Origin of the sequence: Phocaeicola coprophilus DSM 18228 = JCM 13818 (assembly GCF_000157915.1) — a bacterium.
Lineage (GTDB): Bacteria > Bacteroidota > Bacteroidia > Bacteroidales > Bacteroidaceae > Phocaeicola > Phocaeicola coprophilus.
This window is the reverse complement of the sequence record NZ_EQ973631.1, coordinates 119,241-176,911: the sequence shown is the minus strand read 5'-3', so window position 1 is coordinate 176,911 and position 57,671 is coordinate 119,241. Positions and strand designations below refer to the sequence as shown.

Sequence of the window (57,671 nt, the reverse complement as noted above, 5' to 3'; positions counted from 1 at the left end):
GCTTGAAGACCGTAATGGCTACCGTTATATTCTGACCGGTGACGATCCCACCAAAGACCAGTCATATTTCCTCTGGAAGTTGCCGCAGGAAATTCTGCGCCGTATGATCTTCCCCTTAGGCGGAATGACCAAACAAGAGGTACGGGCTTACCTGGCAGAGAAAGGATTTGAGGCCAAAGCCCGCGGAGGTGAAAGTATGGAGATCTGCTTTATCGACAAAGATTACCGCGACTTTCTCCGGGAGCATTGTCCGGACATTGACGAACGCATCGGCCCGGGATGGTTTGTTGACAGCAAGGGACTCAAACTGGGACAGCACAAAGGATTCGCCTATTACACCATCGGACAACGGCGGGGACTGGACATTGCACTGGGCAAACCTGCTTACGTACTCAAGATCAATCCGGCCAAGAATACAGTAATGCTGGGTGACGCAGAACAGCTGAATGCCGAGTATATGCTCGTAGAGGATGTCAACGTAGCCAATCTGGAAGAATTGCTCACCTGCCCCAGTCTGTCTGTTCGCATCCGTTACCGCAGCCGGGCCATTCCCTGTCGTGTCATTACGCTTGACGACAATCGTCTGCTGGTGAAGTTCGAAGGACCGGCTTCAGCCATCACCCCCGGCCAGTCAGCAGTTTTCTATGACGGCAATCGCGTACTGGGCGGAGGCTTTATTGCTTTCCAGCAGGCAATCCGCAAAATAGCGGCAGAGAATCAGGAACGTTTCAGCAAATAATCCGGATTCCCTCTTTAGCGGCTGGGAAAAAGAAAGGAGACAGACGGCCACTCTTCCGAAAAAGAAATGACTATCTGTCTCCTTGTTTTTCTACAACGGAAAGACTACTTGCTCAATTCACGTGAACGTTCGCCCAGGTAACCGCCATGATGACGCTTACTATATTCCTCAATAGTGAAGCCTGTACGCCGCATGGTCTCAACGACCAGAATGTCTCCGATAACCGTCATCACCGTAGTGGAAGTAGTCGGTGTCATACCCAGCAGGCAAACTTCATCAGGATGACCGGTTGCCAGGCAAATATCTGCTGCCTGTGCCAGCGGACTGTCAGGATTTCCCGTAATGACAATCTTCTTCATATCCGGATTCAGTTTTCGGGCCAGTTCCGTCAATTCTACAATCTCACGGGTCTTTCCCGAATTGGAAATCAGCAGCATCAGATCATTTTCCTGCAGAATTCCCAGGTCACCATGCTGTGCCTCGCTAGGATGCAGGAACACAGCCGGGATGCCGGTTGAACAGAATGTAGTGGCAATGTTCATGGCAATCTGCCCTGCCTTTCCCATGCCGCTGGTCACCAGCTTACCTTTCTTTTCATGTACCTGCTCCACAATCAGAGCCACGGCTTTCTCATACGCATCCGTCACCGGAATGTTCAATACAGCCTGGGCTTCGCGCTTCAGCAATTCATTAATAGATGAAATCATATCAGGTTGTTTTTTAGTGAATATTCATTTCAGCAAGGCAGTCAGTTCCTCAAAGGTATTGGCTACCTGATAAAAGTTGTTCAGCGGACGGTGGGCAAAGTTCGCAGCTTCCAGTCCGCTCAGGAAATCCAGCAGCCCGTTCCAGAATCCTTCCACATTATAGAAGATGACTTGTTTGGAATGATAGCCGATAGTTGCCCCTGCCATCACATGGAACACCTCGTCGAGTGTCCCCACTCCTCCCGGCAAAGCCACCATCACATCCGCTTCCTGAAGCATGATATCCTTACGGTCACTCAGATTTACGGTATGGAACGTCACATCAAGCAGATTGCTCACCCGCCCCCGTTCTTCAAGTTTGTCGGGCACCACGCCCATGATCATAGCCCCCTGCTCCTTGGCTGCACGGGCCACTTCTTCCATCAGTCCGGTGTCCGATCCTCCGTACACCAGCCATTTCCGGTTCTGCCCCATCCAGGCTCCCAGTTCACGCGCTTTTTCCACATAAACCGGAGCAATATGGTCCGAAGCAGAACAAAATATAGCTATCTTATCCATATCTTCACCTCTTCTAAAGCGATTCTGTTTTGCAAATATCTGCATTTTACGTTGAATAGCAATAAGTATTTATGTAATTTTGCCGCCGGAAACCGTTTATCATGCAAAAGATCATGTCATATAGTACTTTTACCTTGCCTAACGGACTTCGTGTCATTCATGCACCCAGCCCGACAAATGTTGCTTACTGCGGTTATACCGTTGATGCCGGCACACGCGATGAACAGCCGCACGAGCAAGGTATGGCCCACTTTGTGGAACACCTTATCTTCAAGGGAACCCATAAGCGGAAGGCCTGGCATATCCTGAACCGCATGGAAAATGTAGGAGGCGATCTGAACGCCTACACCAATAAGGAAGAGACTGTAGTCTACAGTGCTTTTCTGAAAGAACATTTCTCACGCGCAGCAGAATTGCTGACGGACATCGTATTTCACAGCACCTACCCCCAACAGGAAATAGACAAGGAAGTGGAAGTCATCATCGATGAAATCCAAAGCTATGAAGACAGTCCGGCTGAACTGATCTTTGACGACTTTGAAGAACTGATTTTTCCCAACCATCCCCTGGGCAGAAACATTTTGGGAAAGCCAGACCTGCTCCGGAACTTCACCAGCCAGGATGCCCTGAATTTTACAAGAAGATTTTACCGTTCCACCAACATGGTATTCTTTATTCTGGGGGATATTGACTTCCGCAAGGCTTTGCGTACACTGGAGAAAGTCACAGCTGATATTCCCTGTTCGGCTTTCGAAGGCTATCACCGCCAGTCTCCGCTGCCTTATCGTCCGCAGCACCTCACGACACACAAGGATACCCATCAGGCACACGTCATGATCGGGGGCCGCGGCTATCATGCCTACGATGAACGACGTACCGGTCTTTATCTGTTGAACAACATTCTGGGAGGGCCCGGAATGAACAGCCGCCTCAACGTATCCCTGCGCGAACGCCGGGGGCTGGTGTATAATGTAGAATCAAATCTTACCTCCTATACCGACACCGGAACGTTCTGTATCTACTTCGGCTGCGATCCGGAAGACGTCGACTCATGTATCAGTCTGGTGCGGAAAGAGTTGAAACAACTGCGTGACCGTGCACTGACCACCGCCCAGCTTCATGCTGCCAAGAAGCAGATCATCGGGCAAATCGGAGTGGCAAGTGACAATTTTGAGAACAATGCCCTCGACATGGGCAAATGCTTTCTTCACTACGGCAAATACGACAGCCGGGAAGAAGTGTACCGCCGCATCGAAGAACTTACCGCTTCCCAACTGCTGGAGATTGCCAATGAAGTACTGACAGAAGAATACCTGTCCCAATTGATCTATCAGTAATTTTTTCGACTGAATAGTTACGAATATCCATCGGATAAGCATACATTTCCTCTCCATAGTACAAATAGACAAGAAATCCCGTTTCTGCAATATTTATCAATTTGCTACATTTACCCTTAGCGAAAAGAAAAATATTGCCTTTATCATACTCCTTCAAAAGTATGTTTTATAGCTATAAGACAAGATTTTTTACGATTTGACAAAGGCTTAGTTTGACAATTCGCTACTTTTAACGCAAAATCAACAAGCCATGGAAAGAATCTTTTTCACTATGGAGACATTCTCCGGCGTCAGCAGCCTGATACTGGCTCTTTTCCTCCACTTCTCAGAAGTGCCGAAAGGAGAAATGTGCAGGCGCAACAAACACAGCCGGATTTATGTGGAAGCCGCCTACATTCTGGTTGGCCTCGCATCACTGGGCATCGCATTCTCCACGGAAAGTTATCATGAAACCTTGAAAGCTTTCTTTATCCAGAGCCTGGCACCCATACAAACCCTGTTATTCCTCTGGTCTATCACCTATCCTATATATATAGGGCACAAACTGGAAGGGTTCATGTGGCGGCAGTTGATCTATACATTTCTGCTGGCGGCCGCAAATCTGATATACTATTTCGGCCTGGACGGACAGACGGGTACTCTTCTCTACTATGTCCTCATGGCCTGCTATGCCCTCCTGCTGATCCTCTATATACGCGTTTATCTCCGTATCTCCAGACGCTGGACACAGGTACATCCCGAGCGTGCGCCTTATCTGCAAAAGCGCATCCACCCTCTGTGTATCGGCCTGTGCATCATGTTCGGACTGTCTGTTGTTGTAAACATTTACCCATACTTCATCAGCCAGCTTATATTCACAGGAATTTACACAATTTTCTACATAGTTTTTGCCCTGCAGTTCCATAACTATGGCATATACATCGCCAATTATCCCCTGATCGAAGAAAATGAGACACCGGATCAGACTCCGGCCTCACCAACCATAACGCTAACCATAGATAACACAACGGTCATGAAAAAAACCAACGAATTGAACTACGAGAAAATAGAAGAGAAAATTAAAGAATGGACTTCCGGAAAAGGTTATCTCCATTCCGGACTTACCATTCAGGAAATGAGTAAGGAAATAGGTATCAACCGCACATACCTCTCTAATTTCATCAATGATACCTATCAGACAAACTTCAACGGGTGGGTTAACGGCTTAAGAATCGAAGAAGCCAAAGAGCGGATGATCAACAATCCGGACATAAGCCTGGCCGAAGTCGCTGAACAAGTGGGGTTCGCCGATCTTGCCCACTTCAGCAAACAGTTCAAAGCAAAGGAAGGACAGTCCCCTTCTACATGGCGAAAGGAAATCCGGAAGGCCGTTGTATGAATTTCCATCCCCTGTTAACCGGTAAATAAAGGGGGCAAAATGATCAATACCTGATTTTACCCCCTAAGATGTCAGATACTATCCCCTCGTTCTCAGAACTTTGTCGTAATATTGCAGTATGATGATTCACCAAGATCATCTGCATTAATTATTTAAAAATGAAAATTATGAGAACTGAGAGTTTTACCCGCGACCTGATAAATGTACAAAACGACCTGCTGCGCTTTGCCTATAAGTTAACAGCCAACCACGAAGATGCCAACGACCTTCTTCAGGAAACTTCCCTGAAAGCGCTGGACAACGAAGAAAAATATGCAGCAGAAACCAATTTCAAAGGATGGATGTACACCATCATGCGCAACCTTTTTATCAACAATTACCGCAAGGCTGTACGCGACCAGACCTACGTGGACCAGACCGACAACCTGTTCTATCTGAATCAAAGCATCGATCTGGCTGACGAAAGCACTGAAAGCAGCCATGATCTGAAAGAAATCCGCCGGGTAGTAAACGCTCTGCCCAAGGAATACCGCATCCCGTTCGCCATGTATGTTTCCGGATTCAAGTACCGCGAGATTGCTGAAAAACTGGGTCTCCCTCTGGGAACCGTCAAAAGCCGCATTTACTTTACCCGTCAGAAACTCCAGCAGGAACTGAAGGATTTCCGCTGATCCTGCCGTCCTGTTCCGGACTCTCTGCTAACGGTAACTCTTGTTTCACCCCATAAACCGTGCTCATCCCGAGCATGTCTTCCAGTCTTCCCGCCCCGTATGTCTCACCGAGACCTGCCAGGCGGGAAGACTTTTTTCCTTTCCCCCTCAGACAATCCCTTTTCGACCCTCCGGAAACGTGCGGTCGATCCTGCAGAAACGTGCAGTCGTTGCAGCCCAATCGTGCGGTCGTTGCGGGCTAATCGTTATACTCGATGAAGGAGAATCGTCCAGTCGATTTTTCCGGTCAGTCCAGAAAGTACTTTTGCATCATTCAAACCATTTATTTCAATCAAAAAAAGCCCTTCGGGATTTTAAAAAAACGCTTCGACGTTTTACAACATTGAATTCGGGCTTTTAAGGTAAATGACGAAACGTTTTTCAGACCTCTCTATAAATATATGGAACAACAGACTGAGTGCAGCAAGCTGGTGAAATAAGTCACTGCAAATTTGGGGAAACGCCCTGTCGGAAGAACAAAATAAATTCACTATCTTTGCGCCATTGAACGGATTATCATAAAACTACATACACGCATGAAAATTGAAGATAAACTGACGGCGTCCGTAATCAACGGCGTGAAAGAGTTGTACGGGCAGGAAGTTCCCGCCAAGATGGTACAGCTGCAAAAGACTAAAAAGGAATTTGAAGGCCACCTGACTCTCGTGGTTTTCCCGTTCCTGAAGATGTCGAAGAAGGGTCCTGAACAGACAGCACAGGAAATCGGTGAATACCTGAAACAGCATGAACCGGCCATTGCCAGCTATAACGTCATCAAGGGATTCCTGAACCTGACTATTGCTTCCGACGTGTGGGTGGAACTGCTGAACCGTATCCACGCCGATGCAGAATGGGGCATCCGCAAAGCCGATGAGAATGCGCCGCTGGTCATGATTGAATATTCTTCACCGAATACCAACAAACCGTTGCATCTGGGACACGTGCGCAACAACCTGCTGGGTAACGCACTGGCAAACATCATGGCGGCAAACGGCAACAAGGTAGTGAAGACCAACATCGTAAACGACCGTGGTATTCACATCTGCAAGTCCATGCTGGCCTGGCTGAAATACGGTAACGGTGAAACTCCGGAGTCATCAGGCAAGAAAGGTGACCACCTGATCGGAGACTATTACGTAGCTTTCGACAAACATTACAAGGCAGAAGTCAAGGAACTGATGGCTAAGTTCCAGGCAGAAGGAATGAACGAAGAAGAAGCAAAGGCCAAGGCTGAAGCTGAATCTCCGCTGATGCTGGAAGCCCGGGAAATGCTCCGCAAATGGGAAGCCAACGATCCGGAAGTACGCAGCCTGTGGAAAATGATGAACGACTGGGTATATGCCGGATTTGACGAGACCTACAAAATGATGGGTGTCAGCTTCGACAAGATATACTACGAATCACAAACTTATCTGGAAGGTAAGGAAAAGGTAATGGAAGGCCTCGAAAAAGGTTTCTTCTTCCGCAAAGAAGATGGTTCCGTATGGGCTGACCTGACCGCTGAAGGTCTGGATCACAAGCTGCTGCTCCGTGCTGACGGTACTTCCGTATACATGACTCAGGATATCGGTACAGCCAAGCTGCGTTTCCAGGATTATCCGATCAACAAGATGATTTACGTAGTAGGTAACGAACAGAACTATCACTTCCAGGTTCTGTCTATCCTGCTTGACAAACTGGGATTCGAATGGGGTAAAGATCTGGTTCACTTCTCTTACGGAATGGTGGAACTGCCGGAAGGTAAGATGAAGAGCCGTGAAGGTACCGTGGTAGATGCTGACGACCTGATGGAAGCAATGATCGAAACGGCCAAGGAAACCAGCAACGAACTGGGTAAACTGGATGGTCTGACCAAGGAAGAGGCTGATGACATTGCACGTATCGTAGGTCTGGGTGCTCTGAAATATTTCATCCTGAAAGTAGATGCCCGCAAGAATATGACCTTCAACCCGAAAGAATCCATCGACTTCAACGGTAATACGGGTCCTTTCATTCAATATACTTATGCACGTATCCAGTCTATTCTCCGCAAGGCTGCAGAAGCTGGAATTACAGTACCTGCCGTTATCCCAGCCGGCATCGAGCTGAGCACGAAGGAAGAAGGACTGATCCAGATGCTGGCAGACTTCGGCAATGTAGTGAAACAGGCTGGTACGGACTACAACCCGTCAATCCTGGCTAACTATGCATACGATCTGGTGAAAGAATACAATCAGTTCTATCACGACTTCAGCATCCTGCGCGAAGAGAACGAAGCTCTCAAGGTATTCCGTCTGGCACTGAGTCAGAACGTGGGCAAGGTTGTGAAGCTGGCTATGGGCTTGCTGGGTATTGAAGTTCCGGAAAGAATGTAATGCCGAAGCAAAAGTTTTACGTGGTCTGGAAAGGGGTCGCGCCAGGTATCTACACTTCATGGACGGAATGTCAACTGCAAATCAAGAATTATAAAGGGGCCCTTTATAAATCATTTGACACCCGTGAGGAAGCAGAACAGGCGCTGGTCTCAGCCGCTCACAAGTATGTGGGAGCCGGTAAAGAGAAAGTGAAAACGGCCGTAGCACTGCCGGAAGGATTCGATCTGAACTGCCTGGCCGTAGATGCAGCATGCAGCGGAAACCCGGGACCGATGGAATATCGGGGAGTATATCTCCTGACGGGTGAAGAGATCTTTCACTTCGGACCTGTGTATGGAACCAATAATATCGGTGAATTCCTGGCCATTGTACACGGACTGGCATTGCTCAAACAGAAGAACCTGCACATGCCTATTTATTCGGACAGCCGCAATGCGCTGAACTGGGTAAAACAGAAAAAATGCAAAACAAAGCTGGAACGGAATGATCGTACAGAGGAACTTTTCAGGCTGATTGAACGGGCTGAGAAGTGGCTGCACGAAAATGGATGCCCGACTCCATTACTTAAATGGGAAACAGAAAAATGGGGAGAGGTACCGGCTGACTTTGGAAGAAAATAAACATAACGGCTGCTACTGACGGAGAAATTCCGGACATGAGCAGCCGTTTATAATTAACTGGATGATAAAGCAACTGACATTATGAAGAAAAGAATAGCTTACCTGATTGCTTTTTTCGCAATGGTACTGGGGTGTTTTCTTATACAGAAACCATTGTTCATGCTGTATAACGACGCAGTGGAAAAAGGTGTTTCTCCAGCAGATTTCGGACGGGTGATCTTACACGGATTCACACTTGATGCCACTACTGCCGGGTATCTGACGGTAATCCCATGGCTTGTAGTCCTGATCAGTATCTGGTTCAGACAATTCCCGTTGCGGAAGATTCTGACAGGCTATTATGTGCTGATCAGCTTTCTGGTCATGCTGATCTTCATTGTAGACATGGCTTTATATCCGTTCTGGGGATTTAAGCTGGATGCTTCCATCTTCCTGTATATGGATTCACCGAAAAATGCACTGGCAAGCGTTTCTACGGGATTCATTATCTTACGCATCTTTATCATGCTGCTTTTATCAGCTCTGATGATGGCCGGTTTATACAAACTGACTCCTCAAAGACTAGCTGGTACTAGCCGTCGGGTGACGGGAAGTGCCGGCATGATTCTACTTGGCGGACTGTTGTTTGTCGTCATCCGGGGAGGTGTGACGGAATCAACAGCCAATATCGGACAGGTATATTTCTGTAATAATGAATTCCTGAATCATTCAGCCGTAAATCCGGCCTTCAGCCTACTGGCTTCCGCCGGAAAGACTGAGAATTATGCGTCAGAATTCGATTTCTTCGACGAGGAGAAGCGTAAAGAGTTGTTTGAAGGACTTTATCCGACAGAAGGAGAAAATGCGGTAGAACTGCTCAATACACGCCGCCCAAACATTCTGATCATTCTGGTGGAAGGTTATGGAGGGGTGTTCATTGAATCGCTTGGAGGAGTACCAGGGGTAAGTCCGAACTGGGAACGCCTGTCGAAGGAAGGAGTGTTCTTCACCAACTGTTATGCCAACAGCTTCCGTACGGACAGAGGAACCATCTGTACGTTTAGCGGTTATCAGGGCTTCCCTACTCTTTCTGTCATGAAAATACCGGCAAAAAGCCGTACACTTCCTTCCATTGCAGGCAAACTGGTGAAGGAAGGATATGTTACAGACTTCCTGTACGGAGGGGATATCAACTTTACAAACATGAAAAGTTATCTGCTCGGAAGCGGATACCAGAAACTTACCGCAGATGTGGATTTCAGTCTGAAAGAACGGCAAAATCCGTGGGGAGTGAACGATGATATCACTTTTGAATACTTGTATAATGAAATCAAGAAACGGCCTCTCTCACAACGATGGCACACAGCTTTCCTGACTCTGAGCAGCCATGAGCCTTTTGAGGTACCTTATCACCGGCTGGAAGAAAAGATTCCCAATGCTTTCGCCTTTACAGACGAATGTCTCGGGAAGTTTATCGATAAATTAAAACAGTTGCCACAATGGAAAGACTTGCTGGTTATTTGTCTACCGGATCACGGTTTCCATTATCCGATCAACGAGCCGAACAACACGCCGCGTATTCATCATATTCCTATGCTCTGGCTGGGAGGTGCAATTAAGCAGCCGGCTGTTGTTGACAAACTGATGAATCAGACAGATATGGCTGCTACCCTGCTGGGACAGCTGGGCATCAATCACCGGGAATTTAACTTCAGCAGAAATGTATTGGGGAAAGAATATACTTATCCTTTTGCCTATTACACCTATAACAACGGCTTTGCTTTCCGTGACAGTACGGGAGTAACACAGGTGGACAACAATTCAGGAAAAACACTGGTGGATGAACCTGCCCCCAGCCTGCGCCGTATGGAACTCGGTAAGGCGATCCTGCAAAGTTCATACGACGATCTGGGAGAAAGACAATAGAGTCAGATTACTCTATAAACTTGATTTTCTGGGCATCACGCGGCTTGGCTGCCGGACTTTCATCCGGATAGCCGAATGCTATACAATACAAGAGCTGGTAACCTTCAGGAAAATCCAGCTTTTTCAGGTAATCAGTTGCTTCAGGTTGCGTGTTCATAAAACGGACAGGACTTCCCAGGCAACAGGAACCTACTCCCATAGACCAGGCTGAAAGAATCATGTTCTCACCCAACAGTCCACAATCAATCTGAGACATGTCATAGGAAGTGTCATGGGCAATGAATACAACTGTAGGGGCATTGCGGAACATATTCTTGAAATTCGGATCTTTTGCTGCCTGAGGATTGGCCTTTTTATAGATTTCCGTCAGGCCATTGATATAATCAGGATTATCCACTACCCGAATAGCCCATGATTGCTTGTTCTGTCCGTTAGGAGCATTAATGCCACAATTCAGAATCGTCTGCATTGTATCACGATTAACCGGCTGTGGTTTGTATTTACGCACACTACGGCGCTCCATTATGGTCTTAATCACCGCATCAGACTGAGTCATTCCTTCGGTAACAGCTACATTCTCCTGCTGTGAAGCGGGAGAGGTACATCCTGCTGCGAGGCAAAGGCATAAACAGCCTGCCATCGTCTTCAATTGTTTCATAGTTTATTGTTATTAGATAAATATTACTCTAACTCCTGACTCTCAATCATTCCTTTCTCGAAACCTTCTTCCAGACTATCCAATGCAACTCCAGCTTTTTGCATCTGCTCCATAATACTCTTTCCACTGTTCTTAAAAACAGTAGCAGCATACTGCCCTTGCAATTTAGCCATCTCTTCCAATTCCTCCTTGGTCAAATCTTCGTAGGAATTAATTTTATCCAGCAATTTCTGGAAACGTTCGTTAGCTTCTTTCCACTGGTCGAGAGTATAATCCTTCCCTTCCTCCTGAATCTTTTCCACAAAGTCCTTTAAATCGTCCATACGGCCTTTTTGAGAATGGCAGGAGGAGAAACACATGATTGCCACTGCAAACAATGGAAATAAAATATACATTTTCATAAGCGTTTATAATTAGTATGGTAAAGTCTCTATCTACAAAGGTAACAGGATTAGGAAAAGGAACAAAAAAAGGAGCCCCGAAAATCGGGACTCCTTCTAATTATTTAGTCTTATGTAATTCTTATAATTACAATTTCGGACCAGCAGCAACCAAAGCTTTACCTGCTTCGTTTCCAGTGAACTTAGAGAAGTTCTTGATGAAACGACCAGCCAAATCCTTAGCTTTTTCTTCCCACTGACAAGCACATTCGTAAGTGTCACGCGGATCCAGGATCTTCGGATCAACACCCGGCAATTCAGTCGGAACGACGAAGTCAAAGTAAGGAATAGTCTTAGTAGGAGCTTTTTCGATTGAACCATCCAGGATAGCATCGATAATACCACGAGTATCACGGATAGAAATACGCTTACCGGTACCGTTCCAACCAGTGTTAACCAAGTATGCCTTAGCACCAGTCATCTTCATCTTCTTAACCAGTTCTTCTGCATATTTAGTAGGATGCAAGCTCAAGAAAGCAGCACCGAAGCAAGCAGAGAATGTCGGAGTCGGTTCAGTGATACCACGTTCTGTACCAGCCAACTTAGCAGTAAATCCTGACAGGAAGTAGTACTGAGCCTGTTCTTCGTTCAAGATAGATACAGGAGGCAATACACCGAATGCATCAGCAGACAAGAAGATAACCTGCTTAGCGTGAGGACCTTTAGAAACCGGTTTAACGATGTTGTTGATGTGATAGATAGGATAAGAAACACGAGTGTTTTCTGTTACGCTCTTATCAGCGAAGTTGATCTTACCTTCAGCATCAACAGTAACGTTTTCCAACAAAGCGTCACGTTTGATAGCGTTGTAGATATCCGGTTCTGATTCTTTATCCAGGTTGATAACCTTAGCATAGCAACCACCTTCGTAGTTGAATACACCTTCGTTATCCCATCCGTGTTCGTCATCACCGATCAACTTACGTTTCGGGTCAGTAGACAAAGTTGTCTTACCTGTACCAGACAAACCGAAGAAGATAGCTGATTCAGTTTCGTCCATGTTAGTGTTAGCAGAGCAGTGCATAGAAGCGATACCACGCAACGGGTTGAAGTAGTTCATCATAGAGAACATACCTTTCTTCATTTCACCACCGTACCAAGTGTTCAGGATAACCTGTTCCTTAGTAGTCAAGTTGAATACAACTGCAGTTTCTGAGTTCAGACCCAGTTCTTTGTAGTTTTCAACTTTAGCCTTAGAAGCGTTGTAAACAACGAAGTCAGGTTCGAATGATTCCAATTCTTCTTTAGAAGGACGGATGAACATGTTAGTTACGAAGTGAGCCTGCCATGCAACTTCCATGATGAAACGAACTTTCAAACGAGTAGCTTCGTTAGCACCGCAATAACCGTCAACAACGAACAATTTCTTGTTTGACAATTCTTTTGCAGCCAAGTCTTTCAATACATTCCAAGTTTCTGTAGTTACAGGCTTGTTATCGTTTTTATATTCTTCAGAAGTCCACCATACAGTGTTTTCACTTGTAGCGTCTTTTACCAAGAATTTATCTTTAGGAGAACGACCAGTGTAGATACCAGTCATTACGTTTACTGCACCCAGTTCAGTTTCCTGACCTTTTTCGAAGCCTTCCAAACCAGCTTTTGTTTCTTCTGCGAACAAAACTTCGTAAGAAGGATTGTGTACGATTTCTACGGTTCCAGTGATACCGTACTTAGTAAGATCTAAATTTGCCATTGTTCAAATGATTAATTTGGTTATTTATATCAAATGTTTAATTCCTAAATTCTTAATAACCATCAAAAGAATGTTTTTCAACATCCCCTTGTTTTAGGCGCTACAAAAATAGTGGTTTTCTTTGAATCCAAGAATTTATTAGAGAAAAAAATCCGTAATCATGAAAAGATTTATACTTGTGTAACAAATATGCAATTCAGACATTACAACTACATTCCATGAGAGCTGAAATACAGAGTCAATCCTTCATTTCCAGCCTTCCTGCCAAGCTTTATCAGGCAAAAACAAAAGTTATCCAGGAGTTCAGAAAAATCAAAGATATAGAACTGAAAGAAATTTCAAACAAGATATTTACGTATAAATCTCATTACATTTATATGCATCTTTTAAACAGAAACACTCTTATAGACTTGGAGCCTACAAAATATTATTCATACCTTTGCAAGGATAAACTTATTTTGAACAATCAAACCCCTTGATCATTTATGAAGATTGTCACTTTCAATCAGGCAAACTCAATCCTGAATCAGTATCTGGCAGAAGTACGTAACATCAACATACAGGGAGACAGCCTGAGGTTTCGAAGAAATATTGAACGCATCGGTGAAATCATGGCTTATGAGATCAGCCGGGATCTCCCTTATCATCCAATAGAAATTCAAACCCCTCTAGCAAAGACTTGTGAAAACGTACCGGCGGTACAACCGGTACTGGCTACCATCCTTCGTGCGGGTCTGCCTTTGCACCAGGGTTTCCTGAACTACTTTGATCATGCGGAAAATGCTTTCGTTTCAGCTTATCGTAAATACATTGACATTGAACATTTCGACATTCACATTGAATACATTGCTTCTCCACGCCTTGACAATAAGATTCTGATCATTACAGATCCGATGCTGGCAACCGGAGGTTCTATGGAACTGGCATATAAAGCCTTACTTACAAAAGGTGAACCTTCACATATACACATCGTTTCTGTACTGGCCAGCCAACAAGCTATTGAGTATTTACAAAAGACATTACCTGATGCCAAAACCACCATTTGGTGTGGCGCCATAGATCCAGAGTTAAATGAACATTCATACATTGTGCCTGGATTAGGAGATGCAGGAGATTTATGTTTCGGAGAGAAAGAATAGTTTATTTATCTGATTCTATAAAAAAATTGGCGTATGAAGGATTGTCAACCCAATCCGACATACGCCAATTCTATTTTGATATTATTTCACTTCCCAGGTATCATTTGTTGCCAGCAGTTCTGCAAAATTATGATAAGGTTTCTTAGCTGAAATTTCTTCTATCTGAGCTTCTACCGACTCATCATACGTAGGAGCTTCCACATCACGTATCACTCCCAAAGCAATCGGGAAATCAGGCCCTTCCATCAGAGCCAGTTTCAATTGTAGAGTATGATCTTCACAATGTGCATCATGCACTAGAATATCTTTTTCTGAAATACCATTCTCACCCAGTTTCACGACTTTCAGGCCGAATCCTTCCTGCATCAGACCAAATTCCTTGTTAGGTCCAAACAACATCGGTTTACCATGCTCCAGATAAATGGCATTACGTTCACGGTCTTCCTTCTTGGCTACGGCGTTATGTGTTCCATCATTAAAAATCACACAATTCTGCAAGACCTCTACAACGGAAGTTCCTTTATGACGTGCTGCCGCTTTCAGAACTTCTACAGAAGGGCCACCATCTACAGCTGCACAACGGGCAAAGAAACGGCCTCTCGCTCCAAAACAAAGTTCGGCAGGCCGGAACGGATCTTCCACAGTTCCATAAGGTGAAGACTTACTCACAAAACCACGAGCAGAGGTCGGTGAATATTGTCCTTTTGTCAAACCGTAAATCCGATTATTCAACAAAACAATATTAATATCTACATTGCGGCGAATCGCATGAATAAAATGGTTTCCACCGATAGCCAGTCCGTCTCCATCCCCAGAAATTTGCCAGATCGTAAGTTGAGGATTAGCAACTTTCGCACCAGTTGCAATAGCTGCTGCACGCCCATGAATGGTATGCATCCCATACGTATTCATATAATAGGGCAAACGTGAAGAACATCCGATTCCTGAAATAACTGCTATTTCATGAGGCGGAACACCCAATTCAGCCAAAGCTTTATGAAAAGAGTTCAAAAAGGCATGATCGCCACATCCCGGGCACCAGCGAGGTTGACCAGCCTTATAATCTGCTGCTGTATATTTTGTTTCATCCATGGCTTATTCCTCCAATATTTTTGTGAACGCATCAACCAATTCTTGTACAACAAAAGGCTGACCCTTTACTTGATTAAACTGATACAAATGAATTCCTTCGATTTTCATGCGCAAATAACCGGCCAGTTGTCCCATATTCTGTTCGGCAACCACAATCTTCGGATAGCGGCGCAATACTGCCTCTGTATTACGGGGCAACGGATTGATAAAGCGGAAATGAGCCAAGGCAGCTTTTTTGCCTTGCTTTCTCAATGTATCCATCGCAGAGTGCAAATGTCCATAAGTCCCGCCAAAACCCACAATCAATAAGTCTGCATCCAAATCACCTTCGACCTGCAAATCCGGAAGCGAATCTGCAATACGCGCAACTTTCTCTGCACGAAGCTGTACCATCCGGTGATGATTTTCGGGATCTGTAGAAATGGCTCCTGTTTCATTGCTCTTTTCCAAACCGCCAATACGATGCATAAAACCTTCAGTTCCTGGAATAGCCCAGTACCGTACGCCAGTCTTCGGGTCACGCTGGAACGGAGTCCATGTACCAGCCATCTCCGGTTTTACATAAGGCGGACAAATCGAAGGATATTCGTTTAAGTCCGGTAAATGCCATGCAGCTGAACCATTGGCAATATAAGCATCGGTCAATAAAACAACCGGAGTCATATGCTCCAAGGCTATTTTACATGCCATAAAAGCCGCGTCAAAACAATCTGTTGGCGATGAAGCTGCAATAACCGGCATGGGACTTTCTCCGTTACGTCCATAAAGAACCTGAAGTAAATCAGTCTGCTCGGATTTTGTCGGTAATCCCGTAGAAGGTCCTCCTCGTTGCACATCCACAATTACCAAAGGCAATTCCGTAATCACTGCCAGATTCATCGCTTCACTTTTCAGACAGATACCCGGTCCTGAAGTCGTTGTAACTGCCAAAGCTCCGGCAAAAGCAGCACCTACGGCAGAAGCGCATCCAGCGATTTCATCTTCACACTGAACAGTCTTTACTCCTAATGACTTATGTTTGGCCAGCTCATGAAGAATATCTGTTGCCGGGGTAATGGGATAAGAGCCCAAATAAAGTTCCAGACCAGCCTTCTCCGCAGCAGCAATCAAGCCATATGCAGTAGCCTTATTGCCATTTATATCCATATACAGGCCTTTCTTCTTCTGTTCCTTACTTGGAACAGTATAGCTAATGGATACGGAAGCATGCGTATTCTCACCAAAATGATAACCGTCATACAAGACTTTCACATTTGCCTCTGCAATTTCCGGTTTCTTCGCAAACTTTTCTCTCAAGATTTTCTCACCTACATGGATATCCCGATGGAACAACCAGCAAACAAGCCCCAGTGCAAACATATTTTTGGTTCGCATAATCGTCTTATTATCCAAACCACTATCCTTCAGGCTTTCCTTACACATGGTCGTTATGGCTGCCTCCACCACTTCATTCTTGATTCCTAATTCAGAGAATGGATTTTCAAGAACAAATTGGGCTTTCTCCAAATCACGCTTGGTAAACGAATCTGTATCGATAATAATAACAGACTGGGGGTTACAAAATTTATACTGTGTTTTCAAGGCGGCAGGGTTCATAGCAACCAGCACATCACATTTATCACCCGGAGTATACACCTTGCCCGAGCCTATATGAACCTGGAAGCCTGAAACTCCGGTTAATGTTCCTTGCGGGGCACGAATATCAGCCGGATAATCCGGAAAAGTACTGATGTCGTTTCCTTCAGTAGCCGAAATATTGGAAAACATATTACCAGCCAACTGCATTCCATCACCTGAGTCGCCTGAAAAGCGGACTACAACATCGTCCAGCTCTTTGACAATCATATCTTCTGCCATAACGTATTATTTAAAGTTCACAAAATCAATGGTTGCAAAAATGGCGAAGTTACTTGAGAAAAGCAAGATAAATCAAAAAATATTTAGCAAGGAGAAGGATAATAAAGTTTTTTATCAAAGAACACATGGGGAAATCAAGAAAAAGCCGTACTTTTGCAAAAGTTGCCCTTGTAGTTCAACGGATAGAATAGAAGTTTCCTAAACTTTAGATAGGGGTTCGATTCCCCTCGGGGGTACAATTTCCCGCCCAATTAGAAATAAAAAAGGGGCTTATCCTGTATTTCACAGGCCTCGCCCCAATTAAAAAATGAAGAATTTTATTCTTTATTTGATAACTCCTAACTCTTTACCAACTTTGATGAAGGCTGCAATTGCTTTGTCCAGGTGTTCACGTTCATGACCGGCAGACAGCTGTACGCGGATACGAGCCTGTCCTTTCGGAACAACCGGATAATAGAATCCTGTTACATAAATACCTTCTTCCTGCATCTTGGCTGCAAAATCCTGAGACAATTTCGCATCATACAGCATCACTGCACAGATAGCACTCTGAGTCGGTTTGATATCAAATCCGGCAGCCAACATCTTATCACGGAAATAAGTTACATTATCCATCAATTTGTCATGCAATGCATTGCTTTCTTTCAGCATCTTGAACATTTCCAAGCTAGCACCGACAATAGCAGGAGCAACTGAGTTAGAGAACAGATACGGACGAGAACGCTGACGCAACATGTCGATAATTTCCTTTCTACCGGTAGTAAATCCACCCATAGCACCTCCGAAAGCCTTGCCCAGAGTTCCTGTAAAGATATCTACACGTCCATATACATTATATTGTTCTGCAACACCATGACCAGTAGGACCAACAACACCTGCAGAGTGAGATTCATCTACCATAACCAATGCATCATATTTCTCTGCCAGTTCACAGATCTTATCCATCGGAGCTACATTTCCATCCATTGAGAAGACACCATCGGTAGCAATGATACGATGACGCTGAGCCTGAGCTTCCTGCAAGCAACGTTCCAAATCAGCCATATCTGCATTAGCGTAACGGTAACGTTTTGCCTTACACAGACGAACACCATCAATGATAGAAGCATGATTCAGAGAGTCAGAAATGATAGCATCTTCATCTGTAAACAATGGTTCAAACAAGCCACCGTTAGCATCAAAGCAAGCAGCATACAAAATTGTATCTTCTGTCTTGAAATAATCAGAAATAGCAGCTTCCAATTGTTTGTGCAAATCCTGAGTTCCACAAATGAAACGAACAGAAGACATTCCATAACCATGAGAATCCATAGCAGCTTTAGCAGCTTCAATCAGACGCTTGTTGTCTGACAAGCCCAAATAGTTGTTGGCACAGAAGTTCAGTACACCTTCTCCTGCATTTACTTGAATATCCGCACGCTGAGGTGTTGTAATGATACGTTCTTTTTTATACAAGCCGGCAGCTTCAATGTTTGCCAGTTCCTGAGACAAGAAATCTTTAAATTTTCCGTACATAAGATTTATATTTTAAGGTTAAGGCACAAAGTTCACATTTTTTCTTGAATCTGTGTATGAATAATCTGTCTTTTTTTGAAAAAAATTTTATTTTATAGCTATCTTTGCATCGGTATCAAACTTAAAAACTAGATTATGAAAAATGTATTGATCATCGGTTCGACCGGACAGATCGGTTCAGAGCTGACAATGAAACTGAGAAAACTGTATAACGGTAACATCGTAGCCGGTTATATTCCCGGAGCAGAACCTAAAGGAGAACTGAAGGAATCCGGTCCGTCGGCTATCGTTGATATTACCAACGAACAGCAGATTGCTGAAACTGTATCAAAATATAAAATTGATACGATCTACAATCTCGCCGCTTTGCTTTCAGCCGTAGCTGAAGCAAAACCTCAGCTTGCATGGAAGATCGGTATGGGTGGTTTGTTCAACGTTCTTGAAGTAGCACGTACCATGAATTGTGCCGTGTTTACTCCGAGCTCAATCGGCGTATTTGGAAACAATACTCCGAAAGACAAGACTCCTCAGGACACTATCCGTAACCCACGTACCATGTATGGAGTAACTAAGGTTTCCGGTGAATTGCTGAGCGATTATTACAACATCCGTTTCGGTGTCGACACTCGTTCTGTTCGTTTCCCTGGACTGATTTCGTACGTAACTCCTCCGGGTGGCGGTACAACCGACTACGCCGTAGATATTTATTATTCAGCTGCTAAAGGGGAAAAATTTGAATGTCCGATCGCAGCAGGTACATACATGGACATGATGTACATGCCGGATGCATTGCGTGCTGCTATCGAAATCATGGAAGCTGATCCGAGCAAATTCGTTCATCGTAACTCGTTCAACATCGCTTCTATGAGCTTTGATCCGGAAATCATCTACAACAAGATCAAGGAATATGTTCCTGATTTCCAAATGGAATACAAAGTTGATCCTTTGCGCCAGGCTATTGCTGATTCTTGGCCTAATTCACTGGATGATACTTGCGCCCGTGAAGAATGGGGATGGAAACCGGAATACGATTTGGATTCAATGACTAAAGATATGTTGGCTAAGCTGACAGAACGCTTCCAGAAGAAGTAATCCAGTCTTCCTGACAAACAAAAAAGAAGGTGTATCAAAAATGTATGTCCATATACAGATTGATACACCTTCTTCATTTTATGAAAGAAGCTGAACTATCTTTATTATAAAGCGGCCTCTTTTCCTATATCAATCAGGGTTCCCTATATACTGCAAAAAAAGGTTACTAAAAAAGGAACGCTGAAATCTACAACAAAACCGTGAAAGATCGATACAACAACAAACTCCTGTCCTGCTGTCTGCAAAATCACAGGAAGCGTCGTATCCATTGTTGTAGCTCCACCTGCAGAAATAGAAGCCAAGCGCCCAAACCAACGGACTAATAATGGAGCAGCCAATAATGTCAATATTTCTCTGCTGATATTGGCCAACAAAGCTACTGTACCCAATTCCCCACCCCTATATTCCGTAATAAAGATACTGGACAAAGAATAGTAACCAAAACCGGAGCCTACCGCCAAACAGTCAGTCAGACTACGATGACTCAGAAAAATACTGACTACAGCTGTTCCTGCCAGAGTTCCCAAAATGGTCATGAGCGGCAGAAACATCAATCGGGGATTCAGACTCCGGAAACTCTTCAACGTCTGTGAATCATTCCCGACACTGATTCCTACACTAAACATCAACAGGCACAAAGCGTAAAAACTAATCTTACTCCCCCAATGCCCGGGAAGCCATCCCCACAAGCCGCAACATACTCCGATCACAAAAAAAGCAACAATTACCAGACTGCCTTTAAGAGCATGCAATATATTCCCCGAGGCCACAGAGGATTCATGTACTGTTTCCGTTGTCTTTTTCCATCCTGTCAGGATATTCCATAACAAAGAAGCAGCCAGCACGCTTCCCAATGTTCCTCCCAGAGTAAGAACAAGCGCTTCGATTCCAATCGTATGCAATCCGCGAAGTATGGCATCATTATCCCCTACTTCCACTCCAAGCAGGAAAAGCAATAACCAGATAAACACAGGTATAATCTGTTGCAGAAATTTCAAACAATGCTTACGCGTCACCCAACCAATCAAAACGCCTGTAAGCATAAGTCCAATAACAACGAACATTTCAAAAATATGTTTTTAAGAATTATAAAAGCAATAAACGCTGAATGTCTTATTTTTCGTTTTCAGTCTTACTATAAGCATAAAGCCCTGACTTACAAATAAGCCAGGGCTTTATCAGAAACAGAGTAAACTAAAATACTCTGATTATATCAGAATCGGATGTATCAAGCTTTAGCTTCTTCTCCTTTAGGCATCTTATTTCCCATTGTCAGATAAGCAACAGGAGCTGCGATGAACAGAGAAGACAACGTACCGATTACTGCACCCAGAATCATTGCGAAAGCAAAACTACGGATACTGTCACCGCCCAGGATGAAGATACTCAACAATACGATCAATGTACTCAATGAGGTATTGATGGTACGACACAATGTTGTATTCAGTGAATCATTGAACAATTGTACACGGTCACGCTTCGGATACAGTCCCAGGAACTCACGTACACGGTCAAAGATTACCACCTTATCGTTGATAGAATAACCGATTGCTGTCAGGATTGCACCGATGAATGTCTGGTCAATTTCCAAAGAGAATGGCATCCATCCATGGCAAAGTGAATAAGCTCCGATAATCAACAAAGTATCAACAGTCAGCGCTACCGTAGCACCGATACTGAAAGCAATATTGCTGAATCGGATCAGGATATACAAACCGATTGCGATCAAAGCCAGCACAACTGACCAGATTGCAGAAGTCTTGATGTCGTCTGCAATACTCGGACCTACTTTCTGTGAACTGATGATAGAACCTCCTACACGGTTATCGCGGTCGATAAAGATTTCCAGAGTAGTACCTTCACCCAACAGATTACCATCTTTCAAAGCCTGATACAGGAACTCTTCAATTTCAGCATCAATTGTCGGAGAATCTTCTTCAATGCGATAGTTGGTAGTTACACGAACAGTTCTTCCGTCTGTTCCCAGTGCAATTGCCTGAACGTTTGCATCACCTACTTTCGGCTGCAACAATTCACGTACGGTTTCCGGAGCAACCTTCTGTTCAAACTGAACAACAAAGTTACGTCCACCCGTAAAGTCAATACTCTGCGCCAGACCACGGACAAAGAATGATACAATGCAGATAATAATGATGGTACCCCAAACCGTAAAGGAACGTTTGGTAGAACCAATGAAATTATAATGTACATTCTGCATCAGGTTCTTTGAGATTCCTGTTGTGAAAGTCAGGTTCATCCATTTATCCTTATTCATGAAGTGTTCGTAAACCAGACGAGTCAAGAACACTGCAGAGAAGAATGAACAGAGGATACCGATAATCAACGTTGTAGCAAAACCACGGATAGGTCCTGTACCAAAGTTGAACAGGATAATACCTGTAATGATAGAAGTCAAGTTAGAGTCAAAGATTGCAGAAAAAGCGTTTACATAACCTTCTGACAAAGCCTGACGAGTACCCTTACCTGCTTTCAGTTCTTCTTTCGTACGTTCATAGATCAAAACGTTAGCATCCACAGCCATACCCAAAGACAACACCATACCGGCAATACCGGACATTGTCAGTGCAGCCTGGAAGGAAGAAAGGATACCCAATGTAAAGAAGAAGTTGATAAACAAAGCTGCATTAGCGACCATACCCGGAATAAATCCGTACATGACGCACATGTAAGCCATCAATACAACCAAAGCAACAATGAATGAAACAATACCCTGGTTAATTGATTCCTGACCCAAAGACGGACCTACGATATCTTCCTGTACGATACGTGCAGGTGCAGGCATCTTACCGGATTTCAACACATTGGCCAAGTCTTTTGTCTGTTCAGGAGTGAAGCTACCTGTGATTTCAGAATTACCTCCGGCAATTTCACCGTTAGAACGCGGAGCACTGTATACATATCCATCCAGAACGATAGCGATTTCACGGCCAGTGTTCTGCTTGGTCAGCTGTGCCCAGCGACGAGCACCTTCTGTATTCATAGCCATCGTTACGCAAGGTCTGTTGTACTGGTCGTATGAGTCACGTGCATCTGTAATCACATCACCTTCCAGCGGCGCACGTCCGTTGCGCTGGGTAGATTTGATTGCATACAATTCGAAAATACGTCCGGTCTTATCCATATCAGAAGCTCTTACACCCCACATCAGCTTCAGATCACGAGGCAAAACTTCTTTTACTTCCTTCATATTCAGGATACGATTGATATCAGCCGTATCTTTGTAATCAGCATAACCGACAATTGCTCCTACACCACTCTGATTCAATTGTAGAACAGACAGCAGAGGATAGTTCTTACGGTTTTGTTCTCCTGCTTCAGCCGGAGCTTCACCCTTCAAGGCTGCAGCCAGACTGTCTTTAGCAGAAACAGCAGCTTCTTCTTTCACTGCAACAGAGTCAGAAGAAACAGTTTCGCTGGCAAGAATAGCACGTGCACGGCTGTCAGCAGAAGCCAGAACCGGAGTGATATCCTTTGCTTCATAAGTTTCCCAGAATTCCAGGTTAGCAGATCCCTGCAACAACTTTCTCACACGTTCAGGTTCCTTAATACCCGGCAATTCCACCATGATACGTCCCATGCGTCCTTCCAGAGTCTGGATGTTCGGCTGAGCTACACCGAAACGGTCGATACGGGTACGCAATACATTATATGAGTTTTCAACGGCAGCTTTCACTTCTTCACGCAACACAGCTTCTACTTCCGCATCTGTACTACGGGTAGTCACTTTGTCTTTCAGCTGTTGAGTAGCGAACAGTTCTGCCAACTTTCCTTCCGGAGCCAGTTTCTTATACTCTCTGATAAATAAGGTAATGAAATCGTCCTGGCTAGTCACCTGTTGTTTGGCTGCCTCAGCTACGGCTTTGTTGAAAGCTTCATCGGGTTTGTTATCCGCAAGTGTTTTAACCACATCGGGTACAGACACTTCCAGAATCACGTTCATACCACCTTTCAGGTCAAGACCCAGACCAATCTCCATTTCACGACATTGTTTCAGCGTGTAAACTCCCAGCCAAACCTTCTGATTCTGCATGGAATCCAGATAATGTGCAGCACCTCTCGGATCTTCGGCCGCCTTGTTCATCTGATAACGCGTCACGAATGAGAATGAAAGGTAAAAAGCACAGGCAAGGGTCAGTAATACCGCAAAAACTTTTACGAATCCTTTGTTTTGCATGTTACTTTAATTATTATATTTACTTTTTTTAATTATATACGTTTATTCAAGGTTGCAAATATAGTTTTTTTTTCACTTATACGCGGAAAGGTTTGTAAATATTTAAGGCATAGAGGATAAAAAAGCCTATTTATCCCTTACTTTAGTCCTCTGTTTTTCAGCAAAGGCTCCAGACTCGGGTCTGCACCGCGGAATGTATGATAGAGTTTCATCGGATCATCCGAACCACCCTTTTCAAGAATGTTCTTGCGGAAAGCCGTTGCAGTTGCCGGATCAAAGATTCCGTGTTCCTTGAATGCTTCAAAAGCATCTGCATCCAGACGTTCAGCCCACAGATAGCTGTAATATCCGGCTTCATAACCACCCATGATGTGATTGAAATAAGTAGCCCGGTAACGAGGTGCAATCTGCGGGATCAGTCCGAGGCGGTCCATCACCTGTTTCTCATAAGCTACAACATCCAGGTTATCCGTAGAAGTCAGTGTATGGAATTCCATATCCAGCAAGGCCGCAGCCAGCAGCTCTGTTGTCATAAAGCCCTGATTAAACAAAGCCTGGTTCTCAATCTTGGCAATCAGAGAATCCGGCAACACCTCACGGGTCTTATAATGCTTGGCATACACTTTCATTACTTCCGGTTCGATGGCCCAATGCTCCATAATCTGAGAAGGAAGTTCCACAAAGTCCTGTGCAACTGATGTTCCGGAAACACCTTTATAAGTACACTGGCTTAACATTCCGTGGAGTGCATGTCCAAACTCATGGAACATCGTACGGGCTTCATCAATAGTCAGCAATGAAGGGATATCTCCACTGGGCTTGGTAAAGCTGGCCACATTATAAATCAACGGGCGGACTCCCTGCCATTGTTCGCGGAAATTACTCATCCAGGCTCCGCTTCGCTTGCTTGCACGCGGCATATAATCGCTGTAGAAAATACCCAGGAACGATCCGTCGGCATCATTCACCAGATAGGTTTTCACATCCTTATTATATACAGAAATAGAGTCTACTGCCGTCAATGTAATGCCATACAGCTTATTTACGACATAGAACAATCCGTTACGGACATCCTCTTCACTGAAGTAAGGACGGATTTCATCTTCATTCAGATCATACTTTTCCTTACGCAGTTTTTCTGCATAATACCACCAGTCCCATGCTTCAAGCTTTTCACCTTTGCCTTCACGATCCATGATCTGTTGCAGTTCGGCAGCCTCTTTCTTTGCATTCTCGATAGAATATCCCCACAAGTTATGCAAGAAGTCCATTACATTCTGCGGAGTCTTGGCCATATTGTCAGCCAACACATATTCTGCATAGTTCGTATATCCCATCAGCTGGGCCTTCTCCAGACGCAAGGTCAGAATCCGTTTCAGGATTTCCTTGTTATCATTGGCATCTCCATGATTGCCCATGCTGGTATAAGCCTGATAGATATTCTTACGCATCTCACGGTTCTGCGCATATTGCAAAACAGGCAGACGGCTTGATTCCTGAAGAGTGAACACCCATTTGCCTTCCAGACCTTCAGCCTTAGCTTCATCGGCAGCAATGGCAATGGCAGATTCCGGCAGACCGGCCAGGTCTTCCTTCTTGTCGACAATCAGTTTGTAGGCATTGTTTTCAGCCAGTACGTGATTGCCAAATTCAATGGTCAGGGTAGACAATTCTTTATTGATGGCACGCAGACGCTCCTGCTTGGCAGCATCCAGTCCGGCTCCGGAACGGATGAAACCTTTATAATATTTGTCCAGCAGGTAATGTTGTTCCGTAGTCAGCTTCAAGGTTCCTGCTTCTTCCTGATCGTGCAGCGCAGCAACACGCTTGTACAGATCTGCATTCAGGTAAATATTGTCACTGTGTTCTGACAACATCGGAGCAATCTTTGCTTCCAGTGCCATCAGTTCATCATTCGTATCGGCTTCTGCCAGGGCAAAGAAAACACCGCTTACCCGGTTCAGGATTTCCCCGCTGTTATCCAAGGCAACAATGGTATTCTCAAAAGTCGGAGCTTCCGGATTTTCCACGATGGCCTTGATTTCCTTATTCTGCTGTTCCATACCTTGCAGGAAGGCTGGTTCATAATGTTCCGGCTTGATCCGGTTGAAATCAGGAGTACCATAAGGAGTCTGGAACTCCGTCAAAAAAGGATTGGAGGCATTTTCTGCCTTCTGACTGCACCCAAAGGTTATACAACTCATGGCTAATGCAATTGCTAAATGTTTCATATTAAAATAGATATAATGTTTATTCTTTCTTCTCTAACAGACACCACACCGGATAATGGTCGGACGTACGGATGGAACGATCCACCTCACAGTGCAGAATCCGGAAATCAGTTCCGGCCAGGATATGGTCAATCCGGAAATAAAGCAGATTCTGATTATAGGAAAATCCCGGACCGTTTCCCCTTTCCACGTAGGCATCCTGCAATCCCCTGGCAATCACTCGGCGGGCATACGACAAGGGAGAATCATTGAAATCTCCACACACCAGCATGCGGTCATAACCGTACTCAGCAATGACCTTTGCCACCGAATCAGCCTGAGCGGCACGAATTGCGACGGCATCTGCCAGTTTGTGCCACAGATACTTTCCGCTCGTCTTCACCTTTTCCTCATCGGGCGACTTCAGCAGCTCCTTGTACAAGGCCTTGTCTCCGGCATCCAGCTTGTTCGACTCCAGATGATTGTTGATCAGTGTCACCGTATCTTTTCCTATTTTCAGACGGAACAGGGCACTTCCGTTAAATGCACTGGCATATTCTATTCTCTTTGCTGACAGAATGGGATATTTTGACAGACAAGCCACACCGTTGGCCGTAGCAAAACCGATCCGCCGTACATACGGATACATCGGAAAAGCCTTACGGAGCTGCTTTTCCGAAGAGGTGATTTCCTGCAGACAGATAATATCAGCTTCCGACTGTTCCAGATATGTCACGATGTTCCCCTCCTCTGCTCCTTCTTCCGGACGGGATAAGTTCGTATTCATTACATTATAGGTAAGCAGCTTCACCAGGGTTCCTCCCTGAGGATCCTGAGAACGGTTGAAAGGAATATATGCACGAACCAGTCCCCACCCCACAACAAAAACCAGTATCGGAAGCCACACAAACTTGCGGCGGCACACCAGCCAGAAAAAAAGGAAAAAGAGATTCAACAGCAGAAAAAAAGGAAATCCCAATCCCAGACAAGCCCATATCGGATGGGTAACAGGCTGGATATATGAACTGTAACCACAAAGAAGAAACCCGGCCGCTACGACCAGATTTCCCGTCAGTGCGAGTCCTCGCACTGCATGTCCCAATATTTTCATTGAATTGAATTATTTTTTGCTGGCATCAAACAGACTTTTCTTCTCCTCTTCAGTCAGACTGCCATATCCCGATTTGCGCAACTTATCCAGAATGCGGTCTATCTCGTCCGAACGCTGCTTCTTACGGGCATTATAATCATAATCTTTTTGCTTGTCACTGTAATGTACGTTCATTTTCGGTTTCCGGGGAGCCGGTTTCCATTTCCCGCCCAGAAAATCGAATACGGCATTGATCCACTTCGTTACATCGTGTCCGCAGCTCAGACCGGAAGCAAACCACCATCCGGCCAGTGCGCCTCCCAGATGAGCAATATGTCCGCCGGCGTTTTCAGAGGTCATGAAAAGCAGATCAAGGGCCACCATAAACAAAGCCACATACTTCAAACGAACGGCACCAATAAACATAAACTGTACCGTATATTCAGGTTCACGGACAGCCGTCGCCACAACTATGGCCAGCACCGAAGCCGATGCACCCAGCAGGTAGGAAGAATATACGGCATCCGAGAAATAAGGAAATACATTATATGCCAGAATATACAGCAGTCCGCCGCACAATCCGCCCAGAATATACAGTCCCCGCAGATGACGGGCCGAAAAGAAATTCAGGAACAAACGGCCGAACCAGTACAGCCACAACATGTTGAACAGGAGATGAAATACACCTGCATGCATGAACATATAGGTCAGCAGCGACCAGGGCTGGCGGATAAATGCCTCAATCCATGCCGGCAGTTCCAGCCAGTTCAGCCAGGGAACAGGCGGCAGACGGAAAAGTATCAGTACAATGCCCGTCAGTGCAGTCAGGATAAACATTCCGACATTGATGTACAGCAACTGCGTGACAATGTCTCCCCGACGGAAATTTTCTTTCAGATTAGCTATAAAACTGTTGATTGCCATTCTTTTTCCTCCAATAGATAATCAGGATCAGTCCAAAGAGCATACCGCCCAGATGAGCAAAGTGAGCAACTCCGTCACCTCCGCCCAGTCCCAGGAACAACTCCAGTACAGCATAACCGATCACAAAATACTTCGCCTTGATCGGGAACGGAAGCGGGAAAATAAACATCTGGCTGTTAGGGAACAACATTCCGAACGCCAGCAGAATACCGTAAACGGCTCCTGAAGCTCCCACCGTCGTCATCATATTCAGGTATTCTTCCATCGGTATAATTCCTCCGGCAATTCCCAGATTGACGCTGTCATAATTGGACAAGGTAAAGGCGTATTCCAGATATTGCACCAGCTCCTGAATCAGACCGGCACCAATTCCGCAAATCAAATAATAAGTAAGAAACCGCTTGGGGCCCCATACCTGCTCCAGCACACGCCCGAACATCCACACGGCAAACATATTGAAAAAGATGTGTTGGAAATTGGCGTGCATGAACATATATGAGATCAGCTGGCTCAGATTAAAGTCTGAAGCCAAAAAGAAGTGAAGTCCCAGCAGATTTTCGACATCGATGCCATATCGTTTTGCTACCAGCATTCCGAAGAAGCAAAGCACATTGATAATAAGCAAATTTTTAGTTACTGTAGGCAGATTATTCATTTTTTCCTCTATTAATCTTTGTATCAGACGCAAAAGTACAACTTTATTCCGGTTCTCCGATATATCTTAGTGTTTTTTATGAACCTGGCACACCCGGCAATCTGTAAAAATTTGTACATTTGTTTCCAAATATTAATATTAATCAATCTATATTCATGAAAAAAGACTTTTCTAACCTTTGTTTCTCACTGGCCGGACTGGCAACCATCGCTGTTCCCCAGACCGTCCAGGCAGATGAATCTCTTCCCTACTGGAAAGATATCCAGGTGGTTTCCGTTAACCGAGAAGAACCCCGTTCGGCTTTCATGACTTATGCCAACAAGACGCAGGCACTGACGGGAGATTACGAAAAAAGTCCTTACTACCAGCTGCTGAACGGAACCTGGAAGTTTTATTACACAGATTCCTACAAACAGCTTCCGGCTGACGTCACCGAAGCTTCTCCTTCTGAGCAGGGATGGCAGAACATCACGGTACCGGGAAACTGGGAAGTACAGGGTTTCGGAACGGCAATCTATACCAATCACGGTTATGAATTCCAGCCGCTCAATCCCAAACCGCCACAGCTGCCGGAAAATACACCGGTAGGTGTTTACCGCCGTACCATCACTGTTCCCGAAGACTGGAACGGACGCGACATCTATCTCCACATAGCCGGTGCAAAATCCGGATGCTATGTTTATCTGAACGGCAAGGAAGTGGGCTACAACGAAGATTCAAAGAATCCGGCCGAATACCTCGTCAACGACTGGCTGAAACCGGGAGAAAACGTACTGACACTGAAAATTTTCCGCTGGAGTACGGGATCTTACCTGGAATGTCAGGACTTCTGGCGCCTGAGTGGTATCGAACGTGATGTATTCCTGTATTCACAGCCGAAAGCTTCCGTACAGGATTTCCGCATCACTTCTACCCTGGATGATACATACAAAGACGGTATCTTCCGTCTGGCCATCGACCTGAAGAACCACCGTACGGCTACCGCCAATCTGGAAGTCAGCTATGAACTGCTGGATGCCGACGGTAAAACCGTAGCTACGGAAGAAAAGAAAGTGAACGTACAGAGCAACAAGCCTGCAACCGTTACTTTCGACAAGACGCTGCCGGCTGTCAAGACCTGGACTTCGGAAGCTCCTAACCTTTACAAGGTGCTGATGACGGTCCGCGAAAACGGTCAGGTCAGTGAAGTGATTCCTTATCATGTAGGTTTCCGCCGCATCGAAATCAAACAGATCGACCAGAAATCAGCAAACGGCAACAATTACACCGTTCTGATGGTCAACGGACAACCGATCAAACTGAAAGGAGTCAACATCCACGAGCACAACCCGCTGACGGGACACTATGTCAACGAAGAGCTGATGCGCAAGGATTTCGAACTGATGAAGCGCAACAACCTCAATACCGTACGTCTGTGCCATTATCCGCAGGACCGCCGCTTCTATGAACTGTGCGACGAATACGGACTGTATGTGTACGATGAAGCCAACATCGAAAGCCACGGTATGTACTACGACCTGAGAAAAGGCGGTACACTGGGCAACAATCCGGAATGGCTGAAACCGCACATGTATCGCACTCAGAATATGTTTGAACGTAACAAGAACTATCCTTGCCTCACTTTCTGGTCACTGGGTAACGAAGCCGGAAACGGATATAACTTCTATCAGACTTACCTGTGGCTGAAACAGGCAGACAAGGATGTCATGAACCGACCGGTCAACTACGAGCGTGCCCAGTGGGAATGGAACTCAGACATGTATGTTCCGCAATATCCGGATGCATCCTGGCTGGAAAAAATCGGACGTATCGGAAGTGACCGCCCGGTAGCTCCTTCTGAATATGCTCACGCTATGGGTAACTCTACAGGAAGTCTCTGGGATCAGTGGAAGGCTATCTACAAATATCCGAACCTGCAGGGCGGATACATCTGGGACTGGGTAGACCAGGGTATTCAGGTGAAAGATGAAAACGGACGCGAATACTGGGCATACGGCGGCGACTTCGGTACCAACATGCCGAGCGACGGAAACTTCTGTTGCAACGGTATCGTCAGCCCAGACCGTACTCCGCATCCGGCCATGAGCGAAGTGAAGTATGCACATCAGAATGTAGGCTTCGAAGCCATCGATGCGGCAACCGGAAAATTCCGGGTAACCAACCGTTTCTACTTCACCAATCTGAAGAAGTACATGATTACCTATACCGTGAAGGAGAACAATAAGGTGATCCGTACCCACAAAGTTTCTCTGGACATCGAACCGCAGGGCAGCCAGGAAGTAAACGTAAATGTAGACGGTCTGAAACCGAAAACAGGTACGGAATACTTTGTGGAATTCAGCGCAACAACCGTCGAACCGGAAATCCTGATTCCTGCCGGATGGGAAATCGCGCACGATCAGTTCCGCCTGCCGATTGATCCGCAACCCAGAACCTTTGCGGAAGGAGGCCCGAAACTGCAGTGTACAACAGAAGGCAATCTGCTGACTGCACACTCATCACGCGTCAACTTTACTTTCGACAAATCCAGCGGTCTGGTAACTTCCTACAAGGTAAAAGGTACGGAATATTTCAATGAAGGCTTCGGTATCCAGCCGAACTTCTGGCGCGCACCGAACGACAATGACTACGGAAGCCAGGAACCCAAACGCCTGCAGATCTGGAAAGAATCCAGCCGTAACTTCAAGGTAGTAGATGCCACGCTGACCATGGACGGAGAAGATGCCGTACTGAAGGCTTCTTATCTGCTGGCTGCCGGCAACCTCTACATTGCCACTTACCGCATCCATCCGTCGGGCGTTGTGAAAGCTGACTATACATTCACTTCTACCGAAATGGCTGCTGCTGAAACAGAAGTATCGGAAGCAACCCGTCTGGCTACCTTTACTCCGGGCAACGAAGCATTGCGCAAGGAAAGTTCCAAACTGGTGGTTCCGCGTATCGGCGTACGTTTCCGCCTGCCTGCCAATATGAACCAGGTAACTTATTTCGGACGCGGACCGGAAGAAAACTACATTGACCGCAACAACGGAACTCTGGTAGGGCTCTACAAGAACACGGCAGATGCCATGTACTTCCCTTACGTCCGTCCGCAGGAAAACGGTCATCACACCGATACCCGCTGGCTGACTCTCAGCCGCAAAGGTGGAAAAGGCCTGACTATCTATGCTGACAAGACTATCGGTTTCAATGCCCTGCGCAACTCGATAGAAGACTTCGACGGTGAAGAAGCTACTCACCGCGACTATCAGTGGCAGAACCGCAACGAAGAAGAACGGAAGCATGATGTGGCAACGGCCCGCAACATCAAACCGCGCCAGACGCACATCAACGACATCACTCCGCGCAATTTTGTGGAAGTATGCATCGACATGAAGCAGATGGGTGTGGGAGGTTACGACAGCTGGGGTGCCATTCCTGATCCTCAATACCTGATTCCTGCTAATCAGGAATACAAGTGGGGATTCACCATCGTACCGCAATAATCCGTCATCCTGACGTCAATTTATCATCCGCCTGAGCGCAATCCGCACTCAGGCGGATTTCTTTTTGCAAAAGATGTACGGAAACCCTGCTGGAAACGTCTGCACGAAGGGACCTATTCTTCGGCTCGTCCGGCAGAATTTGTTTCGACGAAACAGCAGTTTTCCCGAAAGGAAACAAGTGTTTCATGCAGAGAAAAAAAAAGTTCCACCTAGAGAAACTTTTTGTTCCACCCAGACGAAACAAAAGTTTCATGCAGAGAATACACTTGATTCGTCTGCATGAAACTCCAGAAACGAAAGGACAAACTCACCGGAATGTCCTTTTCATAATACAAAATCAACGGGAAGATTGGGATGAACCGACCGTACTATCACGCAACACCAGCAGGCTTTCGGGTCCCATATTAAACAATAAATCGACAATACTGAGATTAGGAAGAAAACCCAGCCGGGCATCGAATACCTGATAATAGGCTTTCGGAACAAAGTCCGGATCGGCTTCCTGCGGCAGCCGCTTGGGATGGATCCGTTCACGGAAATCATCGGCCGTTTCCGATACCGGCAGATAATCGTCCGTAGGGATAATCCGGGGCTGAAGATCAATCTGCTCACATACCCAGCTGCACAGCTCAGCATTGAAATCATACAGCCAGGTGTAACGCTCCTCAAAGAAACGGTGAAACTCATCGGCATAGTAATCAAAGAAAGGGCTGTGACGATAGGCTGCCACAAAGGCATTCCAGTGTACATGTCTCCAGTTGCCGTGATCGGAAATGCGGATATCCTTCATCAGACACTTGGCATCATCTCCCTTCTCCGTCGGAATGGTCAGCGCCAGCGGGCCGTCGGCCGAAGCAATGACACAACGGTTGCGATAGGTCTGCTTCATATAATGGTCATAACGCTCCACACGGACCGTATCGTAAGCAAAGAGTTTGGTATAATACTCCACCGGTCCCAGATAAGCGGACCCCAATATCACTTCTTTCTTCATAACTATTTCTTCCTTCAATTTAATGCCACAACTATTGCACCCGCTGCAGGAAACGTCCCTTTCTTGCCGGATACCATATCCGCAGGGCACGCCCGATCAGGTGATCTTCGGGCACAAAGCCAAACAAACGAGAATCGGAAAGATTGACCGGATCGTTGGAAGCCATCCAGTAATAGTCCTTGCTGAAGGTATATTCTCCCACCGGACGGCCTTCCACATAAAGTGTGTCTCCCTGCACACCGGCCTGCTTATGCTCATGACGTACAATGGTATTGCAGAGAAGCACAGCATTCCAGGGATAAACTTTTACCGGAACCTGCTTGCGGGGTACGACAAACGGATGTGTTTCCTGAGAGATACGGCTGTCGAGCGGAACAACAGGAATCCGGCCTTCCAACTTCTGGGAAACCAGATAGAACTCGTAATGGCTGAAACTGCGGACATAACCGCCATCAGACGTATAGCTCACCAGTGTATTGCCGGGCAGCAGTCCCAGAGTTTCCAGAACGGCCTGCATCAGATCTTCTGAAGAAGACGGATAGACATAGAGCGCCTTGCTGTCCGGGCTCAAGGCCTGATTTCCGGTGACGGTCAGTGCACGGTTGAGCGAAAGGGTATCTCCCGGCAGCCCGACACAACGGCTGATAAAAACCTCACGCCACTCAATTCCCGTTTCCGAATCGGCCGGGTTGGGATTATTGAACAGTACGATGTCTCCCCGCTCCACCGGAGAAGCTCCCAGGCGGTGATAACCCAGCAACGACGGGAAAGGCAGACGAAGACCGTAACTCCATTTGCCCACCAGCACGCCTTCCCCCTGATAGAGACTGTTCTCCATCCCGGAGGAAGGAATGAAACAAGAGGTGACAAACAGAGTCTTAACCAGCAATACGGCGACCAGTGCGCCGCCGATTGCTTTCAGCCAGACTAGCCAACGTCCGTTTCGCACAAGTTTATTTGATTGAATCTACAAATTTGAACAGACGGTTCCAGCGGATCTTTCCGTCAAACCATCCGCGGTCTTTATCCAGTGAAAGCCAAACAAAGATCGGTTTACCGACAATATGATCTTCAGGAACAAAACCCCAGAAACGGGAATCCGCAGAATTGTGGCGGTTATCGCCCATCATCCAGTAATAATCCATGCGGAAAGTATACTTCGTGGTTTCCTGTCCGTTGATATAAATGCGTCCGTCTTTCACATCCAGCTGATTGCCTTCATACACCCGGATCGGCCGTTCATAGACCGGCAGGTTGTCCAGCGTCAGATCGATGGTGGCTCCTTTCTTCGGGATCCATACCGGACCGTAGTTGTCTACAGTCCATCCCGTATTCTTGTTGACGGGATACAGTCCGCCGGCATCGTCATCAGGCACGTCATGAATGGCAGTCACCAGATCTTTCCGCGCCAGCAGAGCAGCCTTTGCCTTTTCCGTCAGCGGCATATTATAGGCGGATTCTTCGGAATAATAAATTTCACGGTCTTCTACGCTGATACCCAGCTCATGGCAGAGATCATCAGGCAGCATGCCCTTTGTATAAACCAGATAACGGTACTGGACATTGTCCGGCTCCTTATTCGGCTTTCCGTCCAGATAAATGATGCGGTCCTTGATCTGCAGGGTTTGTCCGGGAAGGCCCACACAGCGCTTCACGTAATTCTCCCGACGGTCCACCGGACGGGAAACGATCTTGCCATATATCTGCGGATTCTCATCAATGTATTTCCGCCCTGCGGCATAATAATAGTCATATACCTCACGTTCCTGTTCCAGAGTCAGCCGGGACATATCAACCGGTTGTGACAAGCCCTTTCCTGCCTGATAACTCAAGCGGTAAAGATCTTCTGCCGGTACACCGGTCGCTACGCTGTCGCCTGCGGGGAAGTTGAACACCACGATGTCGTTCAGCTGTACCTCACCCAGTCCGCTGACACGCTTGTAATCCCATTCGGGCCATTCCAGATAAGATTTGCATCCGAATATGGGCAGGGTATGCTGAGTCAAGGGCACATGGAGCGGAGTCTGCGGAATACGGGCACCGTAACTCATCTTGCTGACAAACAGATAATCGCCTACCAGCAAAGATTTCTCCAGTGAAGAAGACGGGATGACGTAGTTCTGGAAAAAATACAGATTGACAAAATAAACGGCAACCAGCGCAAATACAATGGCGTCTACCCATCCCATGACTGTTACCACCGTCTTGTTTTTCGACTTTTTCCACCAGGTCCATGGAATCTTCTTCGAGATATAAGCATCAAAGATAAACGGAACCACAATCAGTCCCAGCCAGCTCTGCAACCAAAGCAGGAAAATCAGATAAAGCACCAGAACGACGGCAAACTTTATCCATTGTCTACGTGAGGCCTGTATCATAATCAGAAAGGAAATAAATCGTTCATACCCAGAAAACCTGTATGTCCGGCTGTATATTCAGCCGCCAGTACGGCACCCAGCGCGAAGCCGCTGCGGTTCTTGGCATCGTGTGTAATGATGATAGAATCGGCATCCGACTCATATTTGATGGTATGAATGCCCGGAACCTCGCCTCTGCGGACAGCACTGACCGGCAACTCATCGGGAGCACAGTCGGTTGTTCCGCTGACCGTACCGTCAGGAGCGGTCAATGTTCCGGATACCCACTTCTGCTTACGGTCAAGATTTTCCAGAATGCCTTCGGCCAGTGTGATGGCTGTACCGCTCGGTGCATCCAGTTTATGAATATGATGGGTTTCCACCATCGAAACATCATAGTTGGGGAAATTATTCATAATCTTGGCCAGGTATTTGTTGACAGCCGAGAAAATGGCTACTCCCAGACTGAAGTTGGAGGACCAGAACAATGTCTTTCCTTCTTCCTGACACAGACGGCGCATTTCGTCACCGTGTTCTCCCATCCATCCTGTACTTCCGGAAACCACCTTTACACCATTCTTGAAAGCTTCCAGGCAATTGCCGTAAGCTACAGAAGGTGCCGTAAACTCAATGGCAACATCTGCCGAGCGAAAAGCTTCGGAAGAAAAATCCTGACGATTATTGATATCGATGATGCTCACAATCTCATGTCCGCGGGAAAGAGCAATTTTCTCAATCTCTTTACCCATCTTTCCATATCCAATCAATGCTATTTTCATAATTCTCTGATAATTTTCAACGCAAAGATAGTGTTTTTCAGTATTAATCATTACATTTAGGCAACATTTACACCTCGTTAACATGGAACAACTCTTACATTACGTATGGAAACACAAGCTTTTCCCGCTAAAACCTCTGCACACGACCACAGGACAGAAAGTGGAAATTATTGATCCCGGACTCTCCAATCCGGATGCCGGTCCTGACTTCTTCAATGCAAAAATCAAACTGGACGGAGTGATCTGGGTGGGAAATGTGGAAATTCATGAGCGTGCTTCCGACTGGAAACGCCATCACCACGACCAGGATCCGACTTACGATTCGGTCATTCTGCATGCGGCCTCCGACATTGATGCCGAAGTGAAGCGCACCAACGGAGAACCGATCCCCCAACTTGAACTGCATTATCCGCCCTACTTGCTTGAAAACTACCAGGAACTGATCCAGACAAGCCATTATCCGGCCTGCTACCGGCTGATCCCGCATTTGTCGCCCTTCCTCCTTCACAGTTGGCTCTCCAGTCTGCAGACGGAACGTTTCGAACAGAAAACCCAGCAGATTTTTCAACGGCTGGATTTTTGTGACCGCAGCTGGGAAGGCGCTTTCTTTGTGACACTGGCACGTAATTTCGGGTTTGGAGTAAACAGTGATGCATTTGAGCTTTGGGCCAAACATATCCCTCTGGCAGCCGTCAACAAGCATCGGGATGACCTTTTCCAGATTGAAGCAATCTTCTTCGGACAGGCCGGACTCTTACAGGAACTTCCTGCCGATGACTATACGGAAAAACTTATGAAGGAATATGCTTATCTGGCTCATAAGTTCGATCTGACTCCTGCCGAAGACTGCCGCTGGAAGTTTCTCCGCATGCGTCCGGGAAATTTTCCGCATGTACGCATCGCACAGCTGGCCTGTCTGTACCACCGTTCACAGGGGATGTTCTCACGGCTGATGGAACTGGAAACCTTGCAGGAGCTTCGGGAAATATTCAAAGGAGGAACATCTGTCTACTGGCTGACCCATTATGTCTTCGGACAGCCTTCGCCCTCCCACCCCAAAACGCTCAGTCAGAGTTCCATCGACCTGCTGATCATCAACACGGTGGTTCCTTTCCTCTATGCCTACGGAAAGCATAAAGGAGAAGAACAGCTCTGCAACCGGGCCAGCCAGCTGCTGGAAGATCTGAAACCGGAAAACAATTACATCACCCGCATGTGGGAAGAATGTGGACTGAAGGCTGCTCATGCAGGTGACAGTCAGGCTCTCATCCAACTGAAAAAGAATTACTGCGACTCCAAGAAATGTCTTTACTGCCGCATCGGATATGAATATTTCAAAAAGGAGCAGAAAGAATAAATTTCGGGATTTACAGGGCTTCACGGACAGCCCGGAGATAAGCATCCAGCTTATTGCTTTTCAGAATAGCCTTGCGGGCTTTTTTGTCCAGATCAGGAAGACAATACTCCCACATGGGCTTCAGTTTTTGCAGAATCTGCGCCTCTCCTCCTTCCAAAGTACGTGCATATTCTGCATAGATCAGCTGATGCATCTGCCCGATCTTCCGGTAAAGTTCTGAGACCGGCAGTGTATTCCCCTGTCTGAAACCGGCTGCCAGAGCCGGATTGGCCAGCAGTCCGCGTCCCAGCATCAGTCCTTCGAGCCGGGGATAAGCTAGCAAAAGTTCCTGCATCTCTTCCTGGGTTCGCAAGTCTCCGTTATATACCAGCGGTAACCGGCAGCTCTCATAAAAGGCAGTAAAGGCCTCTCTGTCTACCGTTCCTTTGTATTGCTGTCGGCCGATACGCGGATGCAAGGTTATCTGCCTGACACAGGATTCATTCAACAGGGGAAGAATCTCCCGCCATTCGTCTGCCCGCTCCCAGCCCAGACGCATCTTTACCGAGAAACGAATCTCCGGAAATGTTTCCATTTCATGGAGCAAGGCTGCAACCTTATCCGGAAAAGGTAAAATACCGGATCCCTTCCTGCGATTGACTATCAACGGAAACGGACAGCCCATATTGAGATCAATTTCCCGATAGCCCCAGCCGGAAATCTGCTCAACCAGCATCCGGAATTCATCGGGCTCAGCTGCAATAATCTGGGGAATCAGTCGGGATACTGTGTTTCCTGCAGGAAGCAGTTCGCGTTTGTCCTTGTTGCGTATCTCCCCTTTTTCAAGGCGTACAAAGGGAGTATAATAGGCATCTATACCGCCAAAAACCTGTGCATGAGCATTGCGCCAGGCAAGTTCCGTAAATCCCTGTAAGGGAGCTGCATAAAGAGTTATCATCCGTCAGGCTGTTAAAATGTAAATCAGGAAGCACAAAGTTACGGACTTTCCGGTAATTAACCAGTATTTAAAGAGTCACTTAGCACATAATTATGTATCTTTGTCCAAATAACCAAAACCTGTTCTCATCATGGAAAAGTACATCTATGAACTGAAAATGAAAGTCCGCGACTACGAATGCGACTTGCAAGGTATCGTCAACAATGCCAATTATCAGCACTACATCGAACATACGCGCCATGAATTTCTTCTATCGGCCGGAATCAGTTTCGCCCAGTTGCATGAACAAGGCATTGATGCCGTAGTAGCCCGTCTTTCCATTGCTTTCAAGACGCCTCTCCGGAGTGGTGACGAGTTTGTTTCCAAACTCTACCTGAAGAAAGAAGGCATCAAGTATATATTCTATCAGGATATCTTCCGCCTTCCTGACCTTAAACCGGTCATCAAAGCAACGGTGGATACCGTCTGTCTGATTAACGGACGCCTGGGCGAATCCCAGTTGCTGAATGAAACCTTTGCTCCTTATTTCACCGAATGAAAAACGAAGAACTGCTCTACACGCTTGCACTGACCCGTATTCCCGGCCTGGGACTGATTGGTGCCCGGCGCCTGCTGCTGGCCATCGGAGACCAGCTTACCGACCTGTTCAAGCATCCGCATGAGGTGCTGCAAAGCCTTCCGGAATCAACACACAAACTGGAAGCAGCCCTGAAATGTCCGGAAACCCTGCGGCTTTGTGAAGCAGAACTGGCCTTTGCCGAAAAGAATCAGATCCGCTGTCTCAGCATTCATGACGAAGAATACCCTTCACGCTTGCGCGACTGTGATGACGCACCGCTGGTGTTGTTCTACAAAGGAAATGCAGATCTCAACCGGCTGCATGTCATAAGCATGGTAGGAACACGCCATGCAACAGACTACGGGAAAGATCTCTGCACCCGTTTTGTCCGTGAACTGAAGGAGCTGGTTCCCGATGTATTGATTGTCAGCGGACTGGCATATGGCATTGATATTCATGCTCACCGGGCTGCGCTTCAGTATAAAGCCGATACGATCGGTGTGCTGGCACACGGACTGGACCGGATCTATCCGGCTGTACACCGGCTGACAGCGGCTGAGATGATCCATCACGGCGGCCTGCTGACGGAATATCCCAGTGGTACCAATCCCGACCGGCAGAACTTTATCCGGCGTAACCGCATCGTGGCAGGTATCAGCGATGCTACCATTGTTGTGGAATCAGCAGAAAAAGGAGGCGCCCTGATTACTGCGGATATCGCAGACAGTTATCATCGGGACTGTTTTGCTTTTCCGGGACGCGTAGGAGACACGTATTCCACCGGTTGCAACAATCTGATCAGAAATAACCGGGCAGCACTGCTGCAAAGCGCTGAAGATTTCGTCAAAGCCATGAACTGGAGTTGTGGGGAACACCGCCCCACTATTGTACAACGCCAGCTGTTCCCAGACTTGAATGAGGAGGAAAGTCTGATTTGTTCCCTGCTGGAGAAAAACCCGGACGGCATGCAGCTGAACAGTCTGATCGTTGCATCCAATATTCCTGTGAACCGGCTGGCCGGTATCATGCTGGAACTGGAATTAAAAGGAGTTGTAAGAGCGGCAGCAGGCGGCATGTACCGATTGCTGTAATCAGCATACATCTTACACAAAGAATGTCAGAACAACATCTCTTTGTGTCTTAAAACGACAAGAGGGTGCATCCCAAAGATGCACCCTCTCTTCATATTCTGATTAATCAGATGATTAGTCTTTCAGTTTTGCTTTGATGAAGTCGCGGTTCAAACGAGCAATGTTGCTGATTGAAACACATTTCGGACATTCAGCTTCACAAGCACGAGTGTTTGTACAGTTACCGAAGCCCAGTTCATCCATCTTAGCGATCATAGCTTTTGCACGACGCAAAGCTTCCGGTTTTCCCTGAGGCAACAGGTTCAACTGGCTAACCTTTGCAGATACGAACAACATCGCAGAACCGTTCTTACAAGCAGCTACACAAGCACCGCAACCGATACAAGTAGCAGCATCCATTGCTTCGTCAGCGATCGGTTTCGGGATCAGGATAGCGTTAGCATCCTGAGGAGCACCTGTACGTACGCTGATGAAACCACCAGCCTGCATGATCTTGTCGTATGCAGAACGGTCTACCATCAAGTCTTTGATAACCGGGAAACCGGCAGAACGCCACGGTTCAACAGTGATTACATCGCCATCTTTGAAACGACGCATGTAGATCTGGCAGGTAGTAGCACCGGTTGCAGGTCCATGAGGATGTCCGTTGATGTACAAAGAACACATACCGCAGATACCTTCACGACAGTCGTGATCGAATACTACCGGTTCCTTACCTTCTTCAACCAACTGTTCGTTCAAGATATCCAACATTTCCAGGAAGGAAGTATCACCCGGAATATCCTTCATCTGGAATGTATCGAAATGACCTTTATCTTTAGGTCCGTTCTGACGCCAAACTTTCAGCGTAAATGATATATTTTTATCCATTTTACTTAGATTCTTTAATTGTTTAACTTCACTGATTAGCTCTTGTAGTTACGAGTCTGAACTTTAATTGCTTCGTATACCAGCGGTTCTTTGTACAATACCGGAGCCTTGTCGTCGCTTCCCTGGTATTCCCAGCAAGCTACATAGAAGAAGTTTTCGTCATCACGTTTAGCTTCACCTTCTTCAGTCTGGTATTCTTCACGGAAGTGACCACCGCAAGATTCTTCACGGTTCAAAGCATCATAAGCGATCAGCTGACCCATTGTGATGAAGTCATCCAAACGGAATGCCTTATCCAATTCAATGTTCAAACCTTCCTTAGAACCCGGGATAAACAATTCAGTTTCGAATTCCTTACGGATTTCTTTCAGACGAGCCAAACCAGTCTTCAGACCTTCAGCAGTACGTCCCATACCTACATATTCCCACATTACGCGGCCCAGTTCCTTGTGAATTGAGTCAACAGACTTCTTACCCTTGATGTTCATCAGGTGATCGATCTTAGCCTGTACAGCCTTTTCTGCTTCAGCGAATTCAGGAAGATCTGTAGAGAAGCGAGGAACAGTGATCTGATCTGACAAGTAGTTCTGGATAGTGTAAGGCAATACGAAGTAACCATCAGCCAGACCCTGCATCAAAGCAGATGCACCCAGACGGTTAGCACCGTGGTCAGAGAAGTTACATTCACCGATTGCGAACAGACCCTTGATAGTTGTCTGCAGTTCGTAGTCAACCCAGATACCACCCATTGTATAGTGGATAGCCGGATAAATCATCATCGGGTTGTAGTATTTACGTCCGTTGATTTCTCTTGCAAGTTCACCCGGATTAACGTCAGTGATTTCTTCATACATATCGAACAAGTTACCATAACGCTGGCGAACTACATCGATACCCAGACGTTCGATACTTTCAGAGAAGTCCAGGAATACGGCCAGACCCGTGTTGTTTACACCGAAGCCATGGTCGCAACGTTCCTTGGCAGCACGTGAAGCAACGTCACGCGGAACCAGGTTACCGAATGCCGGATAACGGCGTTCCAGATAGTAGTCACGATCTTCTTCAGGAATATCGCTACCTTTCTTAGTTCCAGCCTGCAATGCTTTTGCATCTTCCAGTTTCTTCGGAACCCAGATACGACCATCGTTACGCAGAGATTCTGACATCAAAGTCAGTTTAGACTGCTTGTCACCGTGTACCGGAATACAAGTCGGGTGGATCTGTACGTAAGCAGGATTTGCAAACATAGCACCCTTACGGTAGCAAGACATAGCTGCAGTAACGTTACATGCCATAGCGTTAGTAGAAAGGAAGTAAGTGTTACCATATCCACCGGTTGCGATAACTACTGCATGTGCAGCGAAACGTTCCAGCTTACCAGTTACGAGGTTCTTGGCAATGATACCACGTGCACGGCCGTCAACCAGAACAACGTCAAGCATTTCATAACGAGTGTACAGCTTCACAGTTCCTGCACCTACCTGGCGGCTCAATGCAGAATATGCACCCAGCAACAGCTGCTGACCAGTCTGACCTTTTGCATAGAAAGTACGAGAAACCTGTGCACCACCGAATGAACGGTTAGCCAATGTTCCTCCGTATTCACGAGCAAAAGGAACACCCTGTGCAACGCACTGGTCGATAATGTTGTTTGATACTTCAGCCAGACGGTAAACGTTTGCTTCACGAGCACGGTAGTCACCACCCTTTACAGTATCATAGAACAGACGATATACAGAGTCACCATCGTTCTGATAGTTCTTAGCAGCATTGATACCACCCTGTGCAGCGATAGAGTGTGCACGGCGAGGAGAGTCCTGAATACAGAAGTTGAATACGCGGAATCCCATTTCACCCAGAGAAGCAGCAGCAGAAGCACCTGCCAAACCAGTACCAACTACGATGATATCCAGACGACGTTTGTTAGCCGGGTTCACCAGTTTCTGGTGAGCTTTATAATTAGTCCATTTCTCAGCTATCGGGCCTTCAGGAATCTTAGAATCAAGTATCTTAGTCATAATGTTTTTTCAATTTAATCAGTTACACTTAAATTAGCAAGCACCGCAACCCATCATGTTTTTCAGGAAGAACACAACGGCTACCAGCATGAAACCAAGAACAATGATGGTAGAATAGATGTTAGAGATGCATTTCCAACGGTTAATCCAGGTGGTATTGTTCCATCCCAGAGTCTGCATTGAGCTCCAGAAACCGTGAGTCAGGTGGAACCACAAAGCAATTAACCAAATGATATACAGTACAAAGAACAATGGGTTAGAGAAAGTCTGCATGATGTAACCATAACCATCAGCTGCATGAAGACCTCCCATCATCGGATTACCGATAATTTCAGCGAACTGCATTTTGTACCAAAAATTCACAAAGTGAAGAGCCAGACCCAGAATTACAATGATACCCAGTACCAACATGTTCTGAGATGCCCATTCCACATTTTTAGGTTTAGCTGTCACAGCATAACGTTCGTGACCACGTGCGGCACGGTTCTGCATAGTCAGCCAAAAAGCGTAGATGATGTGAATCACAAACAAGGCAGCCAATCCAACAGTTGCTACCAGGGCATACCAGTTAGCACCGAGGAATTCGCAAACCATGTTGTATGCCTCGCCTGAGAACAATGCAACAAGGTTCATCGCCATGTGAAATGTCAGAAACAGGACAAGGGCGATACCTGTTACGCTCATCACCACTTTCCTTCCAATAGATGAATTACTTAACCACATAAATGATTGAATTTAAATTATTTAATTGTTAGAACTAAAATTTCTTTTACAATATGTTATTTCTTGTTGCAAAATTAGAAGTTTTCCGCGAGATTACAAGGAATTATGGAAATAATTCTTTAATCTCGTTTAGGGAAATTCATTCCCGGCTTCTCCAGCAGTTCAAGAGCTTTTTTCATACTGTCACTCAAATCATTAATCACTCTGAAATATTCGTTCATATCCCACAGGTCACGGGCGATCAAGGCTTTGAGCTGTGTCTTGATCAACGGAAGAGCAGTCTGAAACTGTTCCTCATTATACTCTGCTCCCATCGTCTTGCCCAATTCGACCAGTTCATCCAGCATCTTGGAAGAAATCTCAAAGTCCTTATAGAAACGGTCAAAGTTCTTATACTTCTTCAACCATTCTGCCCGATGACGGTCAATCAGTTTAATATTCATCTGAACAATTGCTCCCTTATCCCGCAGAGCCAGATAATAGTCTGTGTAACGGGTTGTATCAAGCGGAACAAAATAATCCGGCATGATACCGCCGCCGCCATAGACGGTACGTCCCAGTTTATGGGTCTTATATTTTAAAGAATCCGGGAAATGAATACTGTCTGCACTTAACATTTCTCCCCGGTTATAGCGGTCTATCAGATCTTTGTTGTATTGTTCAATACTTTCATACGGCTTCTGAATACAACGGCCGGAGGGAGTATAATAACGGGCCACAGTCAGACGGATCATGGAACCGTCCGGCAAATCAATGGGTCTCTGGACCAATCCTTTACCAAAAGTCCGGCGTCCAACGATCATTCCACGGTCCCAATCCTGAACGGCACCAGAAACAATTTCACTGGCCGATGCAGAATATTCATCTACCAGGACAACCAGACGTCCGTTTAGGAAGGCTCCATTCCCTTTTGCAAAGAATTCACTCCGAGGATTGCGTCTTCCTTCCGTATAAACAATTAGTTCTTTCTTGCCCAGGAACTGGTCTGCCAGATCAATAGCCGCGTTCAGATAACCGCCACCATTCCCCTGAAGATCCAGAATCAGGTCTTGCATGCCTTGTTGCTTCAGCTTCTGCAAAGCCTCCATAAACTCTTTGCTGGTAGTAGCTGCAAACCGGTTGACACGAATGTATCCGATTCTGCGGTCTACCATATAGGCCGCATCCAGACTGTAAACCGGAATCTTATCACGCTTTACGGTAAATGAAAGCAAATCTTTCACTCCCTTACGCATAATCTTCAGATTGACAACCGTTCCTTTCGGTCCGCGCAAGCGGCGCATCACTTCGTCTGTGTTCATCTTCACTCCGGCAATAACCGTATCGTTGACCTGAATAATACGATCACCTGCAAGAATTCCTACTTTTTCAGAGGGGCCTCCGGAAACAGGCTGAATAACAAACAATGTATCCGTCGCCATATTAAACTGGATACCTATACCGTCAAAGTTTCCCTGCAACGGCTCATTCAGACGTTTCACTTCTTCCGGATCCGAATAAGTTGAATGCGGATCCAGCTTTTCCAACATGCTGACAATAGCAGCTTCGACCAGTTCCGGCTCGTCTACTTTATCCACATATAAATTGGCAATGGCAAATTCAGCCAACTGCAGCTTACGTGCCGGAGAATCCAACAATTTGTTTTGCGCCTGCATTCCTCCTGCGGACAAACAGGCCAGCATCACAATTAAACAAGTTCTTATCATGTCTTTCATTTTATTCAATCTTCATTCCTTCAGGCAAGAACGGAGTCACATCTTTGCCATATTGCAGCAGTTCACGAACAATTGTTGAACTGACAGAAGTGAGTTCCGGTTCCGTAAACAACAGGATAGTCTCGATACCGGAAAGTTTCCGATTGATATCAGCAATCGTTTCTTCATATTCAAAATCACGCACCGTACGAATGCCCCGGATAATGAACCCGGCACCACGTTCGCTGGCAAAATCAACCGTCAGGCCGGTATAAGCCTCTACACTAATACGCGGTTCATCCTTAAAAAGATCGCGTATCATCTGCACACGTTTTTCGGTAGGGAACCATGTACGTTTTCCGTCATTCACTCCGATACCGATGATTACCTCGTCCATAAATGTCAAGGCACGTTTCACCACTGAATAATGTCCGATCGTAAAGGGGTCGAACGTCCCCGGAAATATAGCTTTCAACACATCCAGAATTAAATGTTTCTACTCTCTTTCAACCGGCTTTCACACCTTATTATATATTATACGTTGTCCGTTATCAGATCTTCCTCCACTACCAGGTTATCGATAATAAAGTTCTGACGCTCCATTGTATTCTTTCCCATATAAAACTCCAGCAATTCCCGGACGGCGTCCGTCTTACGGAGAGTTACCTGCTCCAGCCGCATATCTTTTCCAATAAAGTTCCGGAACTCATCAGGAGAAATCTCTCCAAGTCCTTTAAATCGCGTAATCTCCGGATTGGGCCCTAACTTCTCAATCGCTGCCACACGTTCTTCATCCGTATAGCAGTAAATGGTTTCATAGACTCCTTTCTTCCGGTTGCGGACACGGAACAACGGCGTCTGAAGAATGTATACATGGCCTTTCTTGATCAGATCAGGGAAGAACTGAAGAAAGAAAGTCATCATCAGCAGACGAATATGCATACCGTCCACATCCGCATCGGTTGCTACAATCACCTTATTATAACGTAATCCGTCCAGTCCATCTTCAATATTCAAAGCGGCTTGCAAGAGGTTGAACTCTTCATTTTCGTACACAACCTTTTTCGTCAGTCCGAACGAGTTCAAAGGCTTACCCCGCAGACTGAATACCGCCTGCGTATTGACATCCCGGCTCTTTGTAATGGAACCGCTTGCTGAGTCTCCCTCTGTGATAAAGATAGAACTTTCTGCCCGTGGATCATCTTCATCATCCTTCTTGCCGGTTTTAACGTCATTCAGATGAATACGGCAATCCCGAAGCTTGCGATTATGCAAGTTTGCTTTCTTGGCCCGTTCACGTGCAATCTTTGTCACACCGGCAATCGCTTTCCGTTCCTTCTCCGATTCCTGAATCTTCTGAAGCAGGACTTCTGCTACATCCGCATGCTTATGGAGATAATTATCAACATTTTCTTTGACAAAGTCCCCAACAAACTTATTGACACTTACTCCCGACAACGGATATGGATTTCCGTCCGAATCCTTCTCCGGCGCCATGGTAAGCGAACCCAGTTTGATCTTGGTCTGACTCTCAAAAGTCGGTTCAATCACATTAATGGCAACGGCAGCTACCAGTCCGTTACGGATATCCTGGAACTCCATGTTCTTGCCGAAAAATTCCTTGATCGTCCGGGCCAGATGTTCCTTGAAAGCACTCTGATGCGTTCCACCCTGAGTGGTATGCTGCCCGTTGACAAAGGAATAATATTCTTCACCGTACTGCGGACTGTGCGTAAAAGCAATCTCAATATCCTCTCCTTTCAGATGGATAATCGGATACAATCCCTGTGAAGTCATGTTATCATTCAGCAGGTCTTCCAGCCCGTTCCGGCTGATAATGCGATGTCCGTTGTAATAAATAGCCAGTCCGGTATTCAGATACGTATAATTACGCAACATGGTTTCGATGAACTCCGGACGGAAATGATAATTCAGGAACAAAGTATTGTCCGGCTCAAAGAAGATATAAGTACCGTTCTCTTCGTCGGTGGAAGAAGTTGTGTCACTTATCAGATTTCCCTGTGTAAATATGGCCTCACGCATCTGACCGTCACGAACACTCCGTGCCACAAAACGAGAACTCAGGGCGTTGACCGCCTTGGCTCCCACACCATTCAGACCGACACTTTTCTTGAAGGCCTTTGTGTCATACTTACCTCCCGTATTCAGCATCGAAACAGCATCCACCAAACTTCCCAACGGAATACCACGACCATAGTCACGCACGGAAACACGCAGGTTATCCTCCATCTGGATATCAATGCGCTTTCCCGCTCCCATTTTAAATTCGTCGATACAGTTGTCCACCACCTCCTTCAACAGGACATAGATTCCGTCTTCAGCTTGTGAGCCGTCTCCCAAACGTCCGATGTACATACCCGGACGGGTACGCACATGTTCCATGTCACTCAGATGGCGAATGTTCTCCTCTGTATAGGAAACAGGGGTATTCTGTTGTTCATTTATTTCTTCCATGCTCATGTCGGTAATCAGACTTAAAATACTTTCTTATAAGCACGACGACGCTTGTGCTGTACCGATTCAAAGGCACTCCACTGCGCCTGTACTTTCTTGTTTACTTCCAGTTCCGGATTGCTCTCACCATACTGAAATCCCATCTGCTGATAAATTGGAACCAGATCATAGAAAAGCAAAGCATTCACGCCCTTACTTTGATACTCCGGCTTCACTCCCACAAGCAGCAGGTCGAGCACTTTAGGTTTCTTGAAGAACAGGGCTTTCAGCAAATGATACCATCCAAAAGGCAGCATCTTTCCTTTGGCTTTCTGCAATGCCTCTGAAAGCGAAGGCATCGAAATACCTACGGCTACCAGCTCGCCTGCTTCATCTTCCACCAGCGACACCATCCGCAGGTCAATTAACGGAAGATAAGTTTTAATATACTGATTGATCTGTCCCTGCGTCATCTTGGAATAACCGTACAGAGGCGCATAAGCTTCATTGATCAGATCAAAGATTTTCTGTCCGTAATTCTTTTCCTTAATCTCACTACGCTTCAGCTTCTTGATCTTCAGCTTATATTTCTGCAGAATAATTTCGGAGATGCGTACAAACTTCTCAGGAAGTTTATCGGGTACAGTCAATTTAAATTCCACCCAATCGGCCTCTTTCTCAAAGCCCAGACGCTCCATGTGTTGAGAATAATACGGATAATTGTAAATGGTGGACATCGTACTTAACTGGTCGAAGCCTTCAACCAGCATACCTTCTGCATCGAGATCCGTAAAGCCAAGAGGGCCTACCATTGCTTCCATCCCTCTTTCCTTTCCCCAGGCTTCCACCTGATCAAGCAAAGCTTTCGAAACCTCCGGATCGTCTACAAAGTCAATCCAGCCAAAACGAACTTCCTTTTTGTTCCATGTTTCATTGGCACGACGGTTAATGATGGCGGCCACTCGCCCTACCACCTTGTCGTCCTTATAAGCCAAAAAATAGTCCGCTTCACAAAATTCAAACGCCGCATTCTTCTGCGGGCTGAATGTTCCTAACATATCATCATACAAATCGGGTACAGAATAAGGATTATTCTTATACAACTCGTAATTGAAGCGGATAAATGTTTTCAGCTCTTTTTTATTGCTTACTTTCTTAATGATAATGGCCATCGATTCGTAATACTATGAAATTTCAGGGAGTAAAGATACGATTTTTTATTCGAAGAGCCTGCACTTCTTTTAATTTTCATAAAAACTTGCTGCTTTATACACCTTATATAATAAGAGGTTCATGTCAGGAGGTTATCTCTGGAAAATTTCTTCAAGTGAAAATGTCCAATAAGCCTTATCCAAAACTTTTTTCTTTATTTTTCTCCAGATTACACCGAGAGAAAGATATACAAGCAATATCAAAAAGACACTTAACACAGGTATATAGCAACAAAAAGAAACAATATAAAGCCAAATAAAAGAGAAGAGCACAATTTTAAAACAAGACAGAATCAAACAAGAAAGTATAGATTCTGTCAGAATCGGAAAATCAGGAATATTTCACCACCTCCCCGGGAATTTTTAATTCTCACCGATTTCAGAACCACTTGTCTTCCGGCAAAGAAAGAATCATTCCTATCACTTCAGCATAATTCCGCTGCCCCGACGAAATACGGTTTCCTTTTAAGTACCAGTTATAGATCACATGCTGTACTGATCCGATCCATGGACTATAACGCTCCGACCAATAACGCTGGCCGTCGGCCAGCTGACGAAGGATGGCCGGATGAATAGTTTCCAGCCAGGCTTTCCAGGTTTGTTCAGGAAGAGTCGCCGCCGCATTGGACAACACATACGACAAAAGTCCAAAATAACCGCTGTATCGCACGGCAGGTGATGTCGAACGAATGCAAATCTGGTAAGCCCAGAAATTAGCTTCGGCTTCGTTGCTTATGCCTAACAGATGAGACAGCTCATGGGCATAAGTAAACGGATATTGCAAAGGAAGAAGTTCATGGTTAAGATGAGACTCACCGAAAAAAGGTCCCATAAATCCCAAGACACCGACTCCGGAATAAAGAGAATTAAAGAATAAGTATTTTGGATGTTGGAAATCGCGAGGAAGTGCCAGTCCGTAATGTCCCGGAATCTGTGCATAGAGTTTCTTCACTTCAGCCTCCAGATTCATCCGGTCAGGAAACAACAATGCTCTTTCCGGTCTTTCTGAATCTGCCAGACAGGAATCATTAAGCGAAATGCCGGATGCGGCCGCATAGGAAGCATTCAACCGGTCGGCATAACTCTGTAAAAAACAACAGAACACCTCTTCTTCATACGGACGTGGTGCAACGTTGGCCCGGAGATAAAAACTGTCACGATAATAGTTCATTCCCCATCCCCAATAAAACCAGACATAAATCCAAAGCAAACACTCGGCCTCATATCCCAATATGCGTTTCCAGCGAAACTTCCGATGACGGGCCCAAAAAGGAAAAACCACCAGCAGCACCAGAGAGAGAACAACCACCCATTCGTCAAGAGAAAAAGGAACAAGCGAAGCTATTGCAGAAAGGAAAGTGGAAATGGCCGGATACATGCGGCATGCATAAAATTCGCCGGCATGAGGAATGAACCGGAATGCAAAGCTACCCACAACCAGGACAGCAAGCAAAGACCGGCGGATGACTTGAATTCTCTTCATAGAATATCTATTTATTGAAAGCAAAATTATCTTTTTCTGTTGAAAACACTTATTTTTGTCCGGATAAAGATTATTAACAACAGATAAAATATTATTCATCATGGTCTTGAACTATATCTGGCTTGCCTTTTTCCTGACAGCTTTTGCCGTGGCTTCCGTGCGTCTCATTTTCTTTGGCGACACTACTGTTTTTCCCGATATCATCAATTCAACCTTTGCTTCTTCAAAGACAGCCTTTGAGATTTCACTCGGACTTACCGGTGTTCTCTCCCTCTGGCTGGGCATCATGAAAATCGGCGAAATGGGCGGAGTGGTCAACTGGTTCGCACGAATTCTCAGTCCCCTGTTCAGTAAACTTTTTCCCGATATTCCGAAAGGACATCCTGTCACAGGAAGCATTTTCATGAACCTTGCCGCCAACATGCTGGGGCTGGATAATGCAGCCACCCCACTCGGTCTGAAGGCTATGGAAGGCCTGCAGGAACTCAATCCCCGAAAAGATACGGCAAGCAATCCGATGATCATGTTTTTAGTCCTGAATACATCCGGACTGACCATTATTCCCATCAGCATCATGGTCTACCGCGCACAGATGGGAGCAGCCCAGCCCACCGACGTATTTGTACCGATCCTGCTGGCAACTTTCTTTTCTACACTGGCAGGAATCATCACCGTCAGTCTTTATCAGCGCATCAATCTGCTGAACCGTACCATTCTTCTTTTCCTGGGTGGAGCCAGCCTGTTCATCGCCGGAATCATCTGGTTCTTCACCACACTCTCACGCCAACAAATTGACACGTATTCCACCACTACTGCCAATGTGTTCCTCTTTGTCATCATCATCGGATTCATCATAGCAGGCATGCGTAAGCGCATCAATGTATACGATGCATTTGTAGAAGGAGCCAAGGAGGGCTTTACCACAGCCGTACGGATCATCCCTTATCTTGTCGCCATCCTGGTGGGCATCGGAGTATTCCGAGCTTCCGGATGCATGGACTACCTGATCCGGGGTGTAGCGAAGTTAACAGAACTCTGTGGCATCAACAGTGATTTTGTCGGCGCACTTCCTACTGCTTTGATGAAGCCATTAAGCGGAAGCGGTGCCCGCGGACTGATGGTCGATGCAATGAGCACGTACGGAGCCGACTCGTTTATCGGACGTATGGCCTGTGTTTTCCAGGGATCCACAGATACGACGTTCTACATCCTGGCCGTCTATTTCGGAAGCGTGGGCATCACACGTACCCGTCATGCGGTTCCCTGTGGACTACTTGCCGATCTTGCAGGTGTCCTTGCCGCGATCTTCATCTGCTACCTCTTTTTCGGATAAACAAAGAAGATGCCGCCAAAAATGCGTAACTTTGCAACCACATTTAAATGTATAGACAATTATGATTACTTATCAAACGGAAGGCGTGGATATGCCCGCCATCAAGAAGCGTGAGACTTCGGCCTGGATAAAAGCCGTAGCTGAAACTTACGGAAAGAAGGTCGGTGAAATAGCTTATATCTTTTGCTCGGACGAAAAGATTCTGGAAGTAAACCGCCAGTATCTGCAACACGATTATTACACGGATATCATTACGTTCGACTATTGTGAAGGCAATCGGATTTCCGGTGATCTTTTCATCAGTCTCGACACCGTACGCACCAATGCTGAACAATTCGGTGCCACTTACGAAACAGAGTTGCACCGGGTGATCATTCATGGTATCCTTCACCTTTGCGGAATCAACGACAAAGGGCCAGGCGAGCGTGAAATCATGGAAGCTGCAGAGAACCGTGCCCTCGATATGCTGGCCGATTTCCAATAAAAGAAAATCCGTTCAATCCCGTTCCCTATTCTGTTTCCGTCTCCCGGACACTGGATTTTTGTCAGTGTCCGGGAGATGTTTTTTGAGAAAAATTCCCCTAAAAAAACGTCGAAGCGTTTTACCTTAAAGCCCAAAATCTTTTCACTGAAACGTCGAATTCTTTTTTAAAAAGCCCGAGGCCTTTTTTCAGGTTATTCCACCCCTTCCCGCATCCTCCCGGAAAACAAAATCTCCGGCACCGGTGTTCTAAATAAAAGCCCTATTCTTTTCAAGGTTACACCTTCCGGTAAGCCGCTAATTTTTCGTAACTTTGCAGACGACAATAAAACTAGAAACAGTATGAATTTCAATTACGACGTTATTGTAATAGGAGCCGGACACGCAGGTTGTGAGGCTGCAGCTGCAGCCGCTAATCTTGGCTCGAAAACATGTCTCATCACAATGGACATGAACAAGATTGGCCAGATGAGTTGCAACCCGGCCGTAGGAGGCATTGCCAAAGGACAGATCGTAAGGGAGATCGATGCACTGGGCGGTTACATGGGACTGGTAACAGACCGTACTGCCATTCAGTTCCGCATGCTCAACCGCTCGAAAGGTCCTGCCATGTGGAGTCCACGTGCACAATGCGACCGCGGTAAATTTATCTGGGCCTGGCGAGAGATTCTGGAGAACATACCGAACCTTCATATCTGGCAGGACACTGTTGAAGAACTTCTGGTCGAGAACGGAGAAGTAACGGGAGTGGTTACCTGCTGGGGCGTTACGTTCCATGCCAAATGCGTAGTTCTGACTGCAGGTACATTCCTGAACGGATTGATGCATATCGGCCGTAAAATGCTTGCCGGAGGACGGTGTGCAGAACCTGCATCCTATCATCTGACGGAATCCATCACCCGACACGGAATTACAGCGGGACGTATGAAAACCGGTACACCGGTTCGCATTGATGCACGCAGCGTCCATTTTGATTTAATGGAAACCCAGGACGGTGAAAACGATTTCCATCGTTTTTCTTATATCAGCGAGCCACGCAAGCTCAAACAACTTCAGTGCTGGACTTGCTACACGAATGAAGAAGTTCACGACACCCTGCGCAGCGGACTCGCAGACTCCCCGCTTTACAACGGACAGATTCAAAGTATTGGTCCACGCTACTGCCCCAGTATCGAAACCAAAATCGTGACATTCCCTGACAAGCCGCAGCATCAGCTGTTTCTTGAACCGGAAGGAGAAACAACACGCGAGCTTTATCTGAACGGATTCTCTTCATCCCTGCCGATGGAGATCCAGTTAGAAGCATTGAAGAAGATTCCGTGTTTCCGCGATCTGGTAGTTTATCGTCCGGGATATGCCATCGAATATGATTACTTCGACCCGACGCAACTGAAGCATACACTCGAATCAAAGATCGTAAAAAACCTGTTCTTCGCAGGACAAGTAAACGGAACAACCGGCTACGAAGAGGCGGGCGGACAAGGAATCATTGCCGGCATCAATGCACATATAAACTGTCAGGGTGGAGAACCATTCGTACTCGGACGTGATGAAGCCTACATCGGAGTGTTGATTGATGACCTCGTAACGAAAGGTGTGGACGAACCTTACCGCATGTTTACTTCGCGTGCCGAATACCGGATCCTGCTTCGTCAGGACGATGCGGACATGCGTCTCACCGAACGGGCCTACCGTCTGGGACTGGTGAAACAAGACCGGTATGACAAACTCTGCAGCAAGCGTGAAGAAATAGAACGAATCGTTGAGTTTGCAAAGACCTACTCCATCAAGGCAGATAAAATCAACGATGCTCTGGAATCACTCGGCACAGCAAGACTCACCCACGGATGTAAGCTGATTGATATCATCAGCCGTCCGCAAATCACCATCGACAACATTGCGCCACACGTCCCCGCTTTCCAGGCTTTACTTGACCGGATTGAAGACCGGAAGGAAGAGATTATCGAAGCGGCCGAAATACGCATCAAATACAAAGGCTACATCGACCGCGAGCGTACCATAGCCGATAAGATCCACCGGCTGGAATCCATCCGTATTAAAGGAAAGTTCGACTATGCAAGCCTTCAGTCTCTGTCAACCGAAGCTCGCCAGAAGCTGGTTAAGATAGATCCAGAAACCCTGGCACAAGCCAGCCGCATCCCTGGCGTATCACCAAGCGATGTAAATGTGCTGCTCGTCCTGCTAGGCAGATAAAAGGACGATGTTTCACGTGAAACAATTTGTTTAAGGAAAACATATAAAACATTGGATATGAATAAAGAAACATTAAAGAAAAACCTGCGCGAAATTCCGGATTTCCCCAAACCGGGAATTCTGTTCTACGACGTAACAACCCTCTTTAAAAATCCCGAATGTCTGCAAGGCATGATCGATGAACTTTACGAGATCTATAAGGATAAGGGCATTACAAAAGTAGTAGGAATCGAATCACGAGGCTTCATTCTGGGAGGTGCACTGGCTGCCCGTTTGGGAGCTGGCTTCGTCATGGCACGCAAACCCGGAAAACTTCCGGCAGAGACTATCGAAGAAACCTACGACAAAGAGTACGGAACAGACACCATACAGATCCATAAGGATGCAATCGGCAAGGATGATGTCGTACTACTTCACGATGACTTATTGGCAACCGGAGGAACCATGGCTGCTACTTACCGTCTGGTAGAACGCTGCGGAGCTAAACAGGCATTCGTCAACTTCGTCATCGAACTGAAAGGTCTGGACGGACGCAAAGCATTCCCCGAAAATGTAGAAGTAACCACTCTTCTGCAATTGTAAACGTCTTTACTATTCCCGGCGGTCATGCGGACATACTGCCGCAAGACCGCCGGGAATTTGTTTGATTCAATTAGTTCCGAAACAAGATGGAGAATAAAGAAAAAGCCATAGCCAATGATTACCTGCGTTCCATCGTGATGAACCTGCCGGAGACCCCAGGCATCTATCAGTATTTGGACAGCGAAGGTACCATCATTTATGTAGGCAAAGCAAAGAACCTGAAACGGCGTGTCTACTCTTATTTTGCCAAAGAGCACGAGTCGCGTAAGACCCGGGTACTGGTTACCCGCATTGCAGACATTCGCTACATTGTAGTCAACACCGAAGAGGATGCGCTGCTGCTGGAGAATAACCTCATCAAGAAATACCGTCCGCGTTATAATGTCTTGCTAAAAGATGACAAAAGCTATCCGTCAATCTGCGTCAGCAATGAATACTTTCCGCGGGTCTTCAAGACACGGAAGCTTATCCGCGATGGCTCCACTTACTTCGGACCATACAGCCACGTGCCTTCGATGATGGCTATGCTGGAACTGATCAAAAGGCTTTACCCTCTCCGCACCTGTAACCTGGCTTTAACTCCGGAAAACATCACAGCCGGAAAGTTCAAGGTATGTCTGGAATATCATATCAAGAATTGTAAAGGGCCATGCATCGGCGCTCAGTCGCACGATGAGTACATGAAAAGCATCGCTGAAATCAGGGAAATTTTGAAAGGGAATACACAGTCCATAAGTAATGCACTGATGGAGGAGATGCAGAAGCTGGCCGAAGAGCTCAGGTTTGAGGAAGCACAGAAAGTAAAGGAGAAATACGAGCTGATCGAAAACTACCGTTCCAAGAGTGAGGTGGTCAGTTCTGTCATCCACAACATCGACGTTTTTTCGATTGAAACGGACGAAAGTTCTGCTTACATCAACTATCTGCACATTACTAACGGATGCGTCAACCAGGCCTTCACGTTCGAATATAAGATGCGGGTTAACGAAAGCAAGGAGGAACTTCTCCAGCTCGGTATTGTGGAAATGCGGGAACGTTACCAAAGCCAGTCGAAAGAGATCATCGTACCTTTTGAGCTGGACATGGAGATGAATGGAGTGACTTTCACCGTACCGCAACGAGGTGACAAGAAACATCTGCTGGAACTCTCATTGCTGAACGTAAAACAATATAAAGTGGATCGGCTGAAGCAGGCCGAGAAACTGAATCCTGAGCAACGGAGCGCCCGGCTGATGAAGGAAATTCAGACGCAATTGGGACTGGACCGCCTGCCCGTGCATATCGAATGCTTCGATAATTCAAATATCCAGGGGTCTGATGCCGTAGCTGCATGCGTAGTATTCCGGAAAACCAAACCCAGCAAGAAAGAATACCGGAAATACAACATCAAGACTGTGACGGGGCCGGACGATTATGCATCCATGCAGGAAGTGGTCCGCCGCCGGTACACGCGTATTCTGGAAGAACAGGGAGAGCTTCCTGACGTAATCCTGACTGACGGTGGAAAGGGACAAATGGAAGTCGTACGGCAAGTCATCGAAGACGAGCTGCACTTGAATATTCCAATCGTCGGACTGGCAAAGGATAACCGTCACCGCACTTCAGAAGTACTTTTCGGATTTCCCCCATTAACCATCGGAATCAAACAGGGTACTCCCCTGTTCCATCTGCTGGAACAGATACAGGATGAAGTGCACCGTTTCGCCATAACCTTTCACCGGGACAAGCGAAGCAAGAGTCAGGTAGCTTCAGCACTCGATTCTATCAAGGGAATCGGAGAAAAACGGAAGTCAGATCTGCTTCGGACATTCAAGAGTGTGGCACGTATCCGGAAAGCATCCCTTCAGGAAATAGCGGCTGTTATCGGTGAAGCTGCAGCAATAAACGTGAAGGAAGCTTTGAAATAAACGAAACTTCAAAACTGCATATACAGAACATCAGAAATCTCGATTAATTTCGTATTTTTGTAACAAGAACAGAAACGTATGAGAGTAGTAATACAACGAGTAAGTCATGCCTCAGTTACCATCAACGGGGTATGCAAGTCTGCCATTCAGGAAGGCTTCATGATACTGGTCGGCATTGAAGAGGCCGATACCAAAGAAGATGCCGACTGGCTCTGTAAAAAGATTACAGGCCTGCGTGTATTCGATGACGAAAACGGAGTAATGAATAAGTCTA

46 protein-coding genes, 1 tRNA gene and 1 pseudogene (1 of these 48 only partly in view) are annotated in these 57,671 nt (G+C 46.1%); 20 read left to right on the top strand and 28 right to left on the bottom strand.

Going from position 1 to position 57,671, the window contains the following annotated elements:
• On the top strand, positions 1-739 hold the 3' portion of the coding sequence (mnmA, locus tag BACCOPRO_RS01155) for a tRNA 2-thiouridine(34) synthase MnmA (protein ID WP_008140121.1). Its footprint begins 398 nt before the window's first position; only the last 739 of its 1,137 coding nucleotides appear in the window; its start codon lies beyond the left edge, outside the window; it ends in the stop codon at positions 737-739.
• A gap of 104 nt (positions 740-843) precedes the next feature.
• On the opposite strand, the gene BACCOPRO_RS01150 is transcribed toward mnmA, so the two are convergent.
• Both BACCOPRO_RS01150 and BACCOPRO_RS01145 read right to left on the bottom strand, forming a co-directional pair.
• Positions 844-1,446: an SIS domain-containing protein gene (locus BACCOPRO_RS01150; RefSeq protein ID WP_008140119.1), complete on the bottom strand. Its 603-nt coding sequence runs from the start codon at positions 1,444-1,446 to the stop codon at positions 844-846.
• Positions 1,447-1,470: 24 nt separating this feature from the next.
• A complete protein-coding gene (locus tag BACCOPRO_RS01145) occupies positions 1,471-2,004 on the bottom strand; it encodes an LOG family protein (protein ID WP_040311042.1) in 534 nt (177 codons plus the stop codon).
• A gap of 113 nt (positions 2,005-2,117) precedes the next feature.
• Between BACCOPRO_RS01145 and BACCOPRO_RS01140 the strand changes: the two genes are divergently transcribed.
• From BACCOPRO_RS01140 to BACCOPRO_RS01115, 6 genes are all read left to right on the top strand, one after another.
• Entirely contained in the window at positions 2,118-3,341 is a 1,224-nt protein-coding gene (locus tag BACCOPRO_RS01140) for a M16 family metallopeptidase (protein ID WP_040311029.1), read from the top strand.
• 250 nt (positions 3,342-3,591) lie between these two features.
• A complete protein-coding gene (locus BACCOPRO_RS18425) occupies positions 3,592-4,719 on the top strand; it encodes a helix-turn-helix domain-containing protein (RefSeq protein WP_008140112.1) in 1,128 nt (375 codons plus the stop codon).
• A 167-nt stretch (positions 4,720-4,886) separates the two neighbouring features.
• Positions 4,887-5,390 (top strand): RNA polymerase sigma factor, encoded by a 504-nt coding sequence (locus tag BACCOPRO_RS01130; RefSeq protein ID WP_040311028.1) that lies wholly within the window; start codon positions 4,887-4,889, stop codon positions 5,388-5,390.
• Positions 5,391-5,965: 575 nt separating this feature from the next.
• Positions 5,966-7,783, top strand: coding sequence for an arginine--tRNA ligase (gene argS, locus BACCOPRO_RS01125; RefSeq protein WP_008140106.1), 1,818 nt, complete (start codon positions 5,966-5,968; stop codon positions 7,781-7,783).
• Positions 7,783-8,403 (top strand): ribonuclease H1 domain-containing protein, encoded by a 621-nt coding sequence (locus tag BACCOPRO_RS01120; RefSeq protein ID WP_008140103.1) that lies wholly within the window; start codon positions 7,783-7,785, stop codon positions 8,401-8,403. The genes argS and BACCOPRO_RS01120 overlap by 1 nt, the downstream gene beginning before the upstream one ends.
• Before the next feature lie 81 nt (positions 8,404-8,484).
• Positions 8,485-10,308 (top strand): LTA synthase family protein, encoded by a 1,824-nt coding sequence (locus BACCOPRO_RS01115; protein ID WP_008140101.1) that lies wholly within the window; start codon positions 8,485-8,487, stop codon positions 10,306-10,308.
• Between the two features lie 7 nt (positions 10,309-10,315).
• On the opposite strand, the gene BACCOPRO_RS01110 is transcribed toward BACCOPRO_RS01115, so the two are convergent.
• From BACCOPRO_RS01110 to pckA, 3 genes are all read right to left on the bottom strand, one after another.
• Positions 10,316-10,966: a nitroreductase family protein gene (locus BACCOPRO_RS01110; protein WP_008140100.1), complete on the bottom strand. Its 651-nt coding sequence runs from the start codon at positions 10,964-10,966 to the stop codon at positions 10,316-10,318.
• A gap of 23 nt (positions 10,967-10,989) precedes the next feature.
• Positions 10,990-11,289, bottom strand: coding sequence for a DUF6565 domain-containing protein (locus BACCOPRO_RS01105; protein ID WP_246497752.1), 300 nt, complete (start codon positions 11,287-11,289; stop codon positions 10,990-10,992).
• Between the two features lie 205 nt (positions 11,290-11,494).
• On the bottom strand, positions 11,495-13,099 hold the full coding sequence (gene pckA, locus BACCOPRO_RS01100) for a phosphoenolpyruvate carboxykinase (ATP) (RefSeq protein ID WP_008140096.1): 1,605 nt from the start codon (positions 13,097-13,099) through the stop codon (positions 11,495-11,497).
• Between the two features lie 485 nt (positions 13,100-13,584).
• Here pckA and upp point away from each other — a divergent pair, with 485 nt between their 5' ends.
• Positions 13,585-14,238, top strand: coding sequence for a uracil phosphoribosyltransferase (gene upp / locus BACCOPRO_RS01090; protein ID WP_008140094.1), 654 nt, complete (start codon positions 13,585-13,587; stop codon positions 14,236-14,238).
• A gap of 81 nt (positions 14,239-14,319) precedes the next feature.
• Here upp and BACCOPRO_RS01085 read toward each other — a convergent pair whose 3' ends face one another.
• The gene (locus BACCOPRO_RS01085) at positions 14,320-15,330 is read right to left on the bottom strand and encodes a 2-oxoacid:ferredoxin oxidoreductase subunit beta (protein WP_008140093.1); all 1,011 of its coding nucleotides are present in this window, start codon (positions 15,328-15,330) and stop codon (positions 14,320-14,322) included.
• 3 nt (positions 15,331-15,333) lie between these two features.
• On the bottom strand, positions 15,334-17,187 hold the full coding sequence (locus BACCOPRO_RS01080) for a 2-oxoacid:acceptor oxidoreductase subunit alpha (protein WP_008140092.1): 1,854 nt from the start codon (positions 17,185-17,187) through the stop codon (positions 15,334-15,336).
• Between the two features lie 164 nt (positions 17,188-17,351).
• Between BACCOPRO_RS01080 and BACCOPRO_RS01075 the strand changes: the two genes are divergently transcribed.
• A tRNA-Arg gene (locus BACCOPRO_RS01075) sits at positions 17,352-17,423 on the top strand.
• An 88-nt stretch (positions 17,424-17,511) separates the two neighbouring features.
• Here the strand turns inward: BACCOPRO_RS01075 and kbl are convergent.
• Complete coding sequence (kbl, locus tag BACCOPRO_RS01070; RefSeq protein WP_008140091.1) at positions 17,512-18,702, bottom strand: glycine C-acetyltransferase; 1,191 nt, start codon at positions 18,700-18,702, stop codon at positions 17,512-17,514.
• A 135-nt stretch (positions 18,703-18,837) separates the two neighbouring features.
• Between kbl and BACCOPRO_RS01065 the strand changes: the two genes are divergently transcribed.
• Positions 18,838-19,794 (top strand): NAD-dependent epimerase/dehydratase family protein, encoded by a 957-nt coding sequence (locus tag BACCOPRO_RS01065; protein ID WP_008140090.1) that lies wholly within the window; start codon positions 18,838-18,840, stop codon positions 19,792-19,794.
• Positions 19,795-19,937: 143 nt separating this feature from the next.
• On the opposite strand, the gene BACCOPRO_RS01060 is transcribed toward BACCOPRO_RS01065, so the two are convergent.
• From BACCOPRO_RS01060 to BACCOPRO_RS01035, 7 genes and pseudogenes are all read right to left on the bottom strand, one after another.
• Positions 19,938-20,546: a LysO family transporter gene (locus BACCOPRO_RS01060; protein WP_040311040.1), complete on the bottom strand. Its 609-nt coding sequence runs from the start codon at positions 20,544-20,546 to the stop codon at positions 19,938-19,940.
• Positions 20,547-20,600: 54 nt separating this feature from the next.
• Positions 20,601-20,837, bottom strand: a pseudogene (locus BACCOPRO_RS18420) (LysO family transporter); the annotation flags it as partial.
• A 185-nt stretch (positions 20,838-21,022) separates the two neighbouring features.
• Entirely contained in the window at positions 21,023-23,989 is a 2,967-nt protein-coding gene (gene secDF, locus BACCOPRO_RS01055; RefSeq protein WP_008140088.1) for a protein translocase subunit SecDF, read from the bottom strand.
• Between the two features lie 137 nt (positions 23,990-24,126).
• Complete coding sequence (locus BACCOPRO_RS01050) at positions 24,127-26,220, bottom strand: M3 family metallopeptidase (RefSeq protein ID WP_008140086.1); 2,094 nt, start codon at positions 26,218-26,220, stop codon at positions 24,127-24,129.
• A gap of 19 nt (positions 26,221-26,239) precedes the next feature.
• The gene (locus BACCOPRO_RS01045; RefSeq protein ID WP_008140085.1) at positions 26,240-27,310 is read right to left on the bottom strand and encodes an endonuclease/exonuclease/phosphatase family protein; all 1,071 of its coding nucleotides are present in this window, start codon (positions 27,308-27,310) and stop codon (positions 26,240-26,242) included.
• Positions 27,311-27,319: 9 nt separating this feature from the next.
• Complete coding sequence (locus BACCOPRO_RS01040; protein ID WP_040311039.1) at positions 27,320-28,207, bottom strand: rhomboid family intramembrane serine protease; 888 nt, start codon at positions 28,205-28,207, stop codon at positions 27,320-27,322.
• Complete coding sequence (locus BACCOPRO_RS01035; protein ID WP_008140082.1) at positions 28,188-28,868, bottom strand: rhomboid family intramembrane serine protease; 681 nt, start codon at positions 28,866-28,868, stop codon at positions 28,188-28,190. Before BACCOPRO_RS01035 ends, BACCOPRO_RS01040 begins: the two co-directional genes overlap by 20 nt.
• A gap of 155 nt (positions 28,869-29,023) precedes the next feature.
• Here BACCOPRO_RS01035 and BACCOPRO_RS01030 point away from each other — a divergent pair, with 155 nt between their 5' ends.
• Positions 29,024-32,353 carry a glycoside hydrolase family 2 TIM barrel-domain containing protein gene (locus tag BACCOPRO_RS01030; protein ID WP_008140080.1) on the top strand — a complete coding sequence of 1,110 codons (3,330 nt, stop codon included), beginning with the start codon at positions 29,024-29,026 and terminating at the stop codon, positions 32,351-32,353.
• Between the two features lie 337 nt (positions 32,354-32,690).
• Here the strand turns inward: BACCOPRO_RS01030 and BACCOPRO_RS01020 are convergent, their stop codons facing one another.
• Genes BACCOPRO_RS01020 through dapB form a run of 4 tightly spaced genes read right to left on the bottom strand, consistent with a single transcriptional unit; the run spans position 32,691 to position 36,483 of the window.
• A complete protein-coding gene (locus tag BACCOPRO_RS01020; protein WP_008140077.1) occupies positions 32,691-33,347 on the bottom strand; it encodes a WbqC family protein in 657 nt (218 codons plus the stop codon).
• A 31-nt stretch (positions 33,348-33,378) separates the two neighbouring features.
• A complete protein-coding gene (lepB, locus tag BACCOPRO_RS01015; RefSeq protein WP_008140075.1) occupies positions 33,379-34,296 on the bottom strand; it encodes a signal peptidase I in 918 nt (305 codons plus the stop codon).
• Positions 34,297-34,300: 4 nt separating this feature from the next.
• Positions 34,301-35,725 carry a S26 family signal peptidase gene (locus tag BACCOPRO_RS01010; protein WP_008140072.1) on the bottom strand — a complete coding sequence of 475 codons (1,425 nt, stop codon included), beginning with the start codon at positions 35,723-35,725 and terminating at the stop codon, positions 34,301-34,303.
• A 2-nt stretch (positions 35,726-35,727) separates the two neighbouring features.
• Positions 35,728-36,483, bottom strand: a complete 756-nt coding sequence (gene dapB / locus BACCOPRO_RS01005; protein WP_040311025.1) for a 4-hydroxy-tetrahydrodipicolinate reductase — start codon at positions 36,481-36,483, stop codon at positions 35,728-35,730.
• An 82-nt stretch (positions 36,484-36,565) separates the two neighbouring features.
• On the opposite strand from dapB, the gene BACCOPRO_RS01000 reads away from it, so the two are divergent.
• The gene (locus BACCOPRO_RS01000) at positions 36,566-37,840 is read left to right on the top strand and encodes a DUF2851 family protein (RefSeq protein WP_008140069.1); all 1,275 of its coding nucleotides are present in this window, start codon (positions 36,566-36,568) and stop codon (positions 37,838-37,840) included.
• 10 nt (positions 37,841-37,850) lie between these two features.
• Here BACCOPRO_RS01000 and BACCOPRO_RS00995 read toward each other — a convergent pair whose 3' ends face one another.
• Positions 37,851-38,777 carry a tRNA-dihydrouridine synthase family protein gene (locus BACCOPRO_RS00995; RefSeq protein WP_008140067.1) on the bottom strand — a complete coding sequence of 309 codons (927 nt, stop codon included), beginning with the start codon at positions 38,775-38,777 and terminating at the stop codon, positions 37,851-37,853.
• 130 nt (positions 38,778-38,907) lie between these two features.
• Here BACCOPRO_RS00995 and BACCOPRO_RS00990 point away from each other — a divergent pair, with 130 nt between their 5' ends.
• Positions 38,908-39,315, top strand: coding sequence for an acyl-CoA thioesterase (locus tag BACCOPRO_RS00990; RefSeq protein WP_008140065.1), 408 nt, complete (start codon positions 38,908-38,910; stop codon positions 39,313-39,315).
• A complete protein-coding gene (gene dprA, locus BACCOPRO_RS00985; RefSeq protein ID WP_008140063.1) occupies positions 39,312-40,427 on the top strand; it encodes a DNA-processing protein DprA in 1,116 nt (371 codons plus the stop codon). Before BACCOPRO_RS00990 ends, dprA begins: the two co-directional genes overlap by 4 nt.
• A gap of 114 nt (positions 40,428-40,541) precedes the next feature.
• On the opposite strand, the gene BACCOPRO_RS00980 is transcribed toward dprA, so the two are convergent.
• The 8 genes from BACCOPRO_RS00980 to BACCOPRO_RS00945 all read right to left on the bottom strand — a co-directional run bounded on the left by BACCOPRO_RS00980 (position 40,542) and on the right by BACCOPRO_RS00945 (position 50,880).
• Positions 40,542-41,297, bottom strand: coding sequence for a succinate dehydrogenase/fumarate reductase iron-sulfur subunit (locus BACCOPRO_RS00980; RefSeq protein ID WP_008140061.1), 756 nt, complete (start codon positions 41,295-41,297; stop codon positions 40,542-40,544).
• 35 nt (positions 41,298-41,332) lie between these two features.
• Positions 41,333-43,315 (bottom strand): fumarate reductase/succinate dehydrogenase flavoprotein subunit, encoded by a 1,983-nt coding sequence (locus tag BACCOPRO_RS00975; RefSeq protein ID WP_008140060.1) that lies wholly within the window; start codon positions 43,313-43,315, stop codon positions 41,333-41,335.
• A 33-nt stretch (positions 43,316-43,348) separates the two neighbouring features.
• Complete coding sequence (locus BACCOPRO_RS00970) at positions 43,349-44,038, bottom strand: succinate dehydrogenase/fumarate reductase cytochrome b subunit (protein ID WP_008140058.1); 690 nt, start codon at positions 44,036-44,038, stop codon at positions 43,349-43,351.
• 119 nt (positions 44,039-44,157) lie between these two features.
• Positions 44,158-45,744 carry a S41 family peptidase gene (locus BACCOPRO_RS00965; protein ID WP_040311036.1) on the bottom strand — a complete coding sequence of 529 codons (1,587 nt, stop codon included), beginning with the start codon at positions 45,742-45,744 and terminating at the stop codon, positions 44,158-44,160.
• A gap of 10 nt (positions 45,745-45,754) precedes the next feature.
• A complete protein-coding gene (gene coaD / locus BACCOPRO_RS00960) occupies positions 45,755-46,210 on the bottom strand; it encodes a pantetheine-phosphate adenylyltransferase (RefSeq protein ID WP_008140055.1) in 456 nt (151 codons plus the stop codon).
• 56 nt (positions 46,211-46,266) lie between these two features.
• A complete protein-coding gene (locus tag BACCOPRO_RS00955) occupies positions 46,267-48,207 on the bottom strand; it encodes a DNA topoisomerase IV subunit B (RefSeq protein ID WP_155819018.1) in 1,941 nt (646 codons plus the stop codon).
• Positions 48,208-48,227: 20 nt separating this feature from the next.
• A complete protein-coding gene (locus BACCOPRO_RS00950) occupies positions 48,228-49,358 on the bottom strand; it encodes a hypothetical protein (protein WP_008140050.1) in 1,131 nt (376 codons plus the stop codon).
• A 418-nt stretch (positions 49,359-49,776) separates the two neighbouring features.
• Entirely contained in the window at positions 49,777-50,880 is a 1,104-nt protein-coding gene (locus BACCOPRO_RS00945) for a DUF3810 domain-containing protein (protein WP_022277819.1), read from the bottom strand.
• 100 nt (positions 50,881-50,980) lie between these two features.
• Here BACCOPRO_RS00945 and BACCOPRO_RS00940 point away from each other — a divergent pair, with 100 nt between their 5' ends.
• The 6 genes from BACCOPRO_RS00940 to BACCOPRO_RS18415 all read left to right on the top strand — a co-directional run.
• Positions 50,981-52,213, top strand: coding sequence for a spore maturation protein (locus BACCOPRO_RS00940; RefSeq protein ID WP_008140043.1), 1,233 nt, complete (start codon positions 50,981-50,983; stop codon positions 52,211-52,213).
• A 61-nt stretch (positions 52,214-52,274) separates the two neighbouring features.
• Entirely contained in the window at positions 52,275-52,697 is a 423-nt protein-coding gene (gene ybeY / locus BACCOPRO_RS00935) for an rRNA maturation RNase YbeY (RefSeq protein WP_008140041.1), read from the top strand.
• Positions 52,698-53,036: 339 nt separating this feature from the next.
• Positions 53,037-54,908: a tRNA uridine-5-carboxymethylaminomethyl(34) synthesis enzyme MnmG gene (gene mnmG / locus BACCOPRO_RS00930; RefSeq protein ID WP_008140039.1), complete on the top strand. Its 1,872-nt coding sequence runs from the start codon at positions 53,037-53,039 to the stop codon at positions 54,906-54,908.
• A gap of 57 nt (positions 54,909-54,965) precedes the next feature.
• On the top strand, positions 54,966-55,490 hold the full coding sequence (locus BACCOPRO_RS00925; RefSeq protein ID WP_008140038.1) for an adenine phosphoribosyltransferase: 525 nt from the start codon (positions 54,966-54,968) through the stop codon (positions 55,488-55,490).
• An 86-nt stretch (positions 55,491-55,576) separates the two neighbouring features.
• A complete protein-coding gene (gene uvrC, locus BACCOPRO_RS00920; RefSeq protein ID WP_008140037.1) occupies positions 55,577-57,397 on the top strand; it encodes an excinuclease ABC subunit UvrC in 1,821 nt (606 codons plus the stop codon).
• Positions 57,398-57,475: 78 nt separating this feature from the next.
• On the top strand, positions 57,476-57,671 hold a 196-nt coding region (locus BACCOPRO_RS18415), incomplete at its 3' end, for a D-aminoacyl-tRNA deacylase (RefSeq protein ID WP_008140036.1).

Coding starts and splice junctions, on each gene's coding strand:
- BACCOPRO_RS01080 (WP_008140092.1), bottom strand. CDS start 17,187: ATGGCAGAAGATATGATTGTCAAAGAGCTGGACGATGTTGTAGTCCGC.
- BACCOPRO_RS00925 (WP_008140038.1), top strand. CDS start 54,966: ATGAATAAAGAAACATTAAAGAAAAACCTGCGCGAAATTCCGGATTTC.
- BACCOPRO_RS01150 (WP_008140119.1), bottom strand. CDS start 1,446: ATGATTTCATCTATTAATGAATTGCTGAAGCGCGAAGCCCAGGCTGTA.
- BACCOPRO_RS01000 (WP_008140069.1), top strand. CDS start 36,566: ATGGAACAACTCTTACATTACGTATGGAAACACAAGCTTTTCCCGCTA.
- BACCOPRO_RS01030 (WP_008140080.1), top strand. CDS start 29,024: ATGAAAAAAGACTTTTCTAACCTTTGTTTCTCACTGGCCGGACTGGCA.
- BACCOPRO_RS01110 (WP_008140100.1), bottom strand. CDS start 10,966: ATGAAACAATTGAAGACGATGGCAGGCTGTTTATGCCTTTGCCTCGCA.
- BACCOPRO_RS00980 (WP_008140061.1), bottom strand. CDS start 41,297: ATGGATAAAAATATATCATTTACGCTGAAAGTTTGGCGTCAGAACGGA.
- BACCOPRO_RS01145 (WP_040311042.1), bottom strand. CDS start 2,004: ATGGATAAGATAGCTATATTTTGTTCTGCTTCGGACCATATTGCTCCG.
- BACCOPRO_RS01085 (WP_008140093.1), bottom strand. CDS start 15,330: ATGGATGAAACAAAATATACAGCAGCAGATTATAAGGCTGGTCAACCT.
- dapB (WP_040311025.1), bottom strand. CDS start 36,483: ATGAAAATAGCATTGATTGGATATGGAAAGATGGGTAAAGAGATTGAG.
- BACCOPRO_RS00955 (WP_155819018.1), bottom strand. CDS start 48,207: ATGGAAGAAATAAATGAACAACAGAATACCCCTGTTTCCTATACAGAG.
- BACCOPRO_RS00975 (WP_008140060.1), bottom strand. CDS start 43,315: ATGACTAAGATACTTGATTCTAAGATTCCTGAAGGCCCGATAGCTGAG.
- BACCOPRO_RS00965 (WP_040311036.1), bottom strand. CDS start 45,744: ATGATAAGAACTTGTTTAATTGTGATGCTGGCCTGTTTGTCCGCAGGA.
- argS (WP_008140106.1), top strand. CDS start 5,966: ATGAAAATTGAAGATAAACTGACGGCGTCCGTAATCAACGGCGTGAAA.
- BACCOPRO_RS01130 (WP_040311028.1), top strand. CDS start 4,887: ATGAGAACTGAGAGTTTTACCCGCGACCTGATAAATGTACAAAACGAC.
- BACCOPRO_RS01045 (WP_008140085.1), bottom strand. CDS start 27,310: ATGAAAATATTGGGACATGCAGTGCGAGGACTCGCACTGACGGGAAAT.
- upp (WP_008140094.1), top strand. CDS start 13,585: ATGAAGATTGTCACTTTCAATCAGGCAAACTCAATCCTGAATCAGTAT.
- BACCOPRO_RS00940 (WP_008140043.1), top strand. CDS start 50,981: ATGGTCTTGAACTATATCTGGCTTGCCTTTTTCCTGACAGCTTTTGCC.
- BACCOPRO_RS01020 (WP_008140077.1), bottom strand. CDS start 33,347: ATGAAGAAAGAAGTGATATTGGGGTCCGCTTATCTGGGACCGGTGGAG.
- BACCOPRO_RS01050 (WP_008140086.1), bottom strand. CDS start 26,220: ATGAAACATTTAGCAATTGCATTAGCCATGAGTTGTATAACCTTTGGG.
- BACCOPRO_RS00945 (WP_022277819.1), bottom strand. CDS start 50,880: ATGAAGAGAATTCAAGTCATCCGCCGGTCTTTGCTTGCTGTCCTGGTT.
- uvrC (WP_008140037.1), top strand. CDS start 55,577: ATGGAGAATAAAGAAAAAGCCATAGCCAATGATTACCTGCGTTCCATC.
- BACCOPRO_RS01115 (WP_008140101.1), top strand. CDS start 8,485: ATGAAGAAAAGAATAGCTTACCTGATTGCTTTTTTCGCAATGGTACTG.
- pckA (WP_008140096.1), bottom strand. CDS start 13,099: ATGGCAAATTTAGATCTTACTAAGTACGGTATCACTGGAACCGTAGAA.
- BACCOPRO_RS01120 (WP_008140103.1), top strand. CDS start 7,783: ATGCCGAAGCAAAAGTTTTACGTGGTCTGGAAAGGGGTCGCGCCAGGT.
- BACCOPRO_RS01105 (WP_246497752.1), bottom strand. CDS start 11,289: ATGGACGATTTAAAGGACTTTGTGGAAAAGATTCAGGAGGAAGGGAAG.
- BACCOPRO_RS01010 (WP_008140072.1), bottom strand. CDS start 35,725: ATGATACAGGCCTCACGTAGACAATGGATAAAGTTTGCCGTCGTTCTG.
- ybeY (WP_008140041.1), top strand. CDS start 52,275: ATGATTACTTATCAAACGGAAGGCGTGGATATGCCCGCCATCAAGAAG.
- dprA (WP_008140063.1), top strand. CDS start 39,312: ATGAAAAACGAAGAACTGCTCTACACGCTTGCACTGACCCGTATTCCC.
- BACCOPRO_RS18425 (WP_008140112.1), top strand. CDS start 3,592: ATGGAAAGAATCTTTTTCACTATGGAGACATTCTCCGGCGTCAGCAGC.
- BACCOPRO_RS01065 (WP_008140090.1), top strand. CDS start 18,838: ATGAAAAATGTATTGATCATCGGTTCGACCGGACAGATCGGTTCAGAG.
- BACCOPRO_RS00950 (WP_008140050.1), bottom strand. CDS start 49,358: ATGGCCATTATCATTAAGAAAGTAAGCAATAAAAAAGAGCTGAAAACA.
- BACCOPRO_RS00990 (WP_008140065.1), top strand. CDS start 38,908: ATGGAAAAGTACATCTATGAACTGAAAATGAAAGTCCGCGACTACGAA.
- kbl (WP_008140091.1), bottom strand. CDS start 18,702: ATGTACGGAAAATTTAAAGATTTCTTGTCTCAGGAACTGGCAAACATT.
- BACCOPRO_RS01140 (WP_040311029.1), top strand. CDS start 2,118: ATGTCATATAGTACTTTTACCTTGCCTAACGGACTTCGTGTCATTCAT.
- BACCOPRO_RS01035 (WP_008140082.1), bottom strand. CDS start 28,868: ATGAATAATCTGCCTACAGTAACTAAAAATTTGCTTATTATCAATGTG.
- mnmG (WP_008140039.1), top strand. CDS start 53,037: ATGAATTTCAATTACGACGTTATTGTAATAGGAGCCGGACACGCAGGT.
- BACCOPRO_RS00970 (WP_008140058.1), bottom strand. CDS start 44,038: ATGTGGTTAAGTAATTCATCTATTGGAAGGAAAGTGGTGATGAGCGTA.
- BACCOPRO_RS00995 (WP_008140067.1), bottom strand. CDS start 38,777: ATGATAACTCTTTATGCAGCTCCCTTACAGGGATTTACGGAACTTGCC.
- secDF (WP_008140088.1), bottom strand. CDS start 23,989: ATGCAAAACAAAGGATTCGTAAAAGTTTTTGCGGTATTACTGACCCTT.